This window comes from Thalassospira sp. SM2505 (assembly GCF_054901115.1).
In genome coordinates this window covers 1,677,501-1,735,171 of sequence record NZ_CM142731.1, presented here as the reverse complement: position 1 = coordinate 1,735,171, position 57,671 = coordinate 1,677,501, and the positions used below count along the sequence as shown (strand labels likewise).

Below are 57,671 nucleotides of genomic sequence, written 5' to 3'. Positions count from 1 at the left end.
AACAGGCACTGAACGAAGGCATTCCGGTGGTTGGCTATGACCGCCTGATCGAAAATCCGAACGCCTACTACATTACGTTCAACAACAAGGAAGTCGGACGCCTTCAGGCCGAAGCCGTATTTGGCGCACAGCCCAAGGGCAACTACGTCTTCATCAAGGGCGCACCGACCGACCCGAACGCCAATATCCTTCACGAAGGTCAGCTTGAGGTTCTTCAGGCAGCGATTGATTCCGGTGCCATCAAGGTTGTCGGCGAGGCCTATACCGACAGCTGGCAGCCGGCCATTGCTCAGCGCAACATGGAACAGTTCCTGACCGCTGCGGATAACAAGGTCGATGCAGTTGTTGCCTCCAACGACGGCACGGCTGGCGGTGTGGTTGCCGCCCTTTCCGCACAAGGCATGCAGGGCATTCCGGTGTCCGGTCAGGATGGTGACCATGCTGCGCTGAACCGTGTTGCACTTGGCACCCAGACGGTTTCGGTCTGGAAAGACGCACGTCTTCTGGGCAAGCAGGCTGCCGAGATCGCAGTCAAGCTGGCCAAGGGCACCAAGCTTGGCGAAGTTCCGGGCACCGAGGACTGGAACAGCCCGAATGGCGTAACCATGAAATCCTTCTTCCTTGATCCGGTTGCGATCACCCAGAACAAGCTTGATCTGGTGATTGATGCCGGCTGGGTTTCCAAAGACGTCGTATGCAAAGGCGTTCCGAGCGGCAAGGTATCTGCCTGCAACTAAGGTTCGCTTTTAGTTCCTTATGCCTAGCTTAACCCGGGGTCGGCTGCTGTTGCCGTGCGCAGATTACAGCATGTCGGCCCCGCTGCCTTACGAGCGTTTTCATGTCACGACTACTTTCTAAAATGGAAGTCGACCGCCGACTGGTTGGCCTTGCCGTTGTTCTGCTGGTCATCTGGATCGGTTTTGATATCGCATCGGGCGGGCGTTTTATTACCCCGCGCAACATCTTTAACCTGTCGGTTCAGACGGCATCCGTTGCCGTGATGGCCTGCGGGATGGTTCTGATCATTGTCACCCGGCATATCGACCTTTCGGTCGGCGCCATTCTTGGTGTTCTGGCAATGATCATGGGGGTCGTTCAGACCGATCTTCTGCCACAGTTTCTGGATTACAATCATCCGGCCACCTGGATCCTGACCCTTCTGATCGGCATTACTCTTGGTGCGGCTATTGGCGGATTGCAGGGCGTTGCCGTTGGATATCTTGGTGTTCCGGCCTTTATTGTCACGCTTGGCGGCCTTCTGGTCTGGCGCGGATCGGCATGGTGGGTCACACAAGGACGCACAGTAGCCCCGCTTGACCATAACTACATTCTTCTGGGCGGCGGCATCGAAGGTACGATTGGCGCGACCTGGAGCTGGATCGTGGCCCTGATTGCCATTCTTGCGATCATTTATGCCGCCATCATGGAACGCCGCCGTCGTCTTTCTTTTGAATTCCCGGTCAAACCGATCTGGGCTGAATATACCAACACCATCATCAAAGCCGGTCTGGTTCTTGCTGTAATCACGACCCTTAACGCCTATCACCTGCCAATTCGCGCCGCCGAGCGCCTGCTTGAGAACAAGGGCATTCCGGTCACCCCGGAAAATCTTGAAATCTCGCACGGCATTCCGATCCCGCTTCTGATCGTTGCGCTTGTTGCGATTGTTCTGACCATTGTCGTCAAGCGCACCCGGTTTGGTCGCTATATCTTTGCGATTGGCGGCAACCCGCAGGCAGCCGAGCTTGCCGGGATCAATGTCAAACGCATGACCGTTGCCGTCTTTGCCCTGATGGGCGTCCTGTGCGCGATCAGCGCAGCGATATCATCAGCCCGCCTGCAGTCTGCCGGCAACGATCTGGGTACACTTGATGAATTGCGCGTGATTGCGGCCGTTGTGATTGGCGGCACGTCGCTTGCGGGCGGTGTTGGCACAATTTACGGTGCGCTGATTGGTGCTCTTGTCATGCAGAGCCTGCAAAGCGGCATGGCGCTTCTGGGTGTGGATACATCCCTTCAAAGTATTGTCATCGGGCTGGTTCTTGTTCTGGCTGTCTTTAGCGACAAGTATTTCCACCGTCGTTACAGCGACCCGACCGCGTAAGGAGACCGGATATGACGACCACAGAGATGAATAAAGATCCGCTTGTCGAAATGCGCGATATCCATATCAGCTTTGGCGGGGTCAAGGCGGTCGACGGCGTTTCGATTGACCTTTATCCCGGCGAGGTTGTCGGGGTACTGGGCCATAATGGTGCTGGCAAATCGACCCTGATCAAGATCCTTTCGGGTGCATATCAGGCCGATAGCGGGCAGATCATTGTCGATGGCAAGGAAGCCAAAATCGAAAATGCCCGCGATGCCCGGGACAACAATATCGAGACGATCTATCAGAATCTGGCACTTGCCGATAATCTGGATGCGGCCCAGAACCTGTTTCTGGGGCGCGAGATCATCGACCGGTTCGGTTTCCTTGATGACGCGGCGATGGAACACAAGGCCCGTGAGGTTCTTCATCGTCTGAATCCGAATTTCAAAAAATTCACCTCCCCCGTTTCGGCCCTGTCAGGCGGGCAACGGCAATCGGTTGCGATTGCGCGCGCCCTTCTGTTTGAAGCCCGCGTTCTTATCATGGACGAACCATGTGCGGCCCTTGGCGTGCATGAAACAAAGATGGTCGGCGAACTGATTGATCAGTTGAAACGTGACGGGCTCGGTATATTGTTGATCAGTCACGATCTTCATGATGTGTTTGATCTTTCCGACCGCCTGCATGTGATGAAAAACGGAAAGCTGGTCGGCAGTGTCCGCACAGAAGATGTCACCCATGATGACGTTCTTGGCATGATCATTCTGGGCAAGATGCCCGAACATCTATTGCATCTGGCCGGACCCGGGGCGACCAACGCCCCCGGCGCACCGGACGGATTGCCTCCTGCAAGCACCGCACATCAAAGCGAAACAAGCGAGAACACCCAATGACCCTAGGCTTTCCGGTAAACCAATCCGATATCCTGCCCCACGATGCCAATCGTGCAATTCTGATCGGGCGCATTTGGGACCCGCGGGTTTCCGGCCCGACCCCGGTTCTGGTTGATGGCGAAAATCTGCGCGATATCAGCAATCTTGCCCCGACGATCAGCCAGTTGCTTGAACGCGATGACCTGATTGCGCGCCTGTCCAATCCGGCAAGCTTCCCGACAGCAGCGTCACTGAGCGACATTCTTGAACAGTCACGTCCGGGCACAGACACCAAAACCGCCCATCTTCTGAGCCCCAACGATCTTCAGGCGATCAAGGCAAGCGGCGTGACTTTTGTCGCCAGCCTGCTGGAACGCGTGATCGAGGAACAGGCACGCGGTGACGCCAGCAAAGCCGACCAGATCAGAACTGAAATCACCGGCATCATCGGTGATGACCTGTCACAGATTGAACCGGGCTCGGCAAAGGCCGCCGAGATCAAAAGCGTCCTGATCGAAAAAGGCGCATGGTCGCAATATCTTGAAGTGGGCATCGGACCGGATGCGGAAATCTTTACCAAGTCACCGGTGATGTCCGCAGTCGGCCATGGAGCGCATGTCGGTCTCCATCCGATTTCAAACTGGAACAACCCGGAACCCGAAGTTGTCCTGACCGTCACGTCCAAAGGCAAGATTGTCGGCGCGACCCTTGGCAATGACGTCAATCTGCGTGATGTCGAAGGTCGATCCGCATTGCTTCTGGGCAAGGCCAAGGACAATAACGGTTCTTGCGCGATCGGCCCGTTCATTCGCCTGTTTGACGACAACTTCACGCTTGAAACCGTCAAGGCCGCAGATATCGCCATGGCCGTTGACGGCATGGATGGCTATCACCTTGATGCGGTGAGCTCGATGAGCCAGATCAGCCGCACACCCGAAAGCCTTGTTGGTCAGGCGATTGGCAAGCATCATCAATATCCTGATGGCTTCATGCTGTTTTTGGGTACGATGTTTGCGCCCACAGATGACCGCGGTGGCGCAGGCAAGGGCTTTACCCATGAAATGGGCGATCTGGTCACCATTTCGACACCAACCCTTGGCAAGCTGATCAATCAGGTTGACCGGTCGGACGCCATCAATCCCTGGCACTTTGGCATTACCGCCCTGATGACCAATCTGGCCGCACGCGGACTTCTGTAACATACAGAACACACGCCCCTTCTATCCCCTTGCCAAAACGGGATAAAAAATGCCCATATTTACAAGGCGGGCGAAAAGCCCGCCTTGCCATCCCAAAGGATACTAAGCCGCTTCATGAGCCGCCGTACAGAAGCCGACACCCCACGCCAGCCATCCCAGATCGCAATTCTGCGTTACTTGCGCATTCACGGGCCCGCGGCACGTATCGATATCGGCACCGCAACGGGATTGAGCCCGGCGACCGTAACATCGCTGACCGCTGACCTGATGGCACAGGGGCTGGTACATGAAAGCCAGGGCACAGCAACCGGAACCGGCAGCAACGGCAACGGGAATGGCGGATCCACCCGTGGTCGCCCCAAGGTTCTGCTTGACCTCGTTCCCACCGCTGCCTGCGTTATTGGCGTAAAGATCACAATCAATCTGATCGAAATCGCCCTTGGCAATTTCAAGGGCGAGATCGAATGCAGCTCTGAACACAGTATCAATACCCGCGATCTTGACGAGAAAGAGCTCATCGCAACCCTGATCAGACTGATCGACGGGTTTATCGAAGAGCACAAGGATTTCTCGGCCCGTCCACCGGCAGGCATCAGTATTGCGGTACAAGGTGTATGTGACAGCAATAGCGGCGAGATCATATGGTCCCCCGCCCTTCGTCGTCGCAACATCGCCCTGACCAAGGCGCTGGGCGAACGGTTTGGCGGCATCGTGCAAATGTCAAACGATGCCAACTGTATCGCCACCGCCATTTCGCAAAATACCAACCTGCATCGTGGTGGCGATTTCGCCGTCATCATGCTGGGCTATGGCATCGGCATGGGACTGGTCCTGAACGGGTCGGTCTATAATGGCGATTTTGGTACGGCCGCCGAGTTCGGCCACACCAAATATCAACCTGATGGTCCGCTTTGCAATTGCGGCAAGCGCGGTTGTCTTGAAGCCTATATCGGGGATTACGCCATTCTGCGCGATGCCCGTGGCCTGATTGATCTTCCCGATACGAACAGCCTGCATCCAAGCGAAGAACAGATGATGGATCTGGTTGCCCGCGCACGCGCAGGCGACGAGGATCTGGCGGATCTGTTTCGCCATGCAGGCAAGGTGCTGGGATATGGCATCGCCAATCTGATTGCCCTTTTGGGGCCCAAACAGATTTTCATCACCGGATCAGGCGCACGCGCCTATGACATGATGGAGCCGGAATTGATGCAGGGCCTTGCCCAGGCACAGGTTCCCGAATTACGGCGCGGGCCCGAAATTACCCATCTGGCCTGGGACAAGGATCTGGCCCTGCAAGGGGCGATTGGTCAAAGCCTTTTGCGGCATGACGAGAACATGTTTCAGGCCATCACAACGATCTAGCCACAAGCATGCCACGAACAAAAAAGCCGCTCTGTTCGGAGCGACTTTCTTTTGTCGTACATGACTTGAAACGTGCGGATTAACGCCCGTTTTTCTTGCGCCATTCTTCGTAATTGGCCTTGGTTTCATCCTTGGTTGCCGGATAAAGGCCAATGATCGGCTTGCCTGAAAGGACTTCTTCAAGAACGAAGTCCTCAAAGCTTTCCATGCCCGCGCATTCATCTGCAAGTTCATCTGCGAGATGGGCCGGAATGACAACAACACCGTCCTTGTCCCCGACCAGAACGTCGCCCGGAAATACCGGTGCATCACCGCATCCGATTGGCACATTAAGGTCATAGGCCTCGTGCAGGGTCAGGTTGGTCGGCGCCGACGGGCGGGAGTGATAGGAATGAATGGCAAGCTTGCCAATGCCTTCGGCATCACGGAAACCGCCATCGGTCACGATACCTTCGACACCGCGTTTCATCAGGCGGGTAACAAGGATTGATCCGGCAGACGCCGCGCGTGCGTCCTTGCGGCTATCCATCACCAGAACATGACCGGCCGGACATTGTTCGACCGCCACGCGCTGTGGATGGTTCGGATCGCGGAAAACCTCGATCGGATTGCGATCTTCGCGGGCCGGGATATAGCGAAGCGTATAGGCCTGCCCGACCATGTTTTCATCCTTGGGGGCAACCTGATGAACATTCTGGATGAACTGGTTGCGCAGATTGCGTTTGAAAAGTGCTGTGCACAGCGAAGCGGTGCTGATTTTCTTGAGCTTGTCGCGTGTCGCACTGCTCAGGACATAATCACTCATATTTTGTCTCCGTGGGTTTGCCCGGCGTCAAAGCGCCGGGCGGCATCTTGGTAAAGGCAGTTACGCGATATCAGCAGGCAGAACATCGGTCGGGATGTTCTGATAGCAAACCGGACGCAGGAAGCGGCGGATCGACATGGTGCCGACCGAGGTTGCACCAAAGTTTGTCGATGCCGGGTATGGCCCGCCATGGACCATGGTGTCGGACACCTCGACCCCGGTTGGGAACCCGTTGGCAAGAACACGCCCCGCCTTGTGCTCAAGGATCGGCATCAGCGAGCGCGCATCGGCGGCATCACCCGCATCCAGATGGAGCGTGCAGGTCAACTGACCTTCAAATGCCTTGGCAATGGCCCGCATTTCCGCAACATCCTTGACCCGCACCACCAGACCAAGCGGACCAAAGACCTCTTCGCCCAGCACATGGTTCGACAGCCAGTTTTCACCGGTGGTTTCAAACAAATACGGTGTTGCGTTCCGAAGATCGCAAGACGTGGTCAGGACCTCTTTCACCCCAGACGTTGCCGCAACGCGCTTGGCCCCTGTGCGATAGGTTTCGGCCATGCCATCGGTCAACATGGTCTGGGCTGCCACCCCCGAAAGGGCTTCCTTGGCCGAGGCGACAAAGGCATCGGCATCCGGGCCATCAATAACAACGGCAATCCCCGGATTGGTGCAGAACTGCCCGGCCCCCATGGTCAGCGACCCGGCCCAGCCAACACCCAGTGCTTCACCGCGTGCCGCAACTGCCTCTGGCATCAGGAACATCGGGTTGACCGAGCCCAGTTCGCCAAAGAACGGGATCGGTTCGGGACGGGCTGCGCACAGATCAAACAGTGCGCGACCACCACCAAGCGACCCGGTAAAGCCGACCGCCTTGATCAGCGGATGCTGTACCAGCGACTGACCAACATCACGTTTGCCGCCCTGAACAAGGCTGAAGACGCCCGGATGGACACCGCATTTCCTGATCGCGGCATCAATGGCCTGGGCAACGATTTCACCCGTACCCGGATGGGCGGAATGGCCCTTGACCACGACCGGGCAACCCGCCGCCAGTGCAGATGCGGTATCACCACCAGCAACTGAAAACGCCAGCGGGAAGTTCGACGCCCCGAATACGGCCACCGGACCAATCGGGCGCTGCATCAGGCGCAGGTCAGGACGCGGCAGCGGCGCACGATCAGGCAATGCTTCGTCATAACGACGATCCAGATAGGCACCATCAAGGATGTGGCTGGCAAACAGACGCAGCTGACCGACTGTCCGACCACGTTCGCCCTGAAGGCGGGCTTCGGGAAGGCCGGTTTCCTGGGCGCCGATTTCGGTGATTTCATCGCCGCGCGCATCAATCTCATCGGCGATGGTATTGAGGAATTTGGCGCGCTCTTCGCGGGTGGAATAGCCAAAGGCCCAGAAGGCTTCCTCGGCGGCCTTGGCGGCCTGATCGACAAGCTCGGGCGTACCGACGGGGAAAGTATTGGCCGGACCGTGGGCCGGTTCGGACTGGAAGGTCGCGCTACCTGCAACCCAGTCGCCCGCGATCAGATGTTTTCCTGTCAGGGTATAGGACATGGATGTCTCCTCTGTGCGGCAGGGCCGCTTATTTCACAAGATTGTTCTGACGCATGAAGCCAACCAGCTTGTCATGCTGCGCATCGGTCAACGGCCATGCGGATGGCGGGCGCGTCGCACCACAATCATCCCCCAGCAGTTTAAGGGCTGCTTTGACACCGGTCACGTTCGTACCGTTCATTTCTTCGGCACGGACTTCTTCAAAGGCACTCATATCGCGGATCAGACCGCGGGCCATGGCATAGTCACCGGCCTCAAGGGCAGCGTGAATTGCCATCGAACGTTCCGGCCAAACGTTAATAAGGCCCGATGTAAAACCACGCGCACCCACCGCATAGAATGCCGGTGCCCAAGTTTCAGCCAAACCTCCAACCCAGACAATATCGGGATCACAGGCATTGATCGCCTCGGACAGCTTCATGGCATTGGGCGTTGCCCATTTGACACCAGCCACACCTTCGATGGCACAGAGATCGGCAATGGCCTTGGTGCCGATGGTGTCATTGCGCAGATACAGCATCATCGGAAGACCGCCTGAAGCATCGGCGATGCGCTTGATATATTCGACAACACCACGCGGGGCGACAAAGGGATCTGGCGGCTGATGGATCATAAGGGCCTCCGCACCTGCTTCGGCAGATGCCTTGGCCAGCGCACAGGCATCACGCACTCCTCGCCCGATACCGGCCAGCATCGGCGCACGCCCATCGAGCATCTCGGCAACCGATTTGACCATGGTGATGGCTTCATCCGTGGTCAGCGCATAAAACTCGCCGGTATTGCCATTGACGACCGGAAAATGAACGCCCGCAGACAATGCCCGATCAATGATCGGTTTCAGCTTGGCTGGTGCAAGATCGCCATTCTCGTCATAGGGCGTTACGAGAATGCCGGAAATACCCGACAGCACGCCACGCAGATCGGCTTTGGAAAGTGCCATGGATCGATATCCCTGATTGGTTTGGTTCGTGTTTCGGGGACGGGGCGCATTCAACCACCCCATCCCTTGCGTCTGTTTCTGGTCTGGCGGCAAGCCTAGAAAATATCCGGCTCGCCCGCGGTTTCGCCAAATTCTGGCGACAGGAAGTCAAAGTCGCAGCCTTCATTGGCCTGCGTGACATGTTTACCAAACATCCAGCCATAGCCACGCTGATAGCGGGGTTCCGGCGCCTGCCACGCAGCACGACGACGTTCAAGCTCGTCCTCGTCAACCAGCATGTCCAGACGGCGGCTATCAAGATCAAGTTTGACGATGTCACCGGTTTTCAAAAGAGCGAGCGGACCACCGATATAGGCTTCCGGTGCAACATGAAGCACGCAGGCACCATATGACGTCCCTGACATACGCGCGTCCGAAATGCGCAGCATGTCACGATGGCCCTGTTTGATCAGCGCCTTGGGAATTGGCAGCATGCCCCATTCCGGGAAACCGGGGCCACCAAGCGGACCGGCATTACGCAGCACCATTACATGATCTGGCGTGATATCGAGATTTTCGTCATCCACCGCCTTTTTCATTTCAGGATAGCTGTCAAAGACAAGTGCTGGGCCCTGATGGTTGCGGAACCGTTCATCACAGGCAGCAGGCTTGATCACCGCGCCATCCGGACACAGATTACCCCGCAGAACCGCAAGCGATCCTTCATGATAAACCGGATTGGACAGCGGACGGATGACATCATCATTGTAAACCGTCGCGCCTTCGAGCGTCTGGGCAAGTGTCTTGCCGGTCACGGTGGTAACCGAGGTATCAAGTTTATCGCCAAGCTGGGCCATCAGGGCGCGCAGCCCCCCGGCATAATAGAAATCTTCCATCAGGTAGTCGCCTGTGCCCGACGGGCGAATATTGGCGATCAGCGGTGTGGTGCGACCAAGTTCATCAAGATCATCAAGGGTGATCTTGATCCCGGCGCGACGCGCCATGGCAAGCAAATGAACAACTGCATTGGTCGAACAACCGGTCGCCATCGCAACCACAGCCGAGTTGCGGACAGATTGGGGGGTGACAATCTTGTTCGGGGTCAGGTCTTCCCAGACCATATCAACAATACGACGGCCACACTGAGTCGACATACGAATATGTCCGGCATCAGGTGCCGGGATCGAAGACGCACCCGGAAGGCAAAGCCCCATGGCCTCGGCAATGGCGGTCATGGTCGATGCGGTCCCCATGGTCATGCAGTGACCGTATGAACGGGCAATGCCGCCCTCGACACCCACCCATTCCTCGTCACTGATGTTACCAGCCCGGCGTTCATCCCAGTATTTCCAGGCATCCGAACCCGAACCAAGGATTTTACCGGCATAGTTGCCGCGCAGCATCGGGCCCGCAGGCAGATAGATCATCGGCACACCAGCCGAAAGCGCGCCCATCACCAGACCCGGCGTGGTTTTATCGCAACCGCCCATCAGAACCACACCATCAAGCGGGTGGGACCGGATCATTTCCTCGGTCTCCATGGCAAGCAGGTTGCGATACAGCATCGAGGTCGGCTTGGTGAAGGATTCATCAACCGAAATCGTCGGGAGTTCAACCGGGAAACCACCGGCCTGATGCACACCCTTTTTGACGTCAGCAGCGCGCTCACGGAAATGCAAATGGCACGGATTGATTTCCGACCAGGTATTGAGGATGCCGATCACCGGGCGTCCGGTCCAGTCTTCGGGATCGAGCCCCATCTGCATCAGGCGCGATCGATGCCCGAACGAGCGAAGATCGTCAGGCGCGAACCAGCGCGCACTTCTGAGATCTTCCGCGGATTTTCTGTTTTTGTCGGACATGGCGTTCCTCCCGTCATTCGACCGCCACCAATTTTGCCTCTGGGCGCAATCCGGGCGGCCTGTACTTTTGATTAATGGTTTATGTATGCGCATACACTTACAAGATGTCAAGTGAACTTACATGCCAAAACCAAAGAAACATCATGCGCAAAAATGCCGATAGATTCAGCGATTGACAGGATTTTACGCAAGATGTATCAAATTATGTATGCGCATACATAACGCTTGAAATTTTACAAGTGACCTAACAATAAGAACAAGCAACAAGAACAAGCAACACCAACGCCTTATGGGAACCACACCATCTGGCACAACGGGGACATCCCCACCATTCAGGAATGCGTCATTCGGGAGGAATCTTATGACCGGACTTTTTAAATCCATCGCTGCTGCTGCAGGTTTTGCTGCCATGGTTGCCTCGCCAGTTTTGGCTTCAGCTGCTGATCTGCCAAGCAACATCCGCCTTGTTATCGGGTCGAAATCGACCGGCGGCGACACCTATCAGAACAGTGCAATCGTTGCCGAAGCCCTGTCCAAGAAACTCGACATCAATGTGAAGGTTGATGCCGTTGGTGCGAGCGAGGCATTCAAGGCACTACAGCGCGATTCGCGCGGCACCACCATTATGATCTTCCACGATCAGTCCTACCTTGCGAACATGTATGGCGTTCGCGGCTATGACGATATCTTTGAAAACTACGTCGTCGGCCCGACGGTCGCGATCAATCCGGGCAACGCTTATCTGGTTGCCAAAAACTCGCCGATGCAGTCGATGGAAGACGTCCTTGCCGCCGCCGCATCCGGTCAGCGCGTTCGTGTTGCCATTCAGGCCGGTGGCGTTTCGGAAATCGGCTTCTCGGCCATGAAAAACGCTGCCAAGATCATGAACCCGGGCTCCGAAAAAAACATCGTTCCGGTCAATACCGGTTCGCAAGCTGATAAAAACCAGCTGATGTTTGATGGTCAGGCTGATGTGATCAACGGTTCGGTTCAGGCGAACGAACAATTCACTCAGCTTGCCAATGATGACCAGAAAGCAATGCGCTTCATCTGGCTGACCGCACGCGAAGAAACCATTGAACAGGCAAATCCGGAAGGCATGGGCGATACCTCGCGCGATGAGCTTCTGGCTTTCACCACACCGAATGTGAATGTGACTTTTGACGGCAAAAAGAACTTCACCTTCGACAAGGAATTCTTCCTTCTGTTCAACAAGGACATGGACGCAGAACAGATTGCCGCCATCGACAATGCGCTGAAGGAAATCTATGCCGAAGGCGAGATCCAGAAAACGCAGAAAGCATCCTTCTTCATCCCGAACTACAAGCCGCAGGCTGAAGCATCGGCATATCTGAAGGAAAAGCGCGACGAATACCGTCAGGTCATCGACGCGATTGCAACCAACTGACTTCCCGGTTGGCCCGGCATTTCAATGCCGGGCCACTTTCGCCTGATCCGGCGGATTTCACAACCCGCCGCCACTTGCCGAATAGCCCCCCCGGACCAATTCCATTCCATCTGGAATTCCGTACCATGGGGAAAACAGGCACATCCGGAGGCGTCCCATGTCGTTTGACTCCCCCTTTCATGTGACGGTTGATTTCAACACGTCGCACATGATTTTCCCGACGATTATCGCCGTAATCCTCGGAATATTGTTCATTTCGATCCTGATCACGCGTGGCAGTACGATCCTTGCTACCGTGACCAGCGGCACCTGGTGGCCCGCGGGCATCGACCACAGACGGTTCTTTGGGACCATTGCACTAACCGTGATCTATTTTCTGACGATGCCGGAAGTCGGGGATTTATTCCCGAATACCGGACTTGGATTTTACCTGTGCTCGATCCCGTTTCTGTTTGCGCTTAGCACGCTTTATCTGCACGAGCACAGCCGTCGAACATTGCTGATCGCGGGTGCCAACGCGCTGATCGCGCCGAGTGTCGTCTGGTACATCCTGTCCGAACTTTTCAATATTTCGCTGCCATAAGGGGTGCTGTCCCCGGTTTGGCGCGGCTTGATCCAAGAGATTTATCATGGAACTCCTATCCATCCTGACACCGCTATTCTTTGGGCTGGTTGCCGCGGGCACCGTGATCGGCATCATCTTTGGTGCGATCCCCGGCATGACGGCAACCATGGCGGTGGCTGTGTGTTTGCCGCTGACCTATTCGCTGGGCCTTGAAAACGGGCTGGCACTTTTGCTTGGTCTTTATGTCGGGGGCATTTCAGGCGGTCTGGTTCCCGCGATCCTTTTGAACATTCCCGGCACCCCGTCATCAATCACCACCACGCTTGATGGCTATCCGATGACCCAGAATGGCGAAGGTGAACGCGCCCTCAAGATCGGGATTACCTCGTCACTCGTTGGCGGTCTGATCAGTCTGGCCGCCCTTTATCTGTTTGCCCCAGCACTGGCCGATTTTGCGATCAAGTTTTCCTATATCGAAAAATTCCTGATCATCTTCTTTGCGCTCACCGTGATGGCAGCGCTTTCGAACAGCCTTCTGGTCGGGATTTTCAGCGGCTTTTTGGGTGTTTTCATCAGCCTGATCGGCGCCTATGACATTTCGCGTGGCGGCAATGGCGAGCTTCGCCTCGTTCCGGAGTTCCTTGAATATTACCTTGAAAGCGGATTTTCACTTCTGCCGGTTCTGATCGGCTTGTTCGGGCTGGCAACCATCCTGATTGATGCCGAGGAAGGCATGAAGGAAGGCAAGGGCCTTTCGGGGGTCAAGATCGGCGGCAAGCCCTTCAAGCTATCTGTGTTCAAAGGACAGATCATCAACCTGATCCGGTCTTCATCGATTGGCACCTTTGTCGGCATTCTGCCCGGTGTGGGCGGCAGCGCGGCGTCCATCCTTGCCTATAGCCAGGAAAAGAACTTTTCCAAGAACCCGGAAAAATTCGGCAAAGGCGCTCCGGCCGGGGTGATTGCATCGGAAAGCGCCAATAACGGTCTGACCGGCGGGGCACTTGTACCGCTGTTATCACTGGGCATTCCCGGGGATTCCACCACCGCCATCCTGATTGGTGCCTTTACCCTGCAAGGCATTCAGGTCGGCCCGCTCTTTATCGGCAACAATCCGGTGACCTGGGATGCGATGATCATCGCCATGCTGGCGGCCAATATCATCATGTTCCTTGTTATGGTTCTGGCCATCCGTCATATCGCCAAGGTCGTCACGGTTCCCAAGAACATTCTGTTCCCGATCATTCTGATGATGTGCGTGGTAGGTGCCTATACGATCAATTACGGCGTGATGTTTGATGTCTGGACGCTTTTGATCTTTGGTCTGTTTGGATATCTAGCCCACAAGATCAAGCTTGAAATCGCACCCTTTATCATCGGTTTCATTCTGGGCCCATCCGCCGAGATCTATTTTGTCAAAAGTCTGGAATCCTTTGGCACGCTTTCGATCTTCTTTACCAAAAGCTGGATCGCAATCCTGCTGTGGGGCTTGATTGCACTTTCGATTGCGTTTTCAATTTCGGTCGCACGCAAGAAAAAGCGCATGAGCAGCGGCATCGACGATCAGGCATGACGTTTCAAGACCGGGCAAGAAGCAACAGTTCCCTCCCTGTGCTGTAAAGTGGTTTCCACCCGAACCACGCTTCTTGCCCACCATTTTTTGCTGATGTAATGTCCGGCTCAGGCAAAATCATCGTTTTCGGACAGCAACCAATGCCGCGCATCACCAACATGCGGCATTCAGATCAAGAGATCGTAACCCTTTGTCATCTGAGCCAAAACACACTGATCAGACAACGCTTGCCGAAATCAAAAGCGGCACCGTCACGATGGAAACCGTCGGACGGATCGCGGGCGTTTCACAGGTCACTGTTTCGCGCGCACTAAATGACCCGAAAAAGGTCTCGGCCAAGACCCTGCAGCGTATTCAGGACGCGATCGAACTTACCGGATATGTGCCGAACATGGTTGCCGGTGCGCTGGCGTCCCGACGCAGCAAACTGATTGCCGCACTGGTGCCGTCCATCACCAACGTCATTTATTCCGACCTGATGCAGAATTTCATCAATGTCATTCGCGGGTCGGGCTATCACGTTCTGATGGCTGAAACCGGCTTTTCGCAGGATGAAGAACAGGCCGTTGTTTCAACCATGCTCAGCCGCCGCCCCGACGGCATTCTTCTGACCGGCATCCATCATTCGGCCAGTTGCAAACGCATGCTGCTCGGCGCGGGTATTCCGGTGATTGAAGTCTGGGATATTACGGAAAACCCGCTTGATGTCTGTATCGGCTTTTCTCATATCAAGGCTGGCGAGGAAATGGCCCGCTATGCCGCCCGCAAAGGCTATGACAAGGCGCTGATTGTTTCGGCCGGGGATGAACGCGCTTTGCGCCGCAAGGATGCCTTTGCCGCCCAGTTCGGACAACTGACCGGCAATCCGCCGATTGAAGTTCTTTATGAGGCCGGAGCAACCATTGAACGCGGGCGAAACGGCCTGACCAGTGGCCTTGCAAAGGGCTTTAAGAACGGCATCATCATGTGCAGCTCCGACCTTTTGGCACATGGTATCCTGATCGAGGCACAGGCGCGCGGCATCCGCATTCCCGAAGATATGGCTGTCCTTGGGTTTGGCAATCAGGATTTCTCGGCCTTTACCCTGCCCTCCCTGACCACGGTCGAGATCAACCGTCCCGATCTTGGCAAACGTGCGGCCGAGGCACTGGTGGCACGGATTGAAAATCAGCCATTGCCAACCAAGTCGATTGATGTCGGGTTTGAGATTATCGAACGCGCGTCAACCTGACCACTATCGGATCAGGCAAAGCGGCGAAACAGCCCGCGCCGTTCGCGACAAATCAAGGTCAAGCCCGCCTGCCGTGCCAGATTAACCGCGGTCAATGTCGGCCCCGAAAGGGTGACAAGCCCGCCGATCCCGCATTGCACGGTCTTGGTGACGATTTCATAGGAACAGCGACTGGTCATCAGGATAAACCCGCCCGTCGCATCAATCCCCTGACGCGCAACAGCGCCCAGCACCTTATCAAGGGCGTTATGGCGTCCGATATCCTCGCGGACCAGCTTGATGTTACCGCCAACATCGACAAAGGCACTGGCATGCAAAAGCCCGCCGCCTTCACGATTGCGAGTCTGAAGATCGGGAAGCGCGTCAATGGCCCTCAAGACGATGTCCTGCGCCATATTACCCGGTACGACCTTGCCGATCTTGTCCATTGCCACCGCTTCGAGTGACTGCACACCGCACAGCCCGCAGCCCGACCGGCCTTCAAGGGTGCGGCTACGTTCATCAAGGCGATCAAACACGTCTTCATGCAGATCGGCTTCGATCACATAGCCCTGAAGGGTTTTTCGAACATCGCGCAAAGTGATTTGGGAAATGTCATCGGCAATCCCCTCGGACAGGGCAAAGCCGATCAGGAAATCTTCGAGATCGTGGGGCGATACCATCATCACCGCATGCGATTTGCCATTAAACGTCAAGGCAGCCGGAACTTCCGGCTGCAAGATCATTGGCGCATCGTCATTCCCGTCATCGCGTGAAATGGCGCGCGCCAGATCGACATCGCGACCGTCAAGAATGCGGTTCTCTGATGGTTTGGGCGTCATGCGGTTTCTTTGACCTTACGGATCGAAGGGGCCGCTTCAAGAACCAGCGGATCAAAACCTTCATGTCCGGCAGCAATCATGTCAAACAGCTGTTTGCGCATGCGCGGTTCCCAGAAATCGCTGATATGACCAGCGACACCCGCAGCCGCCTCTTCCTTGGGCTGCGATTTGAAAAAGGTCGCGATCTGATTGGCCATATAGACAAGTTTGTCAGGTGCCATTGCTGTTTACTCTTTGGCTGTAACTTTTCGATATTCAAAGGATTTGCCAGATATCATGCACAAGCGAGTATAGCACAATATCTGGCAGGGTATCCTATTCGGCAGCATCCATGCGCGGCTTGATCCGCCGCGACTGTTCGGCCTGACGGTCATATTCCACCTGCCATTCCGACGGTCCGTTGCTTGACGAGACCTGAACAGCTGTGACCTTGTATTCCGGGCAATTGGTCGCCCAGTCGGTAAAGTCGGTGGTGATCACGTTGGCCTGCGTACCCGGATGGTGGAAGGTTGTGTAAACCACACCCGGTGCGACGCGATCGGTAATGGTGGCGCGAAGGGATGTTTCGCCAGACCGCGATGCAAGACGGATCCAGTCACCTTCGCGAATGCCGCGCTGTTCTGCGTCATGCGGATGGATTTCCAGAAGGTCTTCCTTATGCCAGGCGGTGTTTTCAGTACGGCGGGTCTGTGCGCCCACATTATACTGACTAAGGATACGCCCGGTCGTGAGAAGCAGCGGGAAGCGCGGACCGGTACGTTCATCGGTTGCCACATATTCGGTGACAACGAATTTGCCCTTGCCGCGAACAAAGCCGTCAATATGCATGACCGGTGTTCCCAGCGGCGCCTTGTCATTGCATGGCCACTGCACTGATCCTTCGCGTTCGAGAAGGTCATAGCTGACATTGGCAAAGCTTGGCGTGGTCGCCGCGATTTCCGCCATCACCTGTGACGGGTGGGTGTAGCTCCAGTCCAGCCCCATGGCGCGCGCAAGGTTCTGGGTCACCTCCCAATCGGCAAAGCCGTTCATCGGTGTCATGACCTTGCGTACGCGGTTGATGCGGCGTTCGGCATTGGTAAAAGTCCCGTCCTTTTCAAGGAAGGTCGAACCGGGCAGGAAGACATGGGCATAGTTCGCTGTTTCGTTCAGGAACAGGTCATGGACGACAACACATTCCATCGCGGCAAGACCAGCGGCGACATGCTTGGTATCGGGATCAGACTGAAGGATATCCTCGCCCTGAATATAGATGCCCTTAAACGTGCCTTCGACCGCGGCATCAAGCATGTTGGGGATACGAAGCCCCGGTTCGTCGTCAAGTTTCACACCCCAGATATCTTCAAAGATATCGCGGGTCGCACTGTCCTGAATATGGCGATAACCCGGCAATTCATGCGGGAATGATCCCATATCACAGGATCCTTGCACGTTGTTCTGACCACGCAGCGGGTTCACGCCAACACCCGGACGGCCGATATTGCCAGTCGCCATGGCAAGGTTGGCAATCGCCATCACGGTGGTGGAACCCTGACTATGTTCAGTTACACCCAGTCCGTAATAGATCGCACCGTTGCCACCCGTGGCAAAGGCACGCGCCGCCGTGCGCATGGCATCGGCATCAACACCGGTCATTTCGGCAATCGCTTCGGGGCTGTGCTTGGGGTCGGACACAAAGGTCGCCCAATCCTGGAATTCATCCCAGTCACAACGTTCACGAACGAACGCCTCGTCAAACAGGCCCTCGGTCACGATGACATGGGCAAGGGATGTCAAAACCGCAACGTTGGTTCCCGGACGCAGGGCCAGATGCGCAACCGCCTCGATATGCGGGGAACGGACCAGATCAATCCGGCGCGGATCAATCACGATCAGTTTCGCCCCCTGACGCAGACGCTTTTTCAAACGCGAGGCAAAAACAGGATGCCCGTCCGTCGGGTTCGCCCCAATCAGGATGACCACATCGGTCTGTTCGACAGAATCAAAATCCTGCGTCCCGGCCGATGTGCCAAAGGTGGTTTTAAGACCATACCCGGTCGGCGAATGACAGACACGCGCACAGGTATCAACGTTATTGTTGCCAAAGCCCGCACGGACCAGCTTCTGAACAAGGAAGGTTTCCTCGTTGGTGCAACGTGATGACGTGATCCCGCCAAGTGCACCCTTGCCGTATTTGGCCTGAATGCCCCTGAACTTGTCGGCGGTGAAGCGAAGGGCTTCTTCCCAGCTGACTTCCTGCCAGGGATCATCGACACTTTCGCGGATCATCGGATTGAGGATGCGGTCCTTGTGATTGGCATAGCCATAGGCAAAGCGCCCTTTGACACAGGAATGACCACGGTTGGCCTTGCCATCCTTGAACGGCACCATGCGCACCAGCTCCTCGCCGCGCATTTCGGCCTTGAACGAACAGCCGACCCCGCAATAGGCACAGGTGGTAACGACCGAATGTTCCGGCTGACCGATTTCGATGACCGATTTTTCCTGAAGGGTTGCGGTCGGGCAGGCCTGAACACAAGCGCCACAGGATACGCATTCGGAATCAAGGAAATCTTCGTGCATGCCCGGCGAGACACGGGATTCAAACCCGCGACCTTCAATGGTCAGGGCAAAGGTGCCCTGCACTTCTTCACAGGCACGGACACAGCGCGAACAGACAATACATTTCGACGGGTCATAGGTGAAATACGGGTTGGTCTGATCCTTGGCCATATAGCGCGGGTTATCTTCCCCGTTCTGGCGGACCTGAACGTGGTTACCGCCTTCATAGCCATAGCGCACATCACGCAGACCAACCGCACCTGCCATGTCCTGAAGTTCACAATCACCATTGGCGGCACAGGTCAGGCAATCCAGCGGATGGTCGGAAATGTAAAGTTCCATCACCCCTTTACGGATTTTCTTAAGCCGCTCGGTCTGGGTATGGACCACCATGCCATCAGATGCTGGTGTGGTGCAGGATGCCGGTGTGCCGTTGCGGCCTTCGACCTCAACCAGACACAGACGGCAGGAGCCAAACGCATCAACCATATCGGTCGCGCAAAGCTTGGGCACCTGAATGCCTGCTTCCATCGAGGCCCGCATAACCGATGTGCCTTCGGGCACGGTCACGTCCCTGCCATCAATGGTCAGCGTGACGGTCTTTTCGGATTTGGCGGCGGGGGTTCCGTAGTCGACTTCTTTGATCAAGGACATCGTATTACTCCGCAGCTATATCAAGCGCACGTGGCTTGAAATCATCAGGGAAATGGTTCAGGGCACTCAGCACCGGATAGGGCGTAAAGCCACCCAGTGCACAGAGCGATCCGAACTTCATGGTTTCACAAAGATCGCGCAGAAGTTCGATCTGCAATTCGGGCTCTTCGCCACGCTCAAGCTTGTCGACAACTTCGGTGCCACGGATCGAACCGATGCGGCATGGCGTGCATTTGCCACATGATTCAATCGCGCAGAATTCCATGGCAAAGCGGGCCTGCTTCATCATGTCGACCGTATCGTCAAAAACGACCACGCCAGCATGACCGATCAGACCATCGCGCTTGGCGAATTCTTCGTAGTCAAAGGGCGTATCAAACAGTTCGCGCGGGAAATAGGCGCCCAGCGGCCCCCCAACCTGCACGGCCTTGACCGGACGACCGGTTGCCGTGCCACCGCCAATCTGTTCGACAATTTCGCCCAGTGTCAGACCAAAGCCGATCTCGTACAGACCGCCATGTTTGACATTGCCGGCAATCTGGATCGGGATGGTGCCACGTGACCGGCCCATGCCGAAATCGCGATAATATTCCGGACCCTTTTCAAGAATGACCGGAACCGAGCACAGGGAAATCACGTTGTTCACAACCGTCGGACGGCCCATGAAACCCTGAAGTGCTGGAAGTGGCGGCTTGGCACGCACAACACCACGCTTGCCTTCCATGCTGTTCAGAAGCGAGGTTTCCTCGCCACAGACATAGGCACCTGCCCCCATGCGAACTTCCATATCGAATGCCTTGCCCGAACCAAGAACACTGGCCCCCAGAAGTCCCGCCGAACGGGCAACGTCAATCGCCTCGTTCATGATACGGATCGCGTCGGGATATTCCGAACGGGTATAGACATAGCCCTTGGTCGCCCCGGTCGCGAGACCGGCAATGATCATGCCTTCGATCAGGACGAAGGGTTCACCTTCCATGATCATGCGATCGGCAAAGGTGCCGCTGTCGCCTTCGTCGGCATTACAAACGATATATTTCTGATCGCCCGGCGCTTCGCGTACCGTGTTCCATTTGATGCCGGTCGGGAAACCGGCACCGCCACGTCCGCGCAGACCACTGTCGGTCACCGCCTTGACGATGTCGGCTGCCGACATTTTCAAGGCATTTTCAAGACCCGTAAGGCCATCATGGGCGCGATAATCGTCAAGCGATACCGGGTCAATAATGCCGCAACGCTGGAATGTCAGGCGCGACTGGCTTTTAAGGAACGGGATATCCTGGGTACGGCCAAGATAACGTTTGTGTTCCCCGCCCTTAAGGAAGTCGGCAGCAAACAGGGCATCGATATCATCGGTGCTGACCGGGCCATAGGCGACACGCCCACGTGGTGTTTCGACCTCGACCATTGGTTCCAGCCAATACATGCCAAACGATCCGTTGCGCACGACTTTGACATCGGCACCGATCTTTTCGGCCTTGCTGGCAATGGCGCTTGCCACTTCATCTGCGCCAAGGGCAACAGCACCGGAATCAAGCGGGACATAAACCTTGATACTCATGCGCCCACCTCGTCGAGAATACGGTTCATGCGATCCCTGGTCACACGGCCGACCACCTTGCCATCAACCATCGCAGCCGGGGCGCAGGCACAAAGACCAAGACAGAAAACCGGCTCCAGCGTGATCTTGCGATCTGATGTGGTTTGCGACCAGTCGACTTTCAGATGGCGACGGACCTGATCACCAAGCGCATCTGCGCCCATTGCCTGACAGGCTTCGGCACGGCAGATCTTGATGACATGCTTGCCCGCCTTTTCTTCGCGGAAGTCATGATAGAAGCTTGCCACCCCGTGGACTTCGGCCCGGCTGAGGTTCAGTTTTTTGGCAATTGTCTGAAGCGCGCCTTCGGGGATATGGCCGAACTCTTCCTGCACTTCGTGCAAAATGGGAAGTAGCGGGCCCTCCATCGTGATCATCTGATCACAAATGGCCTCGACGCGGACATTATGGTCCTTGGTCGTTTCCGACATGCAAGCCTCTCTCTCAAGCATGTTGCAGATATCTTTGTTATTCTTGCCAGTGTCGGGCATCTGGACCGCCCGTTCAATAAAGCCATCCCGTTACGCGATAGCGAAAACCTATCAAGGAACGATCAGGCCGGTTCGAGTTCCGATAAAAGCTTTGCTTCTTTTAACAGTGCCGACACAACTGGCGTTGCCGGTTCACGTTTTGCCGCGATCATTCCAACCAGATGAGCCGCATCGGGCTCTATGATGGGAATAGATTTCACGCGATCATGAAGACTGAACTCGCGGATCATCTTCACCGGCATGATGCTGGCCCAGTTTCCGGTATGAACATGGGTAAACAGGGCAATCATCGAATCACTTTCGAGGGTCGGTGCCACCCGTGCGCCGGCCTCGTTAAGGTGTTGATTGATAATCCGGCGGTTCTGCATATCAGGCGTCAGAAGACAGAGCGGAAATTCCGCTGCTTCGCGCCAGGTGATGCTTTCGCGATCTCCGATATCATCGAAATTCGAGGTCACCAGATGATAGCGTTCATAATAAAGCGGGATTGATGTCACCCTACCAAGCGGTTCATTATCAAGATAGGTAATGCCGACATCAATTTGAAGATCATCAAGCAGAGCCTGAATTTCGGTTGATGTGCGCGACAGGATCGCAAATGTCACATCGGGGTGTTTTTCGCGAAACGGCGTGGTCAGTTCCTGCACCATCGAGAGCGCGGTTGGAATAACCGCAATCTGCACCTGCCCGGTCAGACCGAACCGCATGGCGCGCATTTCATCGCGCATCGAACGGGTGCTGCCGACAATATGGCGCGCCCATTCCAGAACACGTTCACCTTCGGGTGTCAGTCCCTGATAGCGCGATCCGCGCTTGACCAAGACGACACCAAGATGGTCCTCAAGCTGGCGGAGCGCACTGGACAAAGTCGGCTGTGTGACGCCGCATTCCTCGGCGGCATGTCCAAAATGCTGCTCACGGGCGAGCACCATAAACATTTCGAGTTTATCGATCATTTTATATCCGGCATCCGGTCAGGCCGGGATGCTGTGTTTTGCTGTTGAAGTCGGCCTTCTGTCCGGCCGTTACAAGAATTGAAAACGCGCGTTCTGACGCTTGCGTGTTCCGGTTGCAGGATAACCGATTATCCCCACGGGAAAAAAGGTTATTCCTGCAACAGAACGCGGGGCCGGGCTGGATGAACAAAATCCCGACCCGGGACATGACGATGCCAATCATGCCCCCGGATGGCCAACAGACAGACATTGCCAGCCAGTCGTCGGGCGTCGATCACAGGGAGCGATGATCGACGCCCTGGGTCCTTACGCTTTGGACGTTGCTTCACGTCCGGTGGCGGTTGCACCACCTTCCTGCGTTTCCATGTAGTGCTTGTCATCAATCGGACGGACCATTTTGTTGGCGACAAGTGCAATCGCCAGCAGGGCCGCCATGGCATACATGGTGGTGTTATACAGGCTTGAGGTCGGATCAACCGTTCCTGCCGGTGCGATTTCCATCAGACGCCCGATGGTCACAGTTTTGGCAGCAACCAGCTGATCAAGCTGTTCAAGGCCCGCACCGAATTTTGCCTGGAAGGCCGCCGGATCAACCTTGGCAGCCAGATCCTTGATCGAATTGGTGACCGAGGTCTGACGCAGCTGGGTGATGGCAAGCGGACCAAGTACACCCGCCGTACTCCAGGCGGTCAGAAGACGACCATGAATACCGCCGACATATTTGGTGCCGAAAATATCCGCCAGATAGGCCGGGATGGTTGCAAAACCGCCGCCATACATCGTGAAGATGATCATGGTTGCAGCATAGAACATCACCAGATAGGTGACAGCCGGATTAATACTGACCTGCTGGGCTGCGAACGGGATCGACAGATACAGAGCAATGCCCAGAATAAAGAAACAGTAATAGGTATTCTTGCGGCCGATATAATCCGACATCGATGCCCAGAAGAACCGGCCACACATGTTAAAGACCGAAATCATGAACACATAGGTCGCGGCAAAGGCCGAGTTGACCACCAGCGGCAAGGTCGTGCCGAAGATTTCCGACATCATGGTTTTGGCAACGCCAATCACACCAATACCCGCCGTAACGTTAAAGCACAGCACGATCCACAACAGGTAGAATTGCGGGGTTTTCAGGGCCTGATCGATATGAACGTTCTTATGCGTGATCATGCGCTTGGACGCTGCATCGGCAGTCGGTGGCGTCCACCCTGCCGGAAGCCAGCCTTCACGCGGGACACGATAGGAAAATGCTGCAATCATCATGACGATGAAATAGGCAACACCAAGGGTAAAGAAGGTCGCCGCAGCACCGGTATTGCCTGTGCCCGCAATATAAACGCCTTCCTGGATCGGAACCGGTGCAGAAGCCACCTGTGCGGCACCTGCCACAACAACCTCGACCATCTGGCCACCGACTTCGGCCATACGCTTGCCACCTTCGGTAACAAGGTTCACCGCGCTTTCCGGGCCAAGATATTCCGGCACCTTGTAAAACACCGAAAGCAGGCTTTCCTTGATCGGGGTTGCGATCATCGCACCACCGCCAAAGCCCATGATCGCCATACCGGTCGCCATGCCGCGACGATCCGGGAACCAGCGGATCAGCGTTGAAACAGGCGACACATAGCCAAGACCAAGGCCACAGCCACCAATCACCCCATATCCGAGATAGACCAGCCAGAGCTGATGGGTGGCAATACCAAGTCCACCGACGATGAAACCGCCGCCCCAGCAGAAGGCAGCAACAACGCCCACCATACGCGGGCCGACTTCTTCAAGCCATTTGCCGCCAAAGGCAGCCGCAAGGCCAAGAAACACAATGGCGACAGAGAAAATCCAGACGACGGACTGCAAGCCCCAGTCACCCGAGCTTGCAGCGACCACGCCAAATTCCTTGATCAATGGCGGGTTGAAGATGCTCCAGGCATAGACAGACCCGATGCAAAGATGAATGGCAATGGATGCTGGCGGCACCTTCCAGCGGTTAAAATCGTCACCCGCGACGATGTGCTCTTTCTTTAGGTTATCAAACATGACGTTGTTTCCTCCCGGCATTATGATTTTTCTTGCCTTGCCCACCCCCGGTTGAAGGCATTGTGCAGGGCAACCACGGTTGAACCCGGAATTCTCAACGTCGCAATCAGCGTGCCATCAGCCAGAAATCCTGATATTCTGCCGATCAAAGACAGATAAACGTCATATTGCAGCGCACGCGCATGGACAAAATGTCCAACTCCCGATGCGCGGAGAAGTAGCAGTCAGACAAAATGTCCACTCGCAACTGCAGCAATTTCAATGCAAAGACCCAAGGCGTGTGCTGTAAGCGGACGAAGACCTGACGCCGCTTTCAATGCAGGAAAATCGTGCGATCCAAACGTCTTTATTCATGGCTGAACAGTCGGAAAATCACGACCAGGGAAAGAAATGCCATCAACCGGACAAGATCCTGTGCAATTGAAAAATCGTGCTGCGACAACCCTTGTCATTTCGCATTGCGCGTTATTAAGAAAGGGCCATGAGCCTGTTCCCATCCCCTTGCCCGCGAAGGACACAGATGAGCGAAATCCTTACCGACAGACTGATCATCAGACGCTTTGCTAAAACCGATGCAGCAGAACTGTTCGACTACATTTCGAACCCACGCGTAAACTGCTTTATGGATGACAAAGTCGCAACGCTGGAACAGGCAAAGGTCAAGGCCCGGAAACGTGCAGGGGATAAGATGTGTCTTGCTGTATGCCTGCAAGACACAGGAGCCTTAATTGGTGAGCTGTTGCTTCATCAAGATGATCGCGACACCTATTCCGTGGCATGGAACTTCAACGAAAAGGTTGAAGGTAAGGGGTATGCCAGTGAAAGCGCACGCGCCTTGTTTGACCATTTGTTTATCCAACTCGACGCAAGACGGCTCTATGCCTATGTCGAGGACAACAATTTCAAGTCGCAGAAGCTTTGCGAAAAACTTGGTATGCGCAAAGAGGGTTGTTTTGTGGAGTTTATTTCGTTTGTCAATAATCCGGACGGCACGCCCAGATACGAGAATACTTTCCAGTATGCCATCCTGAAGAAGGAATGGCTGCACAAAGACACCTGAAAAAACCAAGCAAATTAATGGATCCTGCCGCAAAAGCCTTTTCGGGTTAGGTTACTGCGGCTCTAGTCTGCCTCCGGCAACCAGATGGTAAATATCGTACCCTTGCCCGGTTCGCTTTCGACAGCAAGAGTACCGCCTTGCCGGTCAATCAGGGTCTTGGTGATCGACAATCCCAGCCCGGTGCCTTCGCGGCGTTTGGTCGTATAGAACGGATCAAAGATGCGATTGAGAATGTCGGGCTCCATGCCGATACCGGTATCGCGCACCGTCATCAGGATACCGGGCCGACCATTCCGGTCTGCATCCTCGTCAATCAGGGTCAAAGTGCCGCGATCTGGCATCGCATGCAGGGCATTGACCATCAGGTTTACCAGTACCTGTTGCAGTTCCGTGCGGTTCATCAAGACCAGCCGGTTTGATTTATGTTCACGGATAACATCAATCTCGGCCCGGCTCAGCAGATGGGCGACAAGCGGCATACAATCCTCGATCACCTCGCCGACACTATGGCGTTCGACGTAACCTGCATATTCTTCGGGTTTGGCGAATTGCAAAAGCTTGGTGACAATCAAATTGATGCGATTGACCTGTTCATCAATCAGGCGGAATTCGGTATCGGCCAGACGGGTGTGATCGCCCAGAAGATCGCGCAACACATCAAGATTGCCCTGAAGAACCGCCACCGGATTGTTGATTTCATGCGCGACACCGGCGGTAATTTCGCCAATGGCCGCCAGCTTTTCGGACATGATCAGCTGTTTGGTGGTTTCTTCGAGTGCGCGGTTTGCTTCGCGCAGTTCACTGGTGCGTTCATCAACGCGCGCATTCAGTTCGTCATTCCAGGCGCGCAGGCGCTTGTCCCTTTCCTGCACCTGATCAAGCAGATCATCAAGATGATCAGCCACCAGCGAAATTTCATCCTGTATCTGTGTCAGATTGGTTCGCGCGGAAAGATCACCGCTTTCGACCTGTCCGATGGTGTTGGCCATGCGTTCAAGCGGTTTGAAAATACCCCGCGCCCAGCGCAGGAAAATTGGAACAGAAAGGGCGGCAACAAACAGAAACGCCCCGATCAGGATCAAAAGGCTTTCATATTTTGTCCGGGCGAAGGGGGTTTCAAGGAAGCCGACATAAAGCATCCCTACCCGTTTGCCATAGCTGTCCTTGATCGGCTCATAAGCCGAAATGTACCAGTCATTGACCACAAAGGCCCGATCCAGCCAGACCTTTCCGTCTTCAAGAACGGTCTTGCGCACAATGCCTGAAACACGCGTCCCCAAAGCGCGACGATCGGCAAACAGACGAACATTGGTACTGACCCGCACATCATCAAGAAACAGGGTTGCCGTGCCCTGACTGCCTTCGGGAAGGCTGCTTTGGCGATAGACAAGATCGTTGATCGTATCAATAAAGCCCAAATTCTGGTTGAGCAAAATACCGCCAACAAGGGCGGCCGTTCTTCCCGACGGCAATTCCACCGGACTTGCCGAATGCACGACCATGCCACGCGTTTCCGCATCACGTGCCGTTGGTACGGCATTGGGCGTTTCAATCAGGTCAAGTCGGGCCCGTGCCGCAAGATCGGGCGAGATTGCCGCAAGGTCGGTATTGCTGAAGATATCCACGCTGGTTGAAGAGTTCCCGGCAAACGCACTGGCAATCACCGGCCAGTCACCAGCCTTGTCACGACCTTCGAGCAGATACAGAAAATCAAGCCCCATGGCCTGCTGACGCTGGGCGAGCAATCCACCCACAGTACCGGGATCACCATCATTCAGGACATTGCGAAACGCCACCGATTGACCAAGAGCTGCGATCTGTTCACCGGTATTTTCAAGAATATGGGCAAAATATTGATGGGCAATTGTCAGATCGCCACTGACCTTTGACGTCAGCAGCGCATCAAACTTGGAATTCCAGCGCACCATCATCACGCCCAGCAACAGGGGCAGGATCACAAGTGTTGGCAAAAGTGCAATTGCCAACAACTTGAACCGGACAGATCGTGTGCGTTTGGGCCGTTCGGCGCGAATGCGCGAAAACAGCGTCATTCCTGTTCCCAGCTTGCGCATTTGCGATCAATGGTTTTACGCGATACCCCCAGACGACGGGCAGCTTCGTTACGATTGCCACCGGTTTTATGAAGCATCGCCAGAATGTGGCGACGTTCCATTTCATCAAGCGTTTCATCGCCTTCGATCTGTGCGCCGTGGTCGGCCTTTTCATCACGGAATTCATCGGGGAAACGTCCAAGGATCAATGTGCGTTCGATCAGGTTGCGCAATTCACGGACATTGCCCGGCCAGTCATACCGCGTCAGTCCGGCGCGCACGGCCCCGTCAATCGGGACCTGACGGACGCCAAGCTGTTTGGACAGCTTGGTCATGAAAAGTTCTGCGAGTTCGAGCACATCATCGCCGCGTGCATGCAAGGGCGGCATTTCAATATGCATGACATTGATGCGGTAAAACAGATCGGCCCGGAACCGTCCGGCTTCGACTTCGGCTTCAAGATCGGCGTTGGTGGCAAAGATAAAGCGCAGATCGACAGGCGCTTCGCGCTCTGATCCAACAGGGCGGATACGGCGGCTTTCGATGGCACGCAGAAGCTTGCTTTGGGTCGCGAGCGACAATTCACCGACTTCATCAAGGAACAATGTTCCGCCCTGTGCATGCATGAAAAGCCCATCACGTGCGGCCTGCGCGCCGGTAAAGGCCCCTTTGACATGCCCAAACAGCTCCGCTTCGATCATCTCGGATGGAATGGCGGCACAATTAATCGGAACGAACGGCTTTTGCGAGCGGTCAGACAGGGAATGCAGCGAACGGGCGGTGACTTCCTTGCCCGTCCCGCTTTGCCCGGAAATCAGGATCGAGGTCGGCAGGGGGGCCACCCGCGCAATGGTTTCACGGATTTCCTGAATTTGCGGGGAATAGCCGATCAGCTTGTCACGCAGCAATACATGGTCGGAGGTCGCGCGCAATTCATGGCGCAAGACATGGTTTTCACGCCGCAAGCGCATCCGGTCCAGACAGCGCGCCACCGCGTTCAAAATCTGATTTGAGCGGAATGGTTTAAGGACAAAATCCACTGCCCCGGCCCGAAGCGCCTTGATCGCGGTATCAAGATCGGCATAGGCCGTCATCAGGATGGCGTCGGAAAAGAAGCCGATTTCACGCTGTTCGGTCAGCCATTCGACCCCGCTTTTGCCCGGCATGATGTTATCAAGGATCACCACATCAAAATGATGTTGATCCAGAAGTGCTGTGGCTTCTTCGCAATCGGCGGCCTCTTCGACCCGCTTGGCGCGCGGGCCAAGGGTACGGACCAGAAAGTTGCGCATGCCCGGTTCGTCATCGACGATCAGGATCGATGCCTTTTCAAGCCAGGGACCGAATTCCGGCCCCGGCCCGCTATATGCCGTGTCATTGCCAACGGTGGGCGCAGCCCCATCGGACGCACCCAAAACGGTCGATCTCATGATGTTCCTCCGGAGAAGCTTATTTATTATTTTTTAAAAGCTTAGATCAGCGGAGGGAGAAAAGCAAAACCGTTGGTCATATAAACGCAGATCATTGCCGATCACTCTATGCAAAGATCCCTGCAAACAGCAAAGGACAGCTTGATGCTGCCCTTTGTGAAAACGATATCCTAAATGACCGGTCAGTTCGGGATAACCGCCGTACCTTCAATCTCAAGCAATGCTTCGTCTTCGACAAGGGCGCTGACAACGACCATGGTCATTGCCGGGAAGTTCTTGCCCAAAACTTCGCGGTAAGCCCGGCCGACTTCGCGCTGTTTGGCGAGATATTCCTGTTTGTCGGTGACATACCAGGTCAGGCGCGTCAGATGTTCGGGCTTGCCGCCAGCAGCTTCGAGAACAGCGGCGATGTTCTTAAGCGCCTGTTCCATCTGTCCGACAAAATCCTTGGCAACGAAGACCTGATCTTCGTTCCAGCCAATTTGTCCGCCGATATACAAAGTCGCACCTTGTGCAAGGACGCCGTTTGCATATCCCTTGGGCTCTTTCCATCCGTCTGGCTGAACGATTTTATGCATTGTTTTCTACCACTTGATTGATTTCTTTTTCGATTTTGGCACGCAAATCATCTGGCCATGCCACTGACTTTCCGGCCCCTTTTTTCGTAAAGACCAGTGTTACCGTTGTTTTCAGGCGTTGCTCGTCACCTGCGAAAGCTGCGATTTCCAGCTCAAGGCTTGATCGTCCGATCCGCGTCGGTTCCAGACGAAATTCCAGTTGATCACCCAGCATGCTTGGCGCGGTAAAAGCGATGGTAAGCCCCGCTGTCGGAACGGCCGCCTGCATCGGGCCATGCATGGTTGGAAAGCCGCATCCGATAACGGCGTCAAACCATTCCTCGACCGTCGCATTCACCATTTCGAAATAGCGCGGATAAAAGACAATCCCCGCCGGATCGCAATGTTGAAACAGGACTTTCTGCTGATAGGTGAAAACAGCCATATCAGACCCCCAGATACCGGTCGGCGAGCTCGTCGGTCAGTTCGTTCACGGCACCAGTCCATGCCGTAACGCCCTTTTCCACGACGACATAGCGATCCGCGACACCAGAAAGTTCCTTAAGCGATTTATCAACCACAAGGATGGTGAGACCGGATTGTTTAAGCTGATTGATCGCAGCCCAGATTTCCTGACGAACGACGGGTGCCAATCCTTCGGTCGCTTCATCAAGGATCAGCAAACGCGGATTGGTCATAAGCGCGCGCCCGATGGCAAGCATCTGTTGCTCTCCGCCCGAAAGCGTCATGGCCTTTTGATCGCGCCGTTCGGCAAGACGCGGGAAAAGTCCGGCAACCCGGTCAAAATCCCATTCACCCGGACGGGCAGCAGCAATCAGGTTTTCCATAACGCTCAGACGCGCAAAACACCGGCGCCCTTCAGGCACCAGCCCAAGACCAAGACGGGCTGCCTTGTGCGATGGCATCCTTGCCAGATCCTGACCGGCAAAGCGGATCAAACCATCACGATGTTCCATCATGCGACAGATGGTCTTGATCGTGGTGGTTTTTCCCATGCCGTTGCGGCCCATCAGTGCCACGGCCTCGCCCTCATTCAGCGACAGATCGATGCCAAACAAGGCCTGCGATGCGCCGTAAAAAGCAGTCACGCCACTAAGTTCGAGAAGTGCGGTCATATCAGGCTTCCTCCCCGAGATAGGCACGTTTGACGTCTTCGTTGCCCCGGATTTCGTCGACTGTGCCAGTCGCGATGATCCGGCCATAAACCAGAACCGAAATCCGGTCGGCCAGTGCAAAGACCGCATCCATGTCATGTTCGACCAGAAGGATCGGGGCCTGCATGCGCAGACTGTCGAGGAAACCGGTCAGACGTTTGGAGCCCTCTGGCCCCATGCCTGCCATCGGCTCATCCAGAAGGAACGCCTTGGGTTCAAGGGCAAGGGCAACCGCCATTTCAAGCTGGCGACGTTCGCCGTGTGAAATGTCGGCTGCACGCATTTGCGCACGATCTGCCAAGCCAACCCGTTCAAGCTGTGCCATGGCCGGTTCGACCAGCGACTTGTCACCGAGAACCGGACGGAAAAAACGAAATACCTTTCCACTGACCGACTGACGCGCCAGCATTACATTTTGCAGCACCGAGAATTCCGGCATCAGTGATGACACCTGAAACGTTCTGGCCAGTCCCATGCGCGACCGCGCAACCGCATCAAGTTCATTGATCTGCTGACCATTGAAATGAATATCGCCACTATCGGATTTGATCTCGCCTGCGATCTGTTTGATCAGGGTCGATTTCCCCGCCCCGTTCGGACCGATCAGGGCATGGATTTCACCTGGGCGCAGATCAAGGGTCACGTCGTCACTGGCAAGCAGCGATCCGAATTGCTTGGTAATATGTGAAAGCGACAGAATGGCATCAGGCATGTTTACGCTCCCCGGCCAGAACACCAACCAAACCACCGCGGGCAAACAGCACCACGACCAGCAACAACACACCAAGCGGCAGCTGCCAGAATTCCCAGACACTGCCAAGCAGATGTTCAAGGATGATATAAAGTGCTGCACCGGCCAGCGGACCGAACAACCGTCCGACCCCGCCCAGAATGACAAAGATCATGATCTCGCCAGACATATGCCAGGACAGCATGGTCGGGCTGACAAAGCGGTTGAGATCCGCATAAAGCGCCCCGGCAAGGGCGGTGATCATCGCCGAAATCACAAAGGCAACCAGACGAATGCGGAACGGTGCGATCCCGACGGCAGTCATGCGTTGCGGGTTCTGACGCGCGCCCTGAAGGGCAAGACCAAAGCGTGAGCGGATCAGTATGGCCGAGAACAGCATCGCAATGCCAAGCATCACCGCACAAAGCGCAAAGAAACTGATCGGATCAAGGGTATTGAGCCCCGGGAAGCCATTGCGGACATAGATCGACAATCCGTCTTCCCCGCCATAAGCCGGCCAGGAAATGGCGAAGTAATAGATCATCTGTGCAAAGGCCAGCGTGATCATAATGAAATAGACACCACTGGTCCGAAGCGTAATCGCCCCGATGGCCAGCGCGACAAGTGCCGAAACGATCAGTGCCACAATCCAGATGACAATCATCTGGGTGGTGCCTTCGATCAGGAACGGGCTTTCCATGATCGGTTCATAGTTCAGCGCATGGCTGGCAAGAATGCCGGCAGCATAACCACCAATGCCGAAGAATGCGGCATGACCAAAGGACACAAGTCCGCCAAAACCAAGAACAAGGTTAAGGCCCACACCGGCCATTGCGAAAATCGCAACCTTGGTCGCAAGGGTAATAATGAAAGGTTCATTCATCCCCATCGCAATGACCGGCACGGCCACAAAGGCGACGGCAAGAATAGTGTTAATAAGAGTTTCGCGGTTCATGGTCATATCAGGCTTCCGTCCCGAACAAACCGCTTGGACGCAGGAACAGAACCAGCGCCATCACGATATAAATCAACATGGATGCAAGTGCCGACCCGATGGCGGTCGCACTGGACGGATCAAGGAAGGTCGCAAAGGCGTGCGGCAGAAGGAAACGTCCCATCGTGTCGGTAAACCCGACCAGAAGCGATCCGATAAGCGCACCCTTGATCGAGCCGATCCCGCCAATCACGATGACAACGAAGGCCAGAATAAGAACCGGCTCGCCCATGCCAACCTGAACAGACTGGGTGGTGCCGACAAAGGCACCGGCAAGCCCGGCAAGGGCAGCGCCAAGAGCAAACACCACCGTATAAAGCCGGTCGATATTCACACCAAGGGCCGCGATCATGCCACGGTCGGCTTCACCCGCGCGAATGCGCACGCCAAGGCGGGTCTTGCCAATCAAAAGGAACAGACCCACCGCAACCAGAAGCCCGGCAATAATGATCGCCAACCGGAAAATCGGATATTCAAGCGCGCCGGGCAGAATGACCGTTCCCGTCAAAATATCGGGAACGCTCAGGAAAAGCGGGAAGGAACCGAAAATCCAGCGGGTGCCTTCTGAAAAAACCAAAATAAGGGCAAAAGTCGCCAGAACCTGATCAAGGTGATCACGGTTATACAAGCGGCGAATAATAAACATCTCGACCAGCACACCGGCAAGGGCAGCAGCCATCAGGCTGGCAACAAGACCAAGCCAGAATGAACCGGTCCAGGCCGCAACAGCAGCACAGGCAAATGCACCGACCATATAGAGCGAGCCGTGGGCAAGGTTAATAAGACCCATCACACCGAAAACAAGCGTCAGTCCGGATGCCATCAGAAACAACATCAATCCCGACTGAAGGCTGTTTAACAGCTGCTCCAGGAAAAGAGAGAACATTATTGGAAACTCCGTCACAAGGTGGTCGGGGGCCGATCTCATTGACCGGAACCGGCCCCCACCGTCTTGTCAGCGCGTGATTACATCGAGCATTCCGATGCATAGGCATCGGCATGGTCAGAAAGCGCAATACCAACGATCTTGTTGGTCAGAACGTCGCCTTCTTTAACGACTTCACGAACATAGATGTCCTGAATCGGGTGCTGGTTCGGACCAAAGACGAACTTGCCACGAACCGAGTTGAAGTCAGCAGCACGCAGCGCGTCACGGAAAGCTTCCTTGTCGGAAATGCTTGCCTTGCCCATTGCCGACAGCAAAAGGTTGGCAGTGTCAAAGCCATAGGACGCATAAAGCGACGGCAGACGACCATATTCAGCCTGGAAGGTTTCAACGAATGCCTTGTTGGTGGGATTGTCGATGTCTTTCGACCAGTTCGAGGTGTTCTTGAAACCGATTGCTTCGTCGCCAACCGCACCAAGGATGCCTTGATCCATCGAGAATGCCGGGCCGATCAGCGGAATATCAACACCGGACTGTGCATACTGTTTCATGAACGCGATGCCCATGCCGCCCGGCAGGAAGAAGAAGACGCTGTCTGCACCCGATGCGCGGATCTGTGCGATTTCAGCAGCATAGTCGGTCTGGCCAAGCTTGGTATAAACTTCTTCGGCGATGTCACCCATGAAGAAACGTTTGAAACCGGCAAGGGAATCTTTGCCCGCCGGATAGTTCGGCGCAAGAATGAAGGCCTTTTCATAACCGGCACTCGACGCATAACCGCCAGCTGCTTCATGCAGGTTATCGTTCTGATAGGAAACGCTGAAATAGTTTGCGTTGCAGCCCTTGCCCGCCAGCTGCGACGGTGCGGCGTTAACCGACAGATACAGCTTTTCCTGTGCAACAGCGGACGGAACAACCGCCATCGCAAGGTTCGACCAGATAATACCGGTCAGAACATCAACCTTTTCCTGCTGGATCATTTTATCAGCCAGCTGAACAGCAACGTCCGGCTTGCGCTGATCATCTTCGATCACGACCGAGAGTTCCGGATTGTTGGCCTGTTTGACAGCCAGCATGAAGCCGTCACGTGCATCAATACCAAGACCGGCACCACCGCCCGAAAGCGTGGTGATCATACCGACCTTTACCGGATCAGCCTGCGCTGCACCGGCCACAAGCAAAGCAGCAACTGCTGCAATGGTTGTCTTCATACCCTTCATTTAAGCCTCCGTGTTAATACATTCAGTTTTTTAGCAACACGTTGATCCCACGACATTTATGTCTTTTTGCGTCGTGGTTCTTGTGAACCTGATGCCTGCCCCTGATTTTGCAGTATTTGCATCGGGTCCGTCCATCCTCAAAGCGTGGTTCTTACTCGCCAGAGTTCCGGAAACAGTTCTACTTCCAGCATTTTCTTGAGGTAACTGACCCCACCCGTTCCACCGGTCCCGCGTTTAAAGCCAATCACGCGTTCTACCGTGGTCACGTGGTTAAAGCGCCACCGCCGGAAGTAATCTTCGAAATCGACCAGCTTTTCAGCCAGCTCATAAAGCGACCAGTGTTTCGCCGGGTCGCTGTAAACCTTGTGCCAGGCAGCAATCACTGCATCGTCCGGGGTATAGGGTGCCGATACATCACGGTTCAGGATGTGATCGGGAAGTTCAATTCCCTCGGCCGCAACAAGGTTGAGGGCCTCGTCATACAGGCTGGGTGTTGCCAGTTCGGTCTTGAGCATTTCCAGAATGTCTTCACGATGCGCATGTGGACGCAACATCGCGTGATTGCGATTGCCCAGCATGAATTCGATCTGGCGATACTGATAGGACTGGAACCCGGATGACGGGCCAAGCGCATCACGAAATGTCGTGTAATCGCTTGGCGTCATCGTGCGCAAAACATCCCATGCATTATTGAGCTGCTCGAAAATACGTGAAACACGCGCAAGCATCTTGAAGGCCGGGCGCAGATCGCCACCCCGGATGGCGTTGCGGGCCGCACCGATTTCGCGAATCGCAAGCTTCATCCACAATTCGGACGTCTGATGCTGAATGATGAACAGCAATTCATCATGGGCATCAGAGTGCGGATGCTGGGCCGTCAGGATCGCATCAAGTGACAGATAATCGCCATAGGACATCTGATCGGAGAAATCCGTCCGGGCACCTTCGGTACTGGGATCATAAGGTTTGGTTGGCTTTGCCATGATCAGGTCACCGCATTGCGTTTATGAAACTCCGGCTTGTCCCAAGCCCGCGTTTCCATGATTTCAGCAAGGATTTTGACCGCACCATCGACATCTGCATTGTCGATATAAAGCGGGGTAAAGCCAAAACGGATGACGTCAGGTGCTCTGAAATCACCAATCACACCGCGCGCAATCAGGGCCTGCATCACCGCATAGCCCTGATCGAACTTGAACGACACCTGTGATCCACGGCGTTCCGCTTCACGCGGGCTTGCCAGTTCAAGCATCGGACAGGATGCCTCGACACCCGCGATGAACTGTTCACAAAGCTCGATGCTGCGCGCGCGGATATCAGACATTTCAATACCGTCCCACGCCTTCATTGCTTCTTCGAGAACGGTCATCTGGATCACCGGCGGCGTGCCAACACGCATGCGCGAGATATCCGGTGCCGGGGTGTAATCCGGGTCAAAGGCAAAGGGTGCGGCGTGGCCAAGCCAGCCTGAAAGTGCCGGGCGCGCAACCTTGGCATGATCAGAGCGGACATAGATAAAGGCCGGTGCGCCGGGGCCACCATTCAGATATTTATAGGTACATCCCACCGCGAAATCTGCATTGCAACCGGCCAGATCAACCGGCACCGCACCCGCCGAATGGGCCAGATCCCAGATCACCAATGCACCAGCCGCATGCGCCAGTTCGGTGACGCGTTTCATGTCATGCATGCGGCCTGTGCGGTAATCCACTTGGGTCAACATCAACACTGCCAGATCTTCATTGATCAGGCTTTCGACATCTTCGGGATTTGGCGTTTTAAGGACATGGCCCTTATCAAGACTTTTGATCAGGCCATCCGCCATATAAAGATCGGTCGGGAAATTGCCGTTGTCCGAGACAACAACCTTGCGATCCGGGCGCATTTCAAGCGCACTTGCCAGCGCCTGATAAACCTTGATCGACAGGGTGTCGCCCATCACCACCGTACCGGGTGCCGCCCCGATCAAACGGGCGACAAGATTGCCGACACGTTCGGGTTGCTCCATCCATTTGGCTTCGTTCCAGCCCCGGATAAGCATTTCCCCCCATTCCTTTTCAATCATCTCCTTGGCACGGTTAGCCGCCGTTTTCGGCAGCATGCCAAGCGAGTTCCCGTCAAGGTAAATGATACCTTCGGGAATATGGAACAGGGATTTGGTGGCGGCAAAGTCGGTCATGCAGACATTTCCTGTTTAAGTCTGAAGCGCTGGATTTTTCCAGTCGCGGTTTTGGGCAATGTCTCGATAAAGACAACGGAGCGCGGGTATTTGAACGGCGCGATCGTCGCTTTTACATGATCCTGAAGCTGTTTGGCCATCTCGGGTGTCGGGTGGAAACCATCCGCCAACACGATATGGGCCTGAACGATGGTGCCACGATCTTCGTCAGGGGCACCGATCACCGCGCATTCGGCCACCGCTTCATGGGATAGCAAGGCAGCTTCGACCTCCGGGCCGGCAATGTTATAGCCCGACGAGACGATCATATCGTCATTGCGTGCGGCAAAATGGTAGTAGCCATTTTCATCAACAAAGAACGCATCCCCGGTGAGGTTCCAGCCATCACGCACATAAACCGCCTGACGAACATCATCAAGGTAACGACAGCCCGTCGGGCCCCGCACCGCAAGACGGCCAACCGTGCCTACCGGTACTTCGTTCATGTCATGATCAACGATCTTGGCTTCATATCCACCTACCGGACGTCCGGTACAGGCCGGGTGGCTGTCTCCAAAACGGTTGGAAATAAAGATATGGAGCATCTCGGTCGCACCAATGCCATCAAGCATCGGTTTGCCGGTTTTGGCCATCCATGCCTCATACACCGGGGCTGGAAGGGTTTCACCGGCAGAAACAGCCGCACGCAGCGATGACAGATCGGCACCGTCTTCTATGGCCGAAAGCATCACACGATAAGCCGTCGGCGCAGTAAAACAGACCGTTGCCTTATAGGTTTCAATGATTTCGATCATGTTGGGCGGGGATGCTTTTTCAAGCAGCGTCGCTGTTGCCCCGAAACGCAGCGGGAAGATCGCAAGACCACCAAGCCCGAAGGTAAAGGCAAGCGGCGGGGAGCCGACAAATACGTCGTCTGGTGTAACGTTCAGGACTTCCTTGGCATAACCATCGGCAATGATCAGAAGATCACGGTGAAAATGCATGGTGGCCTTGGGGCTCCCGGTGGTGCCCGATGTAAAGCCAAGCAGTGCAACATCATCACGCCCGGTTTTGACCGCCTCGAATTTGACCGATTTGGTCAGGGCAATGCGATCAAGTTCGGCATCATGGTTGGCGGTCCCATCAAAGCCGATGACCTTTTTTAAGAACTTGCTGTCCTTCGCACAGGCAACCAGTTCATCCATCAGACGGGTATCGCAAAGGGCAAATTCGATTTCGGCCTTGTCAACGATCTGGCCCAGTTCACCCGCACGCAGCATCGGCATGGTATTGACCACAACCGCACCGGCCTTGGTCGCAGCCAACCAGCAGGCCACCATTGCCGGATTATTGGCCGAACGGATCAGAACGCGATTACCCGGCTTGATGCCATAATCTTCGACCAGCGCATGGGCAATACGGTTGGTCCAGTCAGCCAGTTCCTTGTAGGTTCGCTGGCGACCATTTCCGATCAGGGCGGTATTATCCCCGAAACCCTGTTCGACCATTTTGTCGGTCAGCTCGACACCGGCATTCAGATATTCAGGATAGTCGAACCCATCCAGATTGATTTCCGGCCATTCATTGAGCGGCGGGAGCTTGTCCCGTGTGAAGCTATCGGTATGTGCGGTTGGTCCGAGCATTGTGAAGTCCCTGATACAGCCATTATTGCGCCAGCGTTTGCCGTGCGATGATTATTTTCTGGACGTCAGACGCGCCTTCATAAATGCGAAGGGCGCGAATTTCCCGGTATAGCGATTCAACGATGTGCCCACTGCGCACACCATCGCCGCCATGAATTTGCACCGCCTTATCAATGACGGTTTGTGCATGATCGGTTGAATAAAGTTTTGCCATCGCGGCTTCGCGACTGACGCGCGCAGCCCCGCTGTCTTTGAGCCATGCGGCGCGATAGACCAGAAGTGCGCTGGCATCTATATCAAGTGCCATATCCGCCACATGCCCTTGCACCATCTGAAGATCAAATAACGGTGCACCAAACAGTTCGCGTTCCTGAACACGCTTGATGGTTTCATCAAGGGCACGACGGGCAAAGCCAAGGGCAGCTGCCGCCACGGTCGAACGGAAGACATCAAGAACCGACATGGCAATCTTGAAACCGTCCCCACCCTTGCCAATCAGGCTTGAAGCCGGAATACGGCAATCAGTGAATTTCAACCGAGCAAGCGGGTGCGGGGCAATGGTGTGCAGACGTTCGGCAATCTCGAACCCCGGAATATTGGCCGGGATTACAAATGCCGAAAGCCCCTTTGCGCCCGGAGCTTCGCCGGTCCGCGCAAACACGCAATAGAAATCGGCTATGCCGCCATTGGAGATCCAGGTTTTCTCACCATTCAGGACAAACGCGTCGCCATCGCGCTTTGCATCAAGCGCGATATTGGCAACATCCGATCCTGATTGCGGTTCGGTCAGGGCGAAGGCAGCGATCCCTTTGCCGGTACGTACTTTTGGAAGCCACTCCCCCCGGGTGGCATCAGAACCGAACAAAGAGATCGCGCCACTCCCCAGCCCCTGCATTGCAAATGCAAAGTCGGCCAGCCCGTCATAGCGCGCAAGTGTCTCGCGGATCAGGCAAAGTGATCTGACATCCAATTTTGAATTCGGATCGGTATGATCAATCGCGGCATGGCGAAGCCACGCACCGTCGGCCAGACGCGCGACGAGATCGCGGCATGCTGCATCGACGTCACTGTGATCAATATTGTTCAGAGTGGCGCTTGCCCATGCATCAAGACGGGTCGCCAGTTCACGGTGACGATCTTCGAAAAACGGCCAGTCAAGGTAGGATGTATCCGCCATCAGTTACCCTCAAACACCGGTTTTTCCTTGGCGACAAAGGCCTTGTAGGCACGATTGAAGTCCTCGGTCTGCATGCAGATGGCCTGCGCCTGAGCTTCGGCCTCGATGGCCTGTTCAATCGACATGTTCCATTCCTGGGCCAGCATGGTTTTGGTCATCATGTGACCGAAATTCGGGCCTTGGGAAATGCGGGTTGCAAGCGCAATTGCTTCGGCCTCAAGAATATCAGCCTCGACCAGACGGTTATAGAAGCCCCAGCGTTCACCTTCCTCGGCTGACATCGAACGTCCGGTATAAAGAAGTTCGGCCGCCCGACCCTGACCGATGATACGTGGCAGGATTGCACATGCGCCCATGTCACAACCGGCAAGACCAACACGGGTAAACAGGAACGCGGTTTTGGAAGCAGACGTTGCCAGACGAAGGTCGGATGCCATGGCAATGATTGCCCCCGCACCCACACAAACGCCATCCACCGCCGCAATCACCGGCTTGCCACAGCCAATGATCGCCTTGACCAGATCACCGGTCATGCGGGTGAATTCCAGAAGTCCCTTCATGTCCTTGTTGATCAGCGGACCGATAATGTCATGCACATCCCCGCCAGAGCAGAAATTGCCACCGTTCGATCCGAACACCACGGCCTTGATATCATCGGCATAAACCAGATCGCGGAAGGTATCGCGAAGCTCGGCATAGCTTTCAAAGGTCAGCGGATTTTTACGATCCGGGCGATCCAGTGAAATGACCGCAACGTCCCCCTCCATCCGCCAATTGAAATGGGTCGGCTTGATGTTGGCCATCTTAGTCATGGTGGGGCGCCTCGTTATGGTGGGAGATGGTGCGAAGAATTCGAATAAGGGCATCGGCATCCGATGACGAAAGATCGGAAAACAGATCAGATACCCAGCTTTCATGAACCAGTGCGCGCTCGGCGAAATCCTTTTCGCCCGCTTCGGTCAGGCGCACGATGGATGCGCGTCGATCATTTTCAACCGGCAAACGGACAACCAGTCCTTCTGCGACCAGTCTATCAACGATGCCCGTGACATTGCCGTTTGACACCATCAGCGATTTGGAAAGTTCGCTCATGCGCATGCCGTCGCGTTCGCGATAAAGGGCCGCAAGAACGTCGAAACGCGGCAGGGTCGATCCGAACTCGACGCGCATTTTTTCGCGAAGTTCGCCTTCGATCTTGCGCGATACTTTCAGGATCTGAAGCCATGCCCGCAGGCGTGCCTTGGAAAGATCGGACGTTTCATTTCCGCCCTGTCCGGCAAGGCCCTGGGAATTATCCATGTTCATGCTTCTCCTCCCGACACGGAAATTGTCTGGCCGGTGATTGATCGCGCATTGGCACTGCACAGCCACATGACGGTATTTGCGACTTCGTCTGGCTGGATAAAGCGGTTCTGCGGATTGATTTTTGCAAGACTTGCGCGTGCCTGATCATGGCTCATGCCGGTTTTTGCAACGATATTTTCCACCGACTTTTCAAGCATCGGTGTTTCCATAAAGCCTGGGCAAACCGCATTGACTGTGATCGGACTGTTGGCGAGTTCAACCGCCATGCCCTTGATCAGCCCGACAACGCCGTGTTTCGCCGCGCAGTAAGCGGTGACATAGGCATACCCCTTAAGACCGGCTGTGGACGCAATCGAAATCAAGCGGCCCGGCTTGGTCTTGTCCATTACAGCCAGTCCTTCGCGGAAGGTCAGGAAAGTACCGGTCAGATTGACATCAATTGTCCGTCGCCACAGATCGACCGACGTTTTACCAATCGGTGCGCTTTCGGCCATACCGGCATTGGCAATCACCAGATCAGGTGCGCCGATGGTATTCACCATGGTGGCAAACATGTTGCGCACCGATGCTTCATCGGTCACATCGGCGGCAATTGCCGTGATATTTTCATGATGGGCGACCGCGTCAAGTACATCGACCCGACGGCCAGACACAGCAACCTTGACCCCGGTATCGGCCAGCATTCGGGCCATGACGGCCCCGACACCCGACCCGCCGCCGGTAATCAATGCACGCTGAATGGCAAGATCACCCATCACGACTTACACCTTTCCGGTCATGACATCGGCGCGCTCAGCCAAACGCCACATCTGGTCACGTCCGGCATAATAGGGAGCCGGCCAGTTTTCGGTGCGATTGCCAAGATTGGCCGCCTGATGCAGCGTCCAATATGGATCAGCCAGATGCGGACGGGCCAGACAGACAAGGTCCGCACGCCCTGCCATCAGGATCGAATTGACGTGATCGGGTTCGTAAATATTGCCAACCGCCATGGTCGCCATTTTGGCTTCGTTGCGGATACGGTCCGAGAACGGAGTCTGGAACATGCGGCCATAGACCGGACGGGCATCTTTGGTCGTCTGACCGGCGGACACGTCACAGATATCAACGTCATTGGCCTGAAGGATACGGGCGATTTCAACCGCCTCTTCTGGTGTTACGCCAGCATCACCAACCCAGTCATTGGCCGAAATACGTACCGACATCGGCTTGTTGGCAGGCCATGCCGCACGAACGGCATTAATGACTTCAAGCGGGTAACGCATCCGGTTTTCAAGCGATCCGCCATATTCATCAGCGCGGCTATTGCTGACCGGACTGATGAAGGATGACAGAAGATACCCATGGGCGGCATGAACCTCGATCATGTCAAATCCGGCACGATCCGCCATCCTGGTCGATGCGACGAACTGATCACGAACCAAATCCATGTCTTCGCGCGTCATGGCCTTTGGCACCGCATTGCGATCCGACCAGGCAATGGCAGAAGCCGACAGAAGCGGCCAGTTACCGTCTTTTAGCGGGGCATCCATTTCTTCCCAGCCAAGCTGGGTCGACCCCTTGCGTCCGGAATGACCAATCTGCATGCAGATTTTGGCATCCGTTTCGGCATGAACGAAATCAGTGATCCGCTTCCATGCCGCTTCATGGGCATCATCATAAACGCCCGGACAACCCGGCGTAATCCGCCCTTCGGGCGAGACGCAGGTCATTTCGGTGTAAACAAGTCCCGCCCCGCCTTTGGCGCGTTCCGCGTAATGGATCAGGTGCCAGTCGGTCGGACAGCCATCAACCGCCTTGTACTGCGCCATTGGCGAGACAACGATACGGTTTTTAAGTTCCATATCACGCAGCCTGAAGGGCACGAACATCGGATGACGCACCGGTTCTGATGCGGGCAATCCTGCCTTGCGCTGGAACCAGCCTTCGGCACTTTCAAGCCACTTGGCATCGCGCATACGCAAGTTCTCGTGACTGATGCGCTGTGATCTGGTCAAAAGCGAATAGGTGAACTGGACCGGATCGAAATCGAAGTAGCGTTCGATCTCCTCAAACCATTCCATGGAGTTGCGTGCCGCCGACTGCAAACGCAGAACTTCAAGGCGACGTTCATCCTCATACTTGGCAAAGGCTGATTTCAGGTCCGGCTCGGAATGCAGATAATTTGCCAGCGCAATGGCACTTTCAAGGGCAAGCTTGCTACCTGATCCGATGGAGAAATGCGCAGTTGCCGCAGCATCCCCCATCAAAACGATATTTTCATGTGACCAGCTTTTGCAAAGCACACGCGGGAAGCTTAACCATGCAGATCCACGAATATGGTGGGCGTTGCTCATCAGGGGATGGCCGCCCAGATGATCCTTGAAAATCGCCTCGCAGGTTGCGATCGAGTCTTCCTTGGACATCTCGCCAAAGCCGTATGCATCCCACGTTTCTTGCGAACATTCGACAATGAAGGTCGCGGTTTCATCATCAAACTGATAGGCATGCGCCCAAACCCAGCCCTTGTCGGTCTGCTCGAAGATGAAGGTAAAGGCATCATCAAATTTCTGATGAGTGCCCAGCCAGACAAATTTGCATTTACGCGTATCGATGTCGGGCTGGAACTGATCAGAAAATTCGGTGCGGGTTTTCGAATTCAAACCATCGCAGGCAACGACAAGATCATATTGCTTGGCGTAGGTTGCCGCACTTTCGGCCTCGGTCTCGAAACGCAGGTCGACGCCAAGTTCGCGGGCACGCTGCTGAAGCAGGATCAGAAGCTTTTTACGGCCAATGCCGCAGAAACCGTGACCGGTCGAAAGGGTCTTTTCACCGCGATATTGAACCGCAACATCATCCCAATAGGAAAAGTTGGCGCGAATGGCCTCGGCACTTTTGGCATCATTGGCCGCAAGGTTGTCGAGAGTCTCGTCAGACAGCACCACGCCCCAGCCGAACGTGTCGTCGGGCTTGTTGCGCTCGATCACCACGACCTCATTGGCCGGATCGCGCAATTTCATCGAGATTGCAAAATACAGTCCCGCAGGACCACCACCCAGACAAGCTACTCTCACCAGCTTTTCCCTTCCTGATTTGTTTGGTTGTTTCGGGAAACTGATAAAACGGTACGCCTCGTTTTATTTTATTTCAAGCACAAATATTTTAAGTTTGAAATATCTTCGGATTTGCCTAGAATTTGGCCTGTAAACGAATTGTGCGCGCCTGTAGGATCCGGGCGATACGTGCCACTACACCAAACGATCAGGGATGAATTCACATGATTACCGACTGGGATGATGCCTATGCCAATGGTGACCACATTGCCAATGCCGGATCCTTTCCGGGCATGTGGGCAGAACAGTCATCCCGGTTTCGTGATGCCCTGATCGCCGATGGTCGCGCCGAACTTGATATCGCCTATGGCACCGCAGAGCGCGAAAAATATGACCTGTTCCTGCCCCATGGAACGCCCAAGGGCTTGGTCGTTTTTGTCCATGGCGGCTACTGGAAGGCGTTTGACAAATCAAGCTGGTCGCATCTTGCAAATGGTGCGGTTGCCAAAGGCTGGGCTGTTTGCCTGCCAAGTTATACCCTTGCCCCTGATGCCCGTTTGTCGCATATCACCCGACAGGTTGCATCGGCCATCAATCATGTCGCAGCACGCATTTCCGGTCCCATTCATCTGACCGGCCATTCGGCGGGCGGGCATCTTGTCAGCCGGATGGTATCGAATACCTCACCTTTGGCGCCGTCCGTTCTTGCGCGTGTTGAAAACACAGTATCGATTTCGGGCCTGCATGATTTGCGCCCGCTTTTGAACACGTCGATGAATGATGTTCTGGGCCTGGATGAAGAAGAAGCCACAACCGAAAGTGCCGCTCTTCTCAAACCGGCACTTCCCTGTTCGATCACCTGCTGGGTCGGGGCAAACGAACGTCCGGAATTTTTGCGCCAGAACGATCTTCTTGCCAATATATGGACCGGGCTTGGCGCATCGACACGTTCGGTACATGCGCCGGAGAAACATCATTTCGATGTGATCGCCGATCTTGCCGATCCTGAATCTGATCTGACGGCTTGCCTTCTGACGCCGATCTGTGGCGAGGGTAACTGATATGAGTACCGTCACCCTGACCCGTGAAGGCCATATTGGCGTTATCATGATCAATAACCCGCCGATCAACGCCACCAGTCATTCTGTACGTGAAGGTATTGTTGATGCCCTTGATCAGATCGATGCCGACCCAGTCATCAATGTTGCGATCCTGATCTGTGCGGGCAAGACTTTCATCGCCGGAGCGGATATCTCAGAATTCGGACAACCGCCCAAGGCCCCGATCCTGCCAGATGTGATCAAATGTCTTGAAGCATCGACCAAACCCGTAATCGCAGCAATTCATGGTCATGCACTGGGCGGCGGGCTTGAGGTTGCGCTGGGATGTCATTACCGGATTGCCGACAAATCCGCCAAGCTTGGCCTTCCGGAAGTCAATCTCGGCCTGATCCCCGGTGCAGGCGGGACCGTGCGCCTGCCAAGGCTTGTTCCGGTGCATGACGCCATCAGCATGATCACGTCTGGGAAACCCGTTTCAAGCACCAAGGCCAACGAAATTGGCCTGATTGATGCGATTTGCCATGGTGCACTTCTTGATGCAGCAAAGGATTTCGCCCAGACAATCCAGAAGCTTGATCTGCCGGTGCCATTGATCGCAAGGGAGCCTGTCAAAGCACCGTCCGCGGATGAATGGGATGACATCACGACCACAACCATCAAGAAAGCCCGAGGTCAGGTCGCACCTGTTGTTGCAATCGACGCAATCCGCACCGGGGTTGATGAGGATGCCCAAACCGGACTGACGTTCGAGCGCCAAAAGTTCGTTGAGCTGCGCGACAGCGACCAATCAAAGGCCCTGCGCCATATCTTCTTTGCCGAACGTTCCGTCGGGAAGCTTCCCGAGATTGATGGTGTTGCACCAAATGCTATCCGCGAAGTCGGTGTCATTGGCGGCGGCATCATGGGAGCGGGCATTGCAACAGCATCCCTTCTGGCTGGCTTTGATGTAACGATCATCGAGCGTAACGATGAAGCGTGCGCAAACGGGCGCGCCACGGTCGAAAAGCACTTGTCGGGGAGTGTAAAGCGCGGGCTGATCACGCAGGATCGCTTTGATCAGTTATTGGCCGCGTTTTCAACCAGCACCGATTACGCTGCCCTTCGCAATGCCGATCTTGTGGTTGAAGCTGTTTTCGAAGACATGAATGTCAAACATGATGTGTTTGGAAAACTGTCTTTGCATTGCAAGGCTGATGCGGTTCTGGCCTCGAACACGTCCTATCTTGATATCAACGAGATTGCGGCAAAATGCGTCAATCCTGGCCGGGTCATTGGCCTTCATTTCTTCTCGCCAGCCCATATCATGAAGCTGCTTGAAGTTGTGCATACAGACAAGGCAAATGCCAAAAGCCTTGCAACAGCTTTTGCCTTTGGCCGTGCACTTGGCAAGATTGCGGTGCCTTGTGGTGTGTGCGATGGCTTTATCGGCAATCGCATCATGTCGGCCTATCGCAAGCATTGCGAATATATGCTCGAAGATGGTGCCCTTCCTCATCAGATTGACGACGCGATGGTCGAGTTCGGTTTTCCGATGGGTCTGTTTGCCATGCAGGATATGGCAGGACTTGAGATTTCCTGGGCCACACGCAAGCGCCTTGCGCCCTTCCGCGATCCGGCCGAACGCTATGTCGCACTTGGCGATTATCTCTGCGAGATGGGACGGTTTGGCAAAAAGAACGGTCTTGGCTGGTATCGCTATGACGAAACCGGCAAGGCGGAGCCGGACCCGGAAGTCGATACCCTTGTGATCGCCGAGTCAGAGAAAAAGGGCATCACCCGACGCAGCTTCAGCCATGACGAAATCATCCATACCATCCTTACCGCCATGCGCAACGAAGGCGACAAAATCGTGGCGGAAGGCGTCGCCCGCAGCCCGGATGCCATCGATGTTGTGATGGTCAACGGTTATGGCTTCCCGCGTCACAAGGGCGGGCCGATGTACCTGACACGGAACTGATCCGAGAACATGCAAGGTAGGGCATTGAACAAGCCCGCCTTGCTTTGCTTTTTGAGGATCAGAACTCGCTTGGCAAAACTGCTTGTGGCTTGTTCACAGGAAAGTTCTTTACTTTCCTGTCGGTCAAACACAATTAAACTATTCCGTTACAATTATTTAACCGATAATCGTCAGAGTTTGGTTCTTCGTGAAAACCGCTAAACGGGTCATCCTGGTTTGGTCAGCTCATACAGAGAACCTTGCGCGGTGCCAGCGGATACGAACCAAAGCCGGTTCGCAGTTTTAACAGGGTTATAACCTTATATGATCAGGTCCTTCGTCAAGTGGGCAGACCAACCGCGTCAGAACGGGATTGTTGCGGCTATCGAGCAGGTCCTCGCACTCGCTCCCTTGTCCATTCTTGATATGGGATGTGGTCATGGTCAGCTGGCAAAAAGACTGAAACAGAATAACGGCAAACGTCAAATCACCGGCGTCGATGTTGTTGTACAGCCCGATTGCGCCATTCCCGTCTCAGTCTATGACGGAACGACAATCCCGTTTGCAGATGATTCTTTTGATGCGGTTCTGTGCATTGACATGCTTCACCATACCGATAACCCGACAGCGATCCTTCAAGAAGCCAGACGCGTCGCACGCAAGTGGGTCATTGTCAAAGATCATATCGCTGACAGCAAATGGGACCATCGCACTTTGACTGTTCTCGACTGGCTGGGAAATGCCGGAACAGGGGTCCCGTTGCCCTATAATTTCCTGTCATCAGCACAGTGGCAGTCGGCATTTGACCGCGCCGGTCTTGTGGAAAAGGCAAAAGTCCATCCGCTTCGATATTGGCCGGGTGTCATCGGACATCTTTTTGACCGCCAATATCATTTTGTCTCGAAACTGGAAAAGCACGCCCAGACTTAAGCCGTCGCCCGGAAAGCCCCCGTCGCCCCAATCCCTTTAACCCGCAATGTCGCAAGAAATCGCTGGCAAGGTTAGAAAACGAGCACATGAGTTTACAAAAAAAAGTCCTGGTCACAGGTGGCGCCGGATATATCGGAAGTCATGTTTGCAAGGCATTGCATACCCATGGTCATATCCCGATTGCCTTTGACAATCTGAGCACCGGGCACAAAAGCTTTGTCAAATGGGGGCCTTTGCATCAGGGGGATATTACCAACGCCAATGACCTGAATGATGCCTTCATGAAGCATCGTCCCGATATGGTCATGCATCTTGCCGCCAGCGCCTATGTGCGGGAATCTGTCGCCGATCCCATGAAGTATTATGTGAATAACTGCGTTGGCTCACTGCGTCTTCTCGATGCGATGCAGTGTCATGGCGTCCATCATATCGTCGTTTCTTCGACCTGCGCGGTATATGGGGATTGCAAGTCTCTTCCAATTGATGAAAGCACGGAAAAAGACCCGCAATCGCCATATGGGCGTTCAAAACTGTTTGTTGAACAAGCCTTGCATGACCTTGGAAAAGCGTCTGACTTGAAATGGGTTGCCTTGCGTTATTTCAATGCGGCTGGCGCAGACCCGGACCTTGAAATTGGCGAAGATCACACGCCCGAAACCCACATCATTCCGCTGACTATTCAGGCGGCCTTGGGCAAAGCACCCGCCTTGCAGATATTTGGCAATGATTTTGACACGCCCGATGGCACCGCGATCCGTGATTACGTCCATGTCAACGATCTGGCGACCGCACATGTCAATGCCATGACCTATATTGAAAATGGCGGCGCGTCAGACGCGTTCAATCTCGGAACCGGAAATGGAACATCCATCAAGGACATCCTTGATGCTGTCAAACGGCTGAGCGGAAAAGAAGTCCCGCATGCCATCGTCACGCGAAGCCCCGGCGATGTCCCCGCCCTTTATGCTTCGGCAAAACGGGCGAAGCAGCATCTGAACTGGTCGCCAACTCAAAGTTCGCTCGACAATATCATCAAGACAGCCCTGAGCTGGCACCGGCATCACCGAACCGGGAATGACTGAATTCCCGGTTCGGTATTCGTATTTGTCGGTTTACTGATACATATATTCGCGGGTCAGCGGCATGTCGTTCTTCAGCCCGTTCGAGAACAGAACATGGAACAACCGGTTTTCACCATACCGGAATGACGCCGCACTGACCTGGAAATACAGGTAATAGCGACGCGCGAACTCTTCGTCATAATGTTCGCGGATCCAGTCAATATTTGCGTTGAAGTTATCAAGCCAGTGGAACAGGGTCAGTTCATAGTTCATCCGCAAATTATCAACGTCGATGACGTTCATTTTCTTTTTGCAGATGCCGCCAATAATGTTTGTAATATCAAGAACCTGTGCCCCCGGGAAAATGTATTTGTCCGTCCAGGGATCAGCTTTGTGAAGCTCGTCATTACCCACCAAATGGATCAACCCCAGAGATCCGGGTTTCAGGATTTGTTTTACCTTGTCGAAAAACACCGGCAGGAACTTAAGCCCGACATGTTCGAGCATGCCAATAGACACCACCTTGTCAAAGACGCCTTCGACATCGCGGTAATCTTTCAGCTCGACACGGATTTTATCCTGCAAACCGAGTGATGCAATTCTACGATTGGCATATTCGACCTGTTCACGAGACACGGTAACGCCCACACCGGTAATGCCGTAATTCTGGGCTGCATGGATCAAAAACCCACCCCAGCCACACCCGAGATCGGCAATCGTTTCGCCTTCCTGCAAACGCAGTTTGCGGCAGACAAGATCAAACTTGTTGGTCTGGGCTTCTTCGAGGGTGTTGTTCGGATCTTTGTAATAGGCACAGGTATAGGCCATCGTCGGGCCCAGCAGCCGCTCGTAGAAATCGTTACCGACATCATAGTGATGGCTGATGTTTTTCTTCGACCCCTTAAGCGTATTCTGATTGAGGAAATACTGCACAAGGATGTTCAGCTTGGCCTTCCATGACATTTTGTATTCGGTATAGCCAACCCTGAAACCGAGCTTGAACAGAAGCTGCATGTCCCCTTCAACATCGAGCATTCCGGTCATATAGGCTTCGCCAAAGCCCAGGAAACCATCAGCCAGTGTTTTTGACGCAGCCTCTTTCTCCTTGAACCAAAGCGTAAATGCCGGCTTATCACCAATCTGAAACACATCATCATCCCAAAAGCGCACAGCAAAGCTGCTTTCCGGGTCGGTGTGATGCATTGCCTTGGCAATTTCCTGAATGGCATTCTTCATTGTATTTCCCTTTAAACCTTCTGCTCTTGTTCCTGAAATTGCTTCTTCTGGTATTTCGGACCTTTGATGAGTTCCCAATACGATGAAACAACCGAATTATTGTAGGCGGGTATTGTTGCCTTCAGATGTTGATGAAGGGCTGGCAAATTGTGGTACGGCACGCCCGGATACATGTGGTGGGCCGTGTGATAGCGAAAACCGATGGGCTGAATGATCACGGCAATCGGAGATTCAACGGTGAAACTGTCATACATCTGATCATCAGGAGATGACGTTTCGGCGTGGATTTCCAGTTCGTGCTCCAACGGAATACGCAGCACGATTAGCAACCAGGCACCAACAAGGACCGCATAAACAAACCCGACAAACTGTGGCAACAACCAGACCAGCGCGATCAGATACAGCAATGAAAGACGCGATAACCAGACGACTTCGTTCTTCTTGGCGTCTGGGACCGGGGTACTGGTCGAGAAATTCAGATGCTTTTGCGAAAACCGATCGATCCATTCTTCAAGCTGCATCCCGCCAATACTGGTAATAATTGTTTGAAACACAACATAAAGCGGGGTGGCAAAAGGCAGAACCAGCAACACAAAAACCGCAAGTTTGGGGTCACTGCGCACCAGCAAATATTGCGGGTCTTTCTCGGTTCGGAACGTTCCGGTCTGATGATGAATTTTATGCGGCTGGGAAAACCGGGCAGACGGCACCATGATGATGCAGCCGATTGTTACATGCCAGAACCAGTAAAACACACGCAATGGCTTGCTGTTGGGGCGATGCGCCAGTTCATGACCAAAAATGCCTGCGCGATGCAGGCCAATGACACATAACAGATACCCCGCGACAAACAGAACACCGCTTGCCTGAATCGCACAAATGAGCCCCCCCAGAAACATTGCCATCGCGATCAACAAATCACGAAAGTAAATCCCCGGGCTCACGGCGAAGAATTTTTTATCAATCATGACTGTTCATGCGCCAATTAAAAATGAAATAAAAATTCACAAATGTAATTCCCCTAACCCCTTGCAGAAAATCACAAAATAGATTTATTGTCCATTGCAACCTCACGTTTAATCTCTAATTAAATCCGGTAATTAAATCTTTTGACATCACCCCAGATCGCGCCGGCAACAAATAAAGAGAATCCGTTCGATATCATCGTTTTATCGACAGCAGCTCTTCCCTGGCGAACCGGACCCTCTATATTTTCAGTCTGGCATGCCGGCGGGTTCGCGCAATTGGGGCATAAAACGGCTCTGGGCCTGCCATGGCTCGACCGGAAATCCCAGATTAAACTGTGGGGAAAGGAACTTTTCAAATCCCCGCAAGAGCAGGAGGACTGGATCCGCAAAGAAGCAGAACATATGAATGTCCCGGCCTTGCCAGCCATTTTCTTCTTTAAGGGCGTCTTTTCCAAAGCAGCCTATAGTATCTTCATTACTGAAAATCCCTTTAAGGCACTTCCTGCTGCTGACTATTACGTTATTGAGGAACCGGAACATTTTGGCTGGCTACCCGTAGTTAGCGCACGCTCAAAGATCGCAGCGAAAAAGATTCTGGGCATCGTCATGACCAATTACGGATTTTACATCCGGCGTCCCGGTCGTCCTGATCGCGCCCTGTTTGCCAAACTGGTTGAAGCGCGCAACAAACAATTGATGTGTAAACATACCGACATTATCGCGCCGCTTTCGCCAGCAGTTGATCTTGAAAACCTTAATCACCCGATTGCCCGCCAGCAGGTTACCGGCGTACTCGATGCCTTCAAAACCGTTCCCGATGTTCCGGCCGACAATCAGGGTATCTATTTCATGGGGCGGCTGGTGTGGGAAAAGGCACTTGATATTGTCATCGACACAGCCCGCACGCTTGATCTGCCAATAGACATCTATGGCGAAGGCCCCCATCAGGGCGAAATGGAAGCTCGGGCGAAGAAGAGCAATGCACCTGTACAGTTCAAGGGCCCGGCCTTTAGCCCGTGGGAACCGATTGCCAATTACCGCGTCTTTTTCAATCCGTCGCTGTCCGAAGTCCTGTGTACGACAACCGCCGAAGCACTGGTGGCCGGACGGCATGTTGTGATCCCCGATTGCCCTGCCAATACACCGTTCTACGATTTGCCCAATGTTCATGTTTATCACACCGAACAAGAAATCCCGGCTGCATTGCAAAAGGCACTGACAACCGATCCCGTCGCACCGCTCAAGGCGCGCGAACGGTTTGACTGGGCCAATGTATGCCGTTCGATTGTTGATCTTTTGAAAGCACCTTCACCCTCTATTCGCAATCCAAAGGCATTGTCATGACCAGCCGCAGGCACATCATCGTTATTTATACAATGGCTGGCGGAGGGCACCTGAAGGCCGCTGAATCGCTTCGGGAAGTATTGGAGGCAACCGGGCGCTATAGAGTGACCCTGGTTAATCCATATGTGGAACTGATGCCCCATCTCGACCTTTGGCAGCGCCTTACCAAGCGGACATCAGAAGATATCTACAATCAGACAATCATTGGCGAGGGTAAAACAGGCTTGTTCTGCCTGACCTATTACGCCGGAATTTTGCTGAATTTCAAACTGGCTTACCGTGAAGGCCGCAAGCTTCTTGGTGATTATTTCAAAAGCCAGAAACCCGACATGGTCATCTCTGTTCTACCGATGTTAAATCGCGTGATTTTTGACGCGGTTGAGGATTATCGCAAGACGGTCGCCGATCCCCGATCAATACAAAGTGCGGTGCTCATCACTGACTGGACCGAATATGGTCGCCATATCTGGTTCCCCAAAGGTCGGGACTATCACGCGATCTGTGGCACCGATGAATCCTTCAAAAAGGCCGGTTCTTACAAGAACCTTTCCGGGCGTGTTCATGCCACCCAGGGCATTTTGCTCATGCCGTCCTTTCAGGACACCTCGAACCTTGATAAACGTCAGGCCAAACTCGACCTTGGCCTTGACCCGGATGTACCGGTGATCTGCATGCTATATGGCGGTCAGGGTAGCTGGCGCATGAAAGAACTGACCAAAAGCCTGATCGCTCATACCCCCAGGGCCCAGATCCTCTTGCTTTGCGGGCGCAACACCGCCCTTGCACAACAGCTTGAAGAAATGGAAATGCCGTTTGCCCATCGGGTGGTCGGCTTTACCAATGAAGTTCCCAAATATCTTGGCGCGTCCGATATATTTGTTGGCAAGCCAGGTCCCGGAAGTGTCAGCGAAGCCCTTCATTTCGGGCAGCATCTTCTTCTGGACCGGACCATGGCACTGCCCCAGGAACTGCCGGTTCTGAAATGGGTCATTAAACATGGCGCAGGATCAGCTTTCAAAAGCACGCGCTCATTCATCAGCGCACTTTCCCGATTGCTCGACAAAACCACCCATGATGCGCAAGCTTTATCCCCGCGCCCGAACAAGGCATCTGAACAGATTCCTGCGATTATCGACGGAATTTTCGCACCGGGAAAGGTGACCGGCGACGCCTAGATCAATCCGCTCCAGAATGCGGCGCCACCGGCAAAGAAATGCACAAGTGTCGGCCCGACCAGATTGCGATGACGTAAATACAGCATGCCAAACAGGATGCCCGATATCGCTGTCATCATCACGGCGGCAACACCGAAATGCAGGTGGAAAACCCCGAACAATACGGATGCCAGCACAACCGACCGCAATCCGCGCTTGTCATTCAAAAAGCGCTGGAAGGACGACTGCAAGAAGCCCCTTGCGATCATTTCCTGTAACAGACTGTGGAAGAAATAACTTAACGTCGGGCCCAGAATAAAGGGTGCCGGCGTCTGTTCCTTGATCCCCAGCGCCTGCATGGCCCAGGCAGCAGCAAACACAATCGCCATCGCGATGATGGAAAAGATAATGCCTTCCAAAAGTGACTTCCGGAACCCGATCTTCGTCAGGCCAAGCTCACGTAACGGGATACCCATTTTCCAGATGACCAGAAAACTCGGCACCAGAATAATCATCAGATACTGCCAGGCAAATGTCTGGGTATAGATATTTACCTTAAGCACATGTTTGGACAGAACATCATTGACGACCATACCAATCGCCATGACCCCCATCGTATAGAGGAAGAACTGACCAAAAAGCTGCTGGTCCTTGATCGCGATCATCTCGCGCTCCATGGCCGCGATATATTTGTCGTTCTGATCGCGCATACGCCCCGTCACGGCAACGGCCAGACTGCCCCGAAGATCGGCAAGGACGTCTTCACCATTGGGCAATTCAAGAATGTCAGCCGGACTGAATTCAATCAGTTCGCTGTCTTCAACTACCCGAGCCGAGGCCGATCTTGGCTTGCCATCAAGAAGTGAAATTTCACCAAGCACCAACCCGTCACGAAGGTCGCCAAGCTGACGTTCTTCTAGCCCGTCATGTGCTTCGCGATAGACAACGACATGCCCCTTGCGGATGTAATAGAACGAGTTCGTCAGATCGCCTTCCCTGATCAGCGTCGTCCCTGCTGGCGCCCTGTAACGTCGCATGACAGCATGAAGGGCCTTAAGCGTTTCAGGACGAACATCGGGCAGTATTCTTGCGATTTCATCAAGGCTGACGTCGCTCGGATCATCGGTGCCGCGGTTTTGGTTTTCCACCATTTCCCCCATTTATTCAGGCCCTTCTAGGAAACCGCAACCTGACGGTTCAGTTTCATTCCACCAAGATAGAAACAAATAACAGCCGGCATCAGCACAACGTGATAGGTGCCATAGATCCCGAACCCGTCAAACAGCTCAAACCCGACAATTGGGAGTGCTGACGCAACGAATGTAATGATAACACCTGAAATCATCGCAACCGACCCTGTCGCCTTGCGAAGCCCAATAATACTCAGAACAAGCAGCAAAATCATCGCTGCGGAATAGCTTCCCATCACGATAAAGAAGTTATCGGAAACAAAGACGGCCACAATCACCGCTGCATTGACAATCCCGCTGATCCCGATCACCAGTTTCCGTGCTCGCGGCCCCAGAAACTGAACTGCCGCACTCACGCAGATAAAGAAGGACGTAACAGCGGCACAGGCCCGCGTTGCAATTTTCAATGGCTCATGTAACCAGTGTCCTGCCACTTCAAAGAAGCCGTGATCAATCGCCCCAAGCAGGAACGTCAAGGCGATCAATGTCATTGTAATTGCCCAGAACCAGGCGGCAGACTTCTTTTCAATGTCCGGACGCATCATAAGACCGGCGGCAAAAGCTTGCAGGCATGCCAGAATAACATCGGTCAGTGCGGAATAGGTCAATTCATCAAGCATCATCATGCAGGGGCCATCGGGCCCCACCTTAATCCCGAAGATTAAAACAACGTCATTTGCCTGAAGACTCTCCCGAAATGCCGGAACCCCAAACAACGACAACCCAAGCCATAGGTCTTTAAGGCAGTAACACCTCGTAAGAATGCGTGTTCGATCTGATTTCGACTGGCAGCCTCAGATAGACATCTCCGTCACTTTGCACCGGGGACGCCTTATCGGCTGTATCAATCAGAACTTCGCGTGCTTCAAGCATCTTCACATCAGCGCAATCATGCAAACGCCCGCGAAGCAGCCCCAGACAATAACGCAGAATCGACCAGAAATCATTCCGGCCAAGAAGATAGATCTGAAAACCCGGCTTTGATACGCCGGTGTTGTAGCCAAGCCGGTAAGACCCGCCATAATACTGACCATTCATGACAATCACGGATTTGGCGGACTGTGTTTGACCATCACAGGTCACCTGAAACAGATCATTGCGGCAAAGGCCAATCGTCCTTAACAGGGCAACGATATAGGCCGGAACCCCAATTCTTCTTTTCAGGTCAACGTTCAACCGCTCAACCGATCTGGCATCAAACCCGACACTTGCCGTCATGGTGAAACGCAACTGATTGATATTGCCAAGATGCATCTGGCGAATTTGACCATCTCGCAATGCCTGGTCGAAAGTCGCAAATGTCACGCCAAGTTCCCGGGACAGCAAATTTACGGTCCCCAGCGGCACAATCCCGAACGGGATATTGAGGTAATCCCCCAATCCGTTCAGAACATTGCTGATCGTCCCGTCCCCACCAGCAATCAGAACCGCATCATGCCCCGGAAGATGGTCAATATAGGTCTGGCACAATCCGTCAATCGGTCGCCGTCTTTCGGTATGGACACTCCTGACGTCAAACCCTGACATCTCAAGCCGGTCGATGACCTGATCAACCTTTCGGCTCGTCACACCTCCGGCCCCCGGGTTCCAGAACAACAGTACTTTTTTGATCATTCTTTTGCTGTGAACCTGTTTGAAGTGTGTGACATCTGTTTTGTCCAAGATGCAAACACTTAAAGCAACCTTTTCTACTTTGAGGCAAGCTATTTCAGGTTTTATTTCCCAATAGATTCAGTAGGTAGCCGGGAAATTAGGGCTCCCGGACCAATGAGCCTGTGCTGTCTGCGAGCTTTATTAATGTTGGTTGCGGGGGCAGGATTAGCGCTCGCTTTGCTCGCTCAGCTCCGGCCTTTGGCCTCTGCAAAGAACCTTTGAGCAAACAGGCAACAGATAGATTTGAGGATGATGCGAGAGCGCAGTCTGCGCACGGCTGTCGCCGTGCTCAACCTTCGAGCTAAAAAGGTGCCACTGGCACCTTTTTCATACGCTCTCAGCCTTCAGTTATGAGAAGGCTCACAACCAAGGAAAGCAACAGGTTCGAAGACTGTCTCTGCGGGCAATAAAAAACCCTGCCACCGGAGGTGACAGGGTTTTTTATTGGTTGCGGGGGCAGGATTTGAACCTGCGGCCTTCAGGTTATGAGCCTGACGAGCTACCGGGCTGCTCCACCCCGCGTCAGTGGGTGTGATCTGTTTGTGCCTTGGCGTTCAAACAGATAACGCCGCGTCTGAGAGAAGCGGCGTTTGATGTTTGAGAGTGATGTTAGGGAATATGATTGCTGTATTTGGAAGGCCCGGCGGTGACCTACTCTCCCGTGCCTTAAGACAAAGTACCATCGGCGCAGGCTGGTTTCACTTCTGAGTTCGGGATGGGATCAGGTGGTTCCCGGCCGCTATGGCCACCGGGCCGTCCAAACACAGCGAAGAGATCGGAGATCGTGATTTAGTTGCGAAGTTTTGTTGTATGTATTGGTCTTGCATGATTTTACCGCTGCGCAAGTCATTGCAGATCAGTAGCAAGAGGGATCAATCAAGCCGATCGATCAATTAGTACTGGTTAGCTTCACACATTGCTGCGCTTCCACACCCAGCCTATCAACCTGGTGGTCTTCCAGGGATCTGATAGGGATACCTAGTCTTGAAGGGGGCTTCCCGCTTAGATGCTTTCAGCGGTTATCCCTTCCGCACTTAGCTACCCGGCGATGCTCCTGGCGGAACAACCGGTACACCAGAGGTGCGTCCATCCCGGTCCTCTCGTACTAGGGACAGCTCTTCTCAAGTATCCTACGCCCACGGCAGATA

Annotated in this window: 49 protein-coding genes, 1 tRNA gene and 2 rRNA genes (2 of these 52 cut by a window edge); 16 read left to right on the top strand and 36 right to left on the bottom strand. The window is 54.4% G+C overall.

What is annotated here, in order from left to right; genetic code table 11:
* The 5 genes from xylF to ACTU44_RS07785 all read left to right on the top strand — a co-directional run.
* Positions 1-737, top strand: the 3' portion of a protein-coding gene (gene xylF / locus ACTU44_RS07805; RefSeq protein ID WP_114099938.1) for a D-xylose ABC transporter substrate-binding protein. The gene continues 295 nt to the left of window position 1, outside the view; only the last 737 of its 1,032 coding nucleotides appear in the window; the start codon falls outside the window, past its left edge; the stop codon is at positions 735-737.
* Between the two features lie 101 nt (positions 738-838).
* On the top strand, positions 839-2,104 hold the full coding sequence (locus ACTU44_RS07800) for a sugar ABC transporter permease (RefSeq protein ID WP_336083628.1): 1,266 nt from the start codon (positions 839-841) through the stop codon (positions 2,102-2,104).
* An 11-nt stretch (positions 2,105-2,115) separates the two neighbouring features.
* On the top strand, positions 2,116-2,982 hold the full coding sequence (locus tag ACTU44_RS07795) for an ATP-binding cassette domain-containing protein (protein WP_114099940.1): 867 nt from the start codon (positions 2,116-2,118) through the stop codon (positions 2,980-2,982).
* Positions 2,979-4,160: a fumarylacetoacetate hydrolase family protein gene (locus ACTU44_RS07790; RefSeq protein ID WP_114099941.1), complete on the top strand. Its 1,182-nt coding sequence runs from the start codon at positions 2,979-2,981 to the stop codon at positions 4,158-4,160. The genes ACTU44_RS07795 and ACTU44_RS07790 overlap by 4 nt, the downstream gene beginning before the upstream one ends.
* A 114-nt stretch (positions 4,161-4,274) precedes the next feature.
* Positions 4,275-5,525, top strand: coding sequence for an ROK family protein (locus ACTU44_RS07785; RefSeq protein WP_462097131.1), 1,251 nt, complete (start codon positions 4,275-4,277; stop codon positions 5,523-5,525).
* Between the two features lie 79 nt (positions 5,526-5,604).
* On the opposite strand, the gene ACTU44_RS07780 is transcribed toward ACTU44_RS07785, so the two are convergent.
* The 4 genes from ACTU44_RS07780 to araD all read right to left on the bottom strand — a co-directional run bounded on the left by ACTU44_RS07780 (position 5,605) and on the right by araD (position 10,686).
* Complete coding sequence (locus ACTU44_RS07780; RefSeq protein WP_114099943.1) at positions 5,605-6,330, bottom strand: ribonuclease activity regulator RraA; 726 nt, start codon at positions 6,328-6,330, stop codon at positions 5,605-5,607.
* Positions 6,331-6,390: 60 nt separating this feature from the next.
* Positions 6,391-7,905 (bottom strand): aldehyde dehydrogenase (NADP(+)), encoded by a 1,515-nt coding sequence (locus ACTU44_RS07775; protein ID WP_462097130.1) that lies wholly within the window; start codon positions 7,903-7,905, stop codon positions 6,391-6,393.
* Between the two features lie 28 nt (positions 7,906-7,933).
* Positions 7,934-8,845 (bottom strand): dihydrodipicolinate synthase family protein, encoded by a 912-nt coding sequence (locus ACTU44_RS07770; protein WP_462097129.1) that lies wholly within the window; start codon positions 8,843-8,845, stop codon positions 7,934-7,936.
* 95 nt (positions 8,846-8,940) lie between these two features.
* On the bottom strand, positions 8,941-10,686 hold the full coding sequence (araD, locus tag ACTU44_RS07765; protein WP_462097128.1) for an L-arabinonate dehydratase: 1,746 nt from the start codon (positions 10,684-10,686) through the stop codon (positions 8,941-8,943).
* Positions 10,687-11,047: 361 nt separating this feature from the next.
* On the opposite strand from araD, the gene ACTU44_RS07760 reads away from it, so the two are divergent.
* From ACTU44_RS07760 to ACTU44_RS07745, 4 genes are all read left to right on the top strand, one after another.
* On the top strand, positions 11,048-12,094 hold the full coding sequence (locus tag ACTU44_RS07760; RefSeq protein ID WP_462097127.1) for a type 2 periplasmic-binding domain-containing protein: 1,047 nt from the start codon (positions 11,048-11,050) through the stop codon (positions 12,092-12,094).
* Between the two features lie 157 nt (positions 12,095-12,251).
* Positions 12,252-12,677 (top strand): tripartite tricarboxylate transporter TctB family protein, encoded by a 426-nt coding sequence (locus ACTU44_RS07755; protein ID WP_462097126.1) that lies wholly within the window; start codon positions 12,252-12,254, stop codon positions 12,675-12,677.
* Between the two features lie 46 nt (positions 12,678-12,723).
* Entirely contained in the window at positions 12,724-14,232 is a 1,509-nt protein-coding gene (locus ACTU44_RS07750; protein ID WP_462097125.1) for a tripartite tricarboxylate transporter permease, read from the top strand.
* A 190-nt stretch (positions 14,233-14,422) separates the two neighbouring features.
* On the top strand, positions 14,423-15,463 hold the full coding sequence (locus tag ACTU44_RS07745; RefSeq protein ID WP_462097124.1) for a LacI family DNA-binding transcriptional regulator: 1,041 nt from the start codon (positions 14,423-14,425) through the stop codon (positions 15,461-15,463).
* A gap of 11 nt (positions 15,464-15,474) precedes the next feature.
* Here the strand turns inward: ACTU44_RS07745 and fdhD are convergent, their stop codons facing one another.
* The 7 genes from fdhD to ACTU44_RS07710 all read right to left on the bottom strand — a co-directional run bounded on the left by fdhD (position 15,475) and on the right by ACTU44_RS07710 (position 24,569).
* Entirely contained in the window at positions 15,475-16,284 is an 810-nt protein-coding gene (gene fdhD / locus ACTU44_RS07740; RefSeq protein ID WP_462097123.1) for a formate dehydrogenase accessory sulfurtransferase FdhD, read from the bottom strand.
* Positions 16,281-16,505 (bottom strand): formate dehydrogenase subunit delta, encoded by a 225-nt coding sequence (locus ACTU44_RS07735; protein WP_336083647.1) that lies wholly within the window; start codon positions 16,503-16,505, stop codon positions 16,281-16,283. Before ACTU44_RS07735 ends, fdhD begins: the two co-directional genes overlap by 4 nt.
* 94 nt (positions 16,506-16,599) lie before the next feature.
* On the bottom strand, positions 16,600-19,479 hold the full coding sequence (gene fdhF / locus ACTU44_RS07730) for a formate dehydrogenase subunit alpha (protein ID WP_336083649.1): 2,880 nt from the start codon (positions 19,477-19,479) through the stop codon (positions 16,600-16,602).
* Between the two features lie 4 nt (positions 19,480-19,483).
* Complete coding sequence (locus ACTU44_RS07725; protein WP_462097122.1) at positions 19,484-21,040, bottom strand: formate dehydrogenase beta subunit; 1,557 nt, start codon at positions 21,038-21,040, stop codon at positions 19,484-19,486.
* Positions 21,037-21,510 (bottom strand): formate dehydrogenase subunit gamma, encoded by a 474-nt coding sequence (locus ACTU44_RS07720; RefSeq protein WP_462097121.1) that lies wholly within the window; start codon positions 21,508-21,510, stop codon positions 21,037-21,039. Before ACTU44_RS07720 ends, ACTU44_RS07725 begins: the two co-directional genes overlap by 4 nt.
* Positions 21,511-21,632: 122 nt before the next feature.
* Positions 21,633-22,526, bottom strand: a complete 894-nt coding sequence (locus ACTU44_RS07715; RefSeq protein WP_114099955.1) for a LysR family transcriptional regulator — start codon at positions 22,524-22,526, stop codon at positions 21,633-21,635.
* A gap of 306 nt (positions 22,527-22,832) precedes the next feature.
* Positions 22,833-24,569 (bottom strand): OFA family MFS transporter, encoded by a 1,737-nt coding sequence (locus tag ACTU44_RS07710; protein ID WP_114099988.1) that lies wholly within the window; start codon positions 24,567-24,569, stop codon positions 22,833-22,835.
* 520 nt (positions 24,570-25,089) lie between these two features.
* On the opposite strand from ACTU44_RS07710, the gene ACTU44_RS07705 reads away from it, so the two are divergent.
* The gene (locus ACTU44_RS07705; RefSeq protein ID WP_462097120.1) at positions 25,090-25,629 is read left to right on the top strand and encodes a GNAT family N-acetyltransferase; all 540 of its coding nucleotides are present in this window, start codon (positions 25,090-25,092) and stop codon (positions 25,627-25,629) included.
* Between the two features lie 62 nt (positions 25,630-25,691).
* Here the strand turns inward: ACTU44_RS07705 and ACTU44_RS07700 are convergent, their stop codons facing one another.
* The 17 genes from ACTU44_RS07700 to ACTU44_RS07620 all read right to left on the bottom strand — a co-directional run bounded on the left by ACTU44_RS07700 (position 25,692) and on the right by ACTU44_RS07620 (position 44,011).
* A complete protein-coding gene (locus ACTU44_RS07700) occupies positions 25,692-27,680 on the bottom strand; it encodes a sensor histidine kinase (RefSeq protein ID WP_462097119.1) in 1,989 nt (662 codons plus the stop codon).
* Positions 27,677-29,110, bottom strand: coding sequence for a sigma-54-dependent transcriptional regulator (locus ACTU44_RS07695; RefSeq protein WP_462097118.1), 1,434 nt, complete (start codon positions 29,108-29,110; stop codon positions 27,677-27,679). The genes ACTU44_RS07700 and ACTU44_RS07695 overlap by 4 nt, the downstream gene beginning before the upstream one ends.
* Before the next feature lie 182 nt (positions 29,111-29,292).
* Positions 29,293-29,688, bottom strand: a complete 396-nt coding sequence (locus ACTU44_RS07690; protein WP_114099959.1) for a RidA family protein — start codon at positions 29,686-29,688, stop codon at positions 29,293-29,295.
* The gene (locus tag ACTU44_RS07685; protein WP_462097117.1) at positions 29,681-30,112 is read right to left on the bottom strand and encodes an acyl-CoA thioesterase; all 432 of its coding nucleotides are present in this window, start codon (positions 30,110-30,112) and stop codon (positions 29,681-29,683) included. The genes ACTU44_RS07690 and ACTU44_RS07685 overlap by 8 nt, the downstream gene beginning before the upstream one ends.
* Before the next feature lies 1 nt (position 30,113).
* Complete coding sequence (locus ACTU44_RS07680) at positions 30,114-30,803, bottom strand: ABC transporter ATP-binding protein (RefSeq protein ID WP_114099961.1); 690 nt, start codon at positions 30,801-30,803, stop codon at positions 30,114-30,116.
* A gap of 1 nt (position 30,804) precedes the next feature.
* A complete protein-coding gene (locus ACTU44_RS07675) occupies positions 30,805-31,554 on the bottom strand; it encodes an ABC transporter ATP-binding protein (RefSeq protein ID WP_462097116.1) in 750 nt (249 codons plus the stop codon).
* On the bottom strand, positions 31,547-32,533 hold the full coding sequence (locus tag ACTU44_RS07670; protein WP_462097115.1) for a branched-chain amino acid ABC transporter permease: 987 nt from the start codon (positions 32,531-32,533) through the stop codon (positions 31,547-31,549). Before ACTU44_RS07670 ends, ACTU44_RS07675 begins: the two co-directional genes overlap by 8 nt.
* Before the next feature lies 1 nt (position 32,534).
* Complete coding sequence (locus ACTU44_RS07665; RefSeq protein ID WP_181850419.1) at positions 32,535-33,452, bottom strand: branched-chain amino acid ABC transporter permease; 918 nt, start codon at positions 33,450-33,452, stop codon at positions 32,535-32,537.
* 80 nt (positions 33,453-33,532) lie between these two features.
* Positions 33,533-34,672: an ABC transporter substrate-binding protein gene (locus tag ACTU44_RS07660; protein ID WP_462097114.1), complete on the bottom strand. Its 1,140-nt coding sequence runs from the start codon at positions 34,670-34,672 to the stop codon at positions 33,533-33,535.
* Between the two features lie 137 nt (positions 34,673-34,809).
* The gene (gene kynA / locus ACTU44_RS07655) at positions 34,810-35,655 is read right to left on the bottom strand and encodes a tryptophan 2,3-dioxygenase (RefSeq protein ID WP_462097113.1); all 846 of its coding nucleotides are present in this window, start codon (positions 35,653-35,655) and stop codon (positions 34,810-34,812) included.
* 2 nt (positions 35,656-35,657) lie between these two features.
* Positions 35,658-36,851 (bottom strand): kynureninase, encoded by a 1,194-nt coding sequence (gene kynU, locus ACTU44_RS07650; protein ID WP_462097112.1) that lies wholly within the window; start codon positions 36,849-36,851, stop codon positions 35,658-35,660.
* Positions 36,848-38,473, bottom strand: a complete 1,626-nt coding sequence (locus ACTU44_RS07645) for an AMP-binding protein (RefSeq protein WP_462097111.1) — start codon at positions 38,471-38,473, stop codon at positions 36,848-36,850. Before ACTU44_RS07645 ends, kynU begins: the two co-directional genes overlap by 4 nt.
* A 22-nt stretch (positions 38,474-38,495) precedes the next feature.
* Positions 38,496-39,650 carry an acyl-CoA dehydrogenase family protein gene (locus tag ACTU44_RS07640; protein ID WP_114099968.1) on the bottom strand — a complete coding sequence of 385 codons (1,155 nt, stop codon included), beginning with the start codon at positions 39,648-39,650 and terminating at the stop codon, positions 38,496-38,498.
* The gene (locus ACTU44_RS07635) at positions 39,650-40,462 is read right to left on the bottom strand and encodes an enoyl-CoA hydratase family protein (RefSeq protein WP_462097110.1); all 813 of its coding nucleotides are present in this window, start codon (positions 40,460-40,462) and stop codon (positions 39,650-39,652) included. The genes ACTU44_RS07640 and ACTU44_RS07635 overlap by 1 nt, the downstream gene beginning before the upstream one ends.
* Entirely contained in the window at positions 40,455-40,949 is a 495-nt protein-coding gene (locus ACTU44_RS07630) for a MarR family winged helix-turn-helix transcriptional regulator (RefSeq protein ID WP_258548810.1), read from the bottom strand. The genes ACTU44_RS07635 and ACTU44_RS07630 overlap by 8 nt, the downstream gene beginning before the upstream one ends.
* Before the next feature lie 2 nt (positions 40,950-40,951).
* Complete coding sequence (locus tag ACTU44_RS07625) at positions 40,952-41,710, bottom strand: SDR family NAD(P)-dependent oxidoreductase (protein WP_462097109.1); 759 nt, start codon at positions 41,708-41,710, stop codon at positions 40,952-40,954.
* A 6-nt stretch (positions 41,711-41,716) separates the two neighbouring features.
* Entirely contained in the window at positions 41,717-44,011 is a 2,295-nt protein-coding gene (locus ACTU44_RS07620) for a bifunctional salicylyl-CoA 5-hydroxylase/oxidoreductase (protein WP_462097108.1), read from the bottom strand.
* Between the two features lie 203 nt (positions 44,012-44,214).
* Here ACTU44_RS07620 and ACTU44_RS07615 point away from each other — a divergent pair, with 203 nt between their 5' ends.
* The 4 genes from ACTU44_RS07615 (at position 44,215) to galE (ending at position 48,999) form a co-directional block, all read left to right on the top strand.
* Positions 44,215-45,051: an alpha/beta hydrolase gene (locus ACTU44_RS07615; protein ID WP_462097107.1), complete on the top strand. Its 837-nt coding sequence runs from the start codon at positions 44,215-44,217 to the stop codon at positions 45,049-45,051.
* 1 nt (position 45,052) lies between these two features.
* Positions 45,053-47,008: a 3-hydroxyacyl-CoA dehydrogenase NAD-binding domain-containing protein gene (locus tag ACTU44_RS07610; RefSeq protein ID WP_462097106.1), complete on the top strand. Its 1,956-nt coding sequence runs from the start codon at positions 45,053-45,055 to the stop codon at positions 47,006-47,008.
* Positions 47,009-47,311: 303 nt separating this feature from the next.
* Positions 47,312-47,917: a class I SAM-dependent methyltransferase gene (locus ACTU44_RS07605; RefSeq protein ID WP_462097105.1), complete on the top strand. Its 606-nt coding sequence runs from the start codon at positions 47,312-47,314 to the stop codon at positions 47,915-47,917.
* An 86-nt stretch (positions 47,918-48,003) separates the two neighbouring features.
* Positions 48,004-48,999, top strand: coding sequence for a UDP-glucose 4-epimerase GalE (gene galE / locus ACTU44_RS07600; protein ID WP_462097104.1), 996 nt, complete (start codon positions 48,004-48,006; stop codon positions 48,997-48,999).
* A gap of 30 nt (positions 49,000-49,029) precedes the next feature.
* Here galE and ACTU44_RS07595 read toward each other — a convergent pair whose 3' ends face one another.
* Both ACTU44_RS07595 and ACTU44_RS07590 read right to left on the bottom strand, forming a co-directional pair.
* Complete coding sequence (locus ACTU44_RS07595) at positions 49,030-50,214, bottom strand: class I SAM-dependent methyltransferase (RefSeq protein WP_462097103.1); 1,185 nt, start codon at positions 50,212-50,214, stop codon at positions 49,030-49,032.
* An 11-nt stretch (positions 50,215-50,225) separates the two neighbouring features.
* Complete coding sequence (locus ACTU44_RS07590; protein ID WP_462097102.1) at positions 50,226-51,182, bottom strand: fatty acid desaturase family protein; 957 nt, start codon at positions 51,180-51,182, stop codon at positions 50,226-50,228.
* 276 nt (positions 51,183-51,458) lie between these two features.
* Here ACTU44_RS07590 and ACTU44_RS07585 point away from each other — a divergent pair, with 276 nt between their 5' ends.
* Positions 51,459-52,526 carry a glycosyltransferase gene (locus tag ACTU44_RS07585; RefSeq protein WP_462097101.1) on the top strand — a complete coding sequence of 356 codons (1,068 nt, stop codon included), beginning with the start codon at positions 51,459-51,461 and terminating at the stop codon, positions 52,524-52,526.
* Positions 52,527-52,630: 104 nt separating this feature from the next.
* Positions 52,631-53,701 (top strand): glycosyltransferase, encoded by a 1,071-nt coding sequence (locus ACTU44_RS07580; RefSeq protein ID WP_462097100.1) that lies wholly within the window; start codon positions 52,631-52,633, stop codon positions 53,699-53,701.
* Here ACTU44_RS07580 and ACTU44_RS07575 read toward each other — a convergent pair.
* From ACTU44_RS07575 to ACTU44_RS07550, 6 genes are all read right to left on the bottom strand, one after another.
* The gene (locus tag ACTU44_RS07575; protein ID WP_462097099.1) at positions 53,698-54,840 is read right to left on the bottom strand and encodes a cyclic nucleotide-binding domain-containing protein; all 1,143 of its coding nucleotides are present in this window, start codon (positions 54,838-54,840) and stop codon (positions 53,698-53,700) included. The two genes, ACTU44_RS07580 and ACTU44_RS07575, sit on opposite strands and share 4 nt — an antisense overlap.
* Before the next feature lie 14 nt (positions 54,841-54,854).
* Entirely contained in the window at positions 54,855-55,496 is a 642-nt protein-coding gene (locus ACTU44_RS07570; RefSeq protein WP_462097098.1) for a DUF6962 family protein, read from the bottom strand.
* A gap of 112 nt (positions 55,497-55,608) precedes the next feature.
* Positions 55,609-56,484 carry a diacylglycerol/lipid kinase family protein gene (locus ACTU44_RS07565; RefSeq protein WP_462097097.1) on the bottom strand — a complete coding sequence of 292 codons (876 nt, stop codon included), beginning with the start codon at positions 56,482-56,484 and terminating at the stop codon, positions 55,609-55,611.
* Between the two features lie 484 nt (positions 56,485-56,968).
* Positions 56,969-57,045 (bottom strand) — tRNA-Met (locus ACTU44_RS07560).
* Between the two features lie 116 nt (positions 57,046-57,161).
* A 5S ribosomal RNA gene (rrf, locus tag ACTU44_RS07555) occupies positions 57,162-57,276 on the bottom strand.
* A 119-nt stretch (positions 57,277-57,395) separates the two neighbouring features.
* Positions 57,396-57,671 (bottom strand): 23S ribosomal RNA (locus ACTU44_RS07550) (it continues 2,474 nt past the right edge of the window).

Bases quoted from the DNA above. Each gene is read 5' to 3' on its own strand.
- ACTU44_RS07800 (WP_336083628.1), top strand. From the start codon at position 839: ATGTCACGACTACTTTCTAAAATGGAAGTCGACCGCCGACTGGTTGGC.
- ACTU44_RS07795 (WP_114099940.1), top strand. From the start codon at position 2,116: ATGACGACCACAGAGATGAATAAAGATCCGCTTGTCGAAATGCGCGAT.
- ACTU44_RS07790 (WP_114099941.1), top strand. From the start codon at position 2,979: ATGACCCTAGGCTTTCCGGTAAACCAATCCGATATCCTGCCCCACGAT.
- ACTU44_RS07785 (WP_462097131.1), top strand. From the start codon at position 4,275: ATGAGCCGCCGTACAGAAGCCGACACCCCACGCCAGCCATCCCAGATC.
- ACTU44_RS07780 (WP_114099943.1), bottom strand. From the start codon at position 6,330: ATGAGTGATTATGTCCTGAGCAGTGCGACACGCGACAAGCTCAAGAAA.
- ACTU44_RS07775 (WP_462097130.1), bottom strand. From the start codon at position 7,905: ATGTCCTATACCCTGACAGGAAAACATCTGATCGCGGGCGACTGGGTT.
- ACTU44_RS07770 (WP_462097129.1), bottom strand. From the start codon at position 8,845: ATGGCACTTTCCAAAGCCGATCTGCGTGGCGTGCTGTCGGGTATTTCC.
- araD (WP_462097128.1), bottom strand. From the start codon at position 10,686: ATGTCCGACAAAAACAGAAAATCCGCGGAAGATCTCAGAAGTGCGCGC.
- ACTU44_RS07760 (WP_462097127.1), top strand. From the start codon at position 11,048: ATGACCGGACTTTTTAAATCCATCGCTGCTGCTGCAGGTTTTGCTGCC.
- ACTU44_RS07755 (WP_462097126.1), top strand. From the start codon at position 12,252: ATGTCGTTTGACTCCCCCTTTCATGTGACGGTTGATTTCAACACGTCG.
- ACTU44_RS07750 (WP_462097125.1), top strand. From the start codon at position 12,724: ATGGAACTCCTATCCATCCTGACACCGCTATTCTTTGGGCTGGTTGCC.
- fdhD (WP_462097123.1), bottom strand. From the start codon at position 16,284: ATGACGCCCAAACCATCAGAGAACCGCATTCTTGACGGTCGCGATGTC.
- ACTU44_RS07735 (WP_336083647.1), bottom strand. From the start codon at position 16,505: ATGGCACCTGACAAACTTGTCTATATGGCCAATCAGATCGCGACCTTT.
- fdhF (WP_336083649.1), bottom strand. From the start codon at position 19,479: ATGTCCTTGATCAAAGAAGTCGACTACGGAACCCCCGCCGCCAAATCC.
- ACTU44_RS07725 (WP_462097122.1), bottom strand. From the start codon at position 21,040: ATGAGTATCAAGGTTTATGTCCCGCTTGATTCCGGTGCTGTTGCCCTT.
- ACTU44_RS07720 (WP_462097121.1), bottom strand. From the start codon at position 21,510: ATGTCGGAAACGACCAAGGACCATAATGTCCGCGTCGAGGCCATTTGT.
- ACTU44_RS07715 (WP_114099955.1), bottom strand. From the start codon at position 22,526: ATGATCGATAAACTCGAAATGTTTATGGTGCTCGCCCGTGAGCAGCAT.
- ACTU44_RS07710 (WP_114099988.1), bottom strand. From the start codon at position 24,569: ATGTTTGATAACCTAAAGAAAGAGCACATCGTCGCGGGTGACGATTTT.
- ACTU44_RS07705 (WP_462097120.1), top strand. From the start codon at position 25,090: ATGAGCGAAATCCTTACCGACAGACTGATCATCAGACGCTTTGCTAAA.
- ACTU44_RS07700 (WP_462097119.1), bottom strand. From the start codon at position 27,680: ATGACGCTGTTTTCGCGCATTCGCGCCGAACGGCCCAAACGCACACGA.
- ACTU44_RS07695 (WP_462097118.1), bottom strand. From the start codon at position 29,110: ATGAGATCGACCGTTTTGGGTGCGTCCGATGGGGCTGCGCCCACCGTT.
- ACTU44_RS07690 (WP_114099959.1), bottom strand. From the start codon at position 29,688: ATGCATAAAATCGTTCAGCCAGACGGATGGAAAGAGCCCAAGGGATAT.
- ACTU44_RS07685 (WP_462097117.1), bottom strand. From the start codon at position 30,112: ATGGCTGTTTTCACCTATCAGCAGAAAGTCCTGTTTCAACATTGCGAT.
- ACTU44_RS07680 (WP_114099961.1), bottom strand. From the start codon at position 30,803: ATGACCGCACTTCTCGAACTTAGTGGCGTGACTGCTTTTTACGGCGCA.
- ACTU44_RS07675 (WP_462097116.1), bottom strand. From the start codon at position 31,554: ATGCCTGATGCCATTCTGTCGCTTTCACATATTACCAAGCAATTCGGA.
- ACTU44_RS07670 (WP_462097115.1), bottom strand. From the start codon at position 32,533: ATGACCATGAACCGCGAAACTCTTATTAACACTATTCTTGCCGTCGCC.
- ACTU44_RS07665 (WP_181850419.1), bottom strand. From the start codon at position 33,452: ATGTTCTCTCTTTTCCTGGAGCAGCTGTTAAACAGCCTTCAGTCGGGA.
- ACTU44_RS07660 (WP_462097114.1), bottom strand. From the start codon at position 34,672: ATGAAGGGTATGAAGACAACCATTGCAGCAGTTGCTGCTTTGCTTGTG.
- kynA (WP_462097113.1), bottom strand. From the start codon at position 35,655: ATGGCAAAGCCAACCAAACCTTATGATCCCAGTACCGAAGGTGCCCGG.
- kynU (WP_462097112.1), bottom strand. From the start codon at position 36,851: ATGACCGACTTTGCCGCCACCAAATCCCTGTTCCATATTCCCGAAGGT.
- ACTU44_RS07645 (WP_462097111.1), bottom strand. From the start codon at position 38,473: ATGCTCGGACCAACCGCACATACCGATAGCTTCACACGGGACAAGCTC.
- ACTU44_RS07640 (WP_114099968.1), bottom strand. From the start codon at position 39,650: ATGGCGGATACATCCTACCTTGACTGGCCGTTTTTCGAAGATCGTCAC.
- ACTU44_RS07635 (WP_462097110.1), bottom strand. From the start codon at position 40,462: ATGACTAAGATGGCCAACATCAAGCCGACCCATTTCAATTGGCGGATG.
- ACTU44_RS07630 (WP_258548810.1), bottom strand. From the start codon at position 40,949: ATGGATAATTCCCAGGGCCTTGCCGGACAGGGCGGAAATGAAACGTCC.
- ACTU44_RS07625 (WP_462097109.1), bottom strand. From the start codon at position 41,710: ATGGGTGATCTTGCCATTCAGCGTGCATTGATTACCGGCGGCGGGTCG.
- ACTU44_RS07615 (WP_462097107.1), top strand. From the start codon at position 44,215: ATGATTACCGACTGGGATGATGCCTATGCCAATGGTGACCACATTGCC.
- ACTU44_RS07610 (WP_462097106.1), top strand. From the start codon at position 45,053: ATGAGTACCGTCACCCTGACCCGTGAAGGCCATATTGGCGTTATCATG.
- ACTU44_RS07605 (WP_462097105.1), top strand. From the start codon at position 47,312: ATGATCAGGTCCTTCGTCAAGTGGGCAGACCAACCGCGTCAGAACGGG.
- galE (WP_462097104.1), top strand. From the start codon at position 48,004: ATGAGTTTACAAAAAAAAGTCCTGGTCACAGGTGGCGCCGGATATATC.
- ACTU44_RS07595 (WP_462097103.1), bottom strand. From the start codon at position 50,214: ATGAAGAATGCCATTCAGGAAATTGCCAAGGCAATGCATCACACCGAC.
- ACTU44_RS07590 (WP_462097102.1), bottom strand. From the start codon at position 51,182: ATGATTGATAAAAAATTCTTCGCCGTGAGCCCGGGGATTTACTTTCGT.
- ACTU44_RS07575 (WP_462097099.1), bottom strand. From the start codon at position 54,840: ATGGGGGAAATGGTGGAAAACCAAAACCGCGGCACCGATGATCCGAGC.
- ACTU44_RS07570 (WP_462097098.1), bottom strand. From the start codon at position 55,496: ATGATGATGCTTGATGAATTGACCTATTCCGCACTGACCGATGTTATT.
- ACTU44_RS07565 (WP_462097097.1), bottom strand. From the start codon at position 56,484: ATGATCAAAAAAGTACTGTTGTTCTGGAACCCGGGGGCCGGAGGTGTG.